The sequence below is a fragment of the Kineococcus gynurae genome, assembly GCF_042433995.1.
GTDB lineage: Bacteria > Actinomycetota > Actinomycetes > Actinomycetales > Kineococcaceae > Kineococcus > Kineococcus gynurae.
The window spans coordinates 1-56533 of the sequence record NZ_JBHLUI010000009.1 but is presented as its reverse complement, the minus strand read 5'-3'; the positions used below and the strand labels follow the sequence as shown (position 1 = coordinate 56533).

Annotated in this window: 54 protein-coding genes (1 of these 54 cut by a window edge); 9 read left to right on the top strand and 45 right to left on the bottom strand. The window is 74.4% G+C overall.

Annotation, left to right across the window (positions count from 1 at the left end; all coding sequences use genetic code 11):
- The 3 genes in view from ACFFKU_RS11875 to ACFFKU_RS11865 are tightly spaced (at most 28 nt apart) and all read left to right on the top strand, a layout consistent with a single transcriptional unit that may run on beyond the window.
- Positions 1 to 362, top strand: the end of a protein-coding gene (locus ACFFKU_RS11875; protein ID WP_380138183.1) for an alpha/beta fold hydrolase. 2329 nt of this gene lie to the left of the window's left edge; the window shows 362 of its 2691 coding nt (coding positions 2330–2691); the start codon falls outside the window, past its left edge; its stop codon occupies positions 360 to 362.
- Positions 359 to 1336 (top strand): NAD-dependent epimerase/dehydratase family protein, encoded by a 978-nt coding sequence (locus ACFFKU_RS11870; RefSeq protein WP_380138182.1) that lies wholly within the window; start codon positions 359 to 361, stop codon positions 1334 to 1336. Before ACFFKU_RS11875 ends, ACFFKU_RS11870 begins: the two co-directional genes overlap by 4 nt.
- 28 nt (positions 1337 to 1364) lie before the next feature.
- On the top strand, positions 1365 to 2594 hold the full coding sequence (locus tag ACFFKU_RS11865) for an App1 family protein phosphatidate phosphatase (protein WP_380138180.1): 1230 nt from the start codon (positions 1365 to 1367) through the stop codon (positions 2592 to 2594).
- Between the two features lie 502 nt (positions 2595 to 3096).
- On the opposite strand, the gene csrA is transcribed toward ACFFKU_RS11865, so the two are convergent.
- From csrA to ACFFKU_RS11815, 10 genes are all read right to left on the bottom strand, one after another.
- Complete coding sequence (gene csrA / locus ACFFKU_RS11860) at positions 3097 to 3336, bottom strand: carbon storage regulator CsrA (RefSeq protein ID WP_380138178.1); 240 nt, start codon at positions 3334 to 3336, stop codon at positions 3097 to 3099.
- Between the two features lie 88 nt (positions 3337 to 3424).
- Positions 3425 to 3691 (bottom strand): hypothetical protein, encoded by a 267-nt coding sequence (locus ACFFKU_RS11855; protein ID WP_380138176.1) that lies wholly within the window; start codon positions 3689 to 3691, stop codon positions 3425 to 3427.
- Positions 3688 to 4470, bottom strand: coding sequence for a PilZ domain-containing protein (locus tag ACFFKU_RS11850; RefSeq protein ID WP_380138175.1), 783 nt, complete (start codon positions 4468 to 4470; stop codon positions 3688 to 3690). The genes ACFFKU_RS11855 and ACFFKU_RS11850 overlap by 4 nt, the downstream gene beginning before the upstream one ends.
- Positions 4467 to 6116, bottom strand: coding sequence for a hypothetical protein (locus ACFFKU_RS11845; RefSeq protein ID WP_380138173.1), 1650 nt, complete (start codon positions 6114 to 6116; stop codon positions 4467 to 4469). Before ACFFKU_RS11845 ends, ACFFKU_RS11850 begins: the two co-directional genes overlap by 4 nt.
- The gene (flhA, locus tag ACFFKU_RS11840; protein ID WP_380138172.1) at positions 6100 to 8157 is read right to left on the bottom strand and encodes a flagellar biosynthesis protein FlhA; all 2058 of its coding nucleotides are present in this window, start codon (positions 8155 to 8157) and stop codon (positions 6100 to 6102) included. Before flhA ends, ACFFKU_RS11845 begins: the two co-directional genes overlap by 17 nt.
- A gap of 192 nt (positions 8158 to 8349) precedes the next feature.
- The gene (locus ACFFKU_RS11835) at positions 8350 to 9438 is read right to left on the bottom strand and encodes an EscU/YscU/HrcU family type III secretion system export apparatus switch protein (RefSeq protein ID WP_380138170.1); all 1089 of its coding nucleotides are present in this window, start codon (positions 9436 to 9438) and stop codon (positions 8350 to 8352) included.
- Complete coding sequence (locus ACFFKU_RS11830) at positions 9435 to 10241, bottom strand: flagellar biosynthetic protein FliR (protein ID WP_380138169.1); 807 nt, start codon at positions 10239 to 10241, stop codon at positions 9435 to 9437. The genes ACFFKU_RS11835 and ACFFKU_RS11830 overlap by 4 nt, the downstream gene beginning before the upstream one ends.
- 4 nt (positions 10242 to 10245) lie before the next feature.
- Positions 10246 to 10524: a flagellar biosynthetic protein FliQ gene (locus ACFFKU_RS11825; protein ID WP_380138167.1), complete on the bottom strand. Its 279-nt coding sequence runs from the start codon at positions 10522 to 10524 to the stop codon at positions 10246 to 10248.
- 142 nt (positions 10525 to 10666) lie between these two features.
- A complete protein-coding gene (locus tag ACFFKU_RS11820; RefSeq protein ID WP_380138166.1) occupies positions 10667 to 11815 on the bottom strand; it encodes a sensor histidine kinase in 1149 nt (382 codons plus the stop codon).
- Positions 11812 to 12495 carry a response regulator gene (locus tag ACFFKU_RS11815; RefSeq protein WP_380138165.1) on the bottom strand — a complete coding sequence of 228 codons (684 nt, stop codon included), beginning with the start codon at positions 12493 to 12495 and terminating at the stop codon, positions 11812 to 11814. Before ACFFKU_RS11815 ends, ACFFKU_RS11820 begins: the two co-directional genes overlap by 4 nt.
- 246 nt (positions 12496 to 12741) lie before the next feature.
- On the opposite strand from ACFFKU_RS11815, the gene ACFFKU_RS11810 reads away from it, so the two are divergent.
- Positions 12742 to 13872, top strand: a complete 1131-nt coding sequence (locus ACFFKU_RS11810) for an alpha/beta hydrolase (protein WP_380138164.1) — start codon at positions 12742 to 12744, stop codon at positions 13870 to 13872.
- Between the two features lie 109 nt (positions 13873 to 13981).
- Positions 13982 to 14836: a PhzF family protein gene (locus tag ACFFKU_RS11805; RefSeq protein WP_380138163.1), complete on the top strand. Its 855-nt coding sequence runs from the start codon at positions 13982 to 13984 to the stop codon at positions 14834 to 14836.
- A 97-nt stretch (positions 14837 to 14933) separates the two neighbouring features.
- Here the strand turns inward: ACFFKU_RS11805 and fliP are convergent, their stop codons facing one another.
- From fliP to ACFFKU_RS11695, 22 genes are all read right to left on the bottom strand, one after another.
- A complete protein-coding gene (fliP, locus tag ACFFKU_RS11800) occupies positions 14934 to 15845 on the bottom strand; it encodes a flagellar type III secretion system pore protein FliP (protein WP_380138162.1) in 912 nt (303 codons plus the stop codon).
- Positions 15842 to 16282: a FliO/MopB family protein gene (locus ACFFKU_RS11795; protein ID WP_380138161.1), complete on the bottom strand. Its 441-nt coding sequence runs from the start codon at positions 16280 to 16282 to the stop codon at positions 15842 to 15844. Before ACFFKU_RS11795 ends, fliP begins: the two co-directional genes overlap by 4 nt.
- Positions 16282 to 17022 (bottom strand): flagellar motor switch protein FliN, encoded by a 741-nt coding sequence (gene fliN / locus ACFFKU_RS11790; protein WP_380138160.1) that lies wholly within the window; start codon positions 17020 to 17022, stop codon positions 16282 to 16284. Before fliN ends, ACFFKU_RS11795 begins: the two co-directional genes overlap by 1 nt.
- Positions 17019 to 17960: a flagellar motor switch protein FliM gene (locus tag ACFFKU_RS11785; protein ID WP_380138158.1), complete on the bottom strand. Its 942-nt coding sequence runs from the start codon at positions 17958 to 17960 to the stop codon at positions 17019 to 17021. The genes fliN and ACFFKU_RS11785 overlap by 4 nt, the downstream gene beginning before the upstream one ends.
- A gap of 138 nt (positions 17961 to 18098) precedes the next feature.
- On the bottom strand, positions 18099 to 18608 hold the full coding sequence (locus tag ACFFKU_RS11780; RefSeq protein ID WP_380138157.1) for a flagellar basal body-associated FliL family protein: 510 nt from the start codon (positions 18606 to 18608) through the stop codon (positions 18099 to 18101).
- A gap of 27 nt (positions 18609 to 18635) precedes the next feature.
- On the bottom strand, positions 18636 to 19682 hold the full coding sequence (locus tag ACFFKU_RS11775; RefSeq protein ID WP_380138156.1) for a flagellar motor protein MotB: 1047 nt from the start codon (positions 19680 to 19682) through the stop codon (positions 18636 to 18638).
- Positions 19682 to 20455: a motility protein A gene (locus tag ACFFKU_RS11770; RefSeq protein ID WP_380138155.1), complete on the bottom strand. Its 774-nt coding sequence runs from the start codon at positions 20453 to 20455 to the stop codon at positions 19682 to 19684. Before ACFFKU_RS11770 ends, ACFFKU_RS11775 begins: the two co-directional genes overlap by 1 nt.
- 2 nt (positions 20456 to 20457) lie before the next feature.
- The gene (locus tag ACFFKU_RS11765; RefSeq protein WP_380138154.1) at positions 20458 to 20787 is read right to left on the bottom strand and encodes a flagellar FlbD family protein; all 330 of its coding nucleotides are present in this window, start codon (positions 20785 to 20787) and stop codon (positions 20458 to 20460) included.
- 229 nt (positions 20788 to 21016) lie between these two features.
- On the bottom strand, positions 21017 to 22279 hold the full coding sequence (locus ACFFKU_RS11760) for a flagellar hook protein FlgE (RefSeq protein WP_380138153.1): 1263 nt from the start codon (positions 22277 to 22279) through the stop codon (positions 21017 to 21019).
- Positions 22280 to 22387: 108 nt separating this feature from the next.
- The gene (locus ACFFKU_RS11755; protein WP_380138152.1) at positions 22388 to 22984 is read right to left on the bottom strand and encodes a flagellar hook capping FlgD N-terminal domain-containing protein; all 597 of its coding nucleotides are present in this window, start codon (positions 22982 to 22984) and stop codon (positions 22388 to 22390) included.
- 132 nt (positions 22985 to 23116) lie between these two features.
- Entirely contained in the window at positions 23117 to 24895 is a 1779-nt protein-coding gene (locus tag ACFFKU_RS11750) for a flagellar hook-length control protein FliK (protein ID WP_380138150.1), read from the bottom strand.
- Positions 24892 to 25941: an NlpC/P60 family protein gene (locus ACFFKU_RS11745; RefSeq protein ID WP_380138148.1), complete on the bottom strand. Its 1050-nt coding sequence runs from the start codon at positions 25939 to 25941 to the stop codon at positions 24892 to 24894. The genes ACFFKU_RS11750 and ACFFKU_RS11745 overlap by 4 nt, the downstream gene beginning before the upstream one ends.
- Positions 25938 to 26384 carry a flagellar FliJ family protein gene (locus ACFFKU_RS11740; protein WP_380138146.1) on the bottom strand — a complete coding sequence of 149 codons (447 nt, stop codon included), beginning with the start codon at positions 26382 to 26384 and terminating at the stop codon, positions 25938 to 25940. The genes ACFFKU_RS11745 and ACFFKU_RS11740 overlap by 4 nt, the downstream gene beginning before the upstream one ends.
- Positions 26381 to 27766, bottom strand: a complete 1386-nt coding sequence (locus tag ACFFKU_RS11735) for a FliI/YscN family ATPase (RefSeq protein ID WP_380138144.1) — start codon at positions 27764 to 27766, stop codon at positions 26381 to 26383. The genes ACFFKU_RS11740 and ACFFKU_RS11735 overlap by 4 nt, the downstream gene beginning before the upstream one ends.
- Positions 27763 to 28539, bottom strand: coding sequence for a FliH/SctL family protein (locus ACFFKU_RS11730; RefSeq protein ID WP_380138143.1), 777 nt, complete (start codon positions 28537 to 28539; stop codon positions 27763 to 27765). Before ACFFKU_RS11730 ends, ACFFKU_RS11735 begins: the two co-directional genes overlap by 4 nt.
- On the bottom strand, positions 28523 to 29554 hold the full coding sequence (gene fliG, locus ACFFKU_RS11725) for a flagellar motor switch protein FliG (protein WP_380138142.1): 1032 nt from the start codon (positions 29552 to 29554) through the stop codon (positions 28523 to 28525). The genes ACFFKU_RS11730 and fliG overlap by 17 nt, the downstream gene beginning before the upstream one ends.
- Positions 29555 to 29556: 2 nt before the next feature.
- The gene (fliF, locus tag ACFFKU_RS11720; protein ID WP_380138141.1) at positions 29557 to 31170 is read right to left on the bottom strand and encodes a flagellar basal-body MS-ring/collar protein FliF; all 1614 of its coding nucleotides are present in this window, start codon (positions 31168 to 31170) and stop codon (positions 29557 to 29559) included.
- The gene (gene fliE / locus ACFFKU_RS11715; protein WP_490054850.1) at positions 31170 to 31451 is read right to left on the bottom strand and encodes a flagellar hook-basal body complex protein FliE; all 282 of its coding nucleotides are present in this window, start codon (positions 31449 to 31451) and stop codon (positions 31170 to 31172) included. The genes fliF and fliE overlap by 1 nt, the downstream gene beginning before the upstream one ends.
- Before the next feature lie 149 nt (positions 31452 to 31600).
- Positions 31601 to 31996, bottom strand: coding sequence for a flagellar basal body rod protein FlgC (locus tag ACFFKU_RS11710; protein ID WP_380138137.1), 396 nt, complete (start codon positions 31994 to 31996; stop codon positions 31601 to 31603).
- A gap of 58 nt (positions 31997 to 32054) precedes the next feature.
- Entirely contained in the window at positions 32055 to 32405 is a 351-nt protein-coding gene (locus tag ACFFKU_RS11705; protein WP_380138136.1) for a flagellar basal body rod protein FlgB, read from the bottom strand.
- A gap of 262 nt (positions 32406 to 32667) precedes the next feature.
- Positions 32668 to 33630 carry a M56 family metallopeptidase gene (locus ACFFKU_RS11700; RefSeq protein WP_380138134.1) on the bottom strand — a complete coding sequence of 321 codons (963 nt, stop codon included), beginning with the start codon at positions 33628 to 33630 and terminating at the stop codon, positions 32668 to 32670.
- A 24-nt stretch (positions 33631 to 33654) separates the two neighbouring features.
- The gene (locus ACFFKU_RS11695) at positions 33655 to 34083 is read right to left on the bottom strand and encodes a BlaI/MecI/CopY family transcriptional regulator (protein ID WP_380138132.1); all 429 of its coding nucleotides are present in this window, start codon (positions 34081 to 34083) and stop codon (positions 33655 to 33657) included.
- A gap of 182 nt (positions 34084 to 34265) precedes the next feature.
- On the opposite strand from ACFFKU_RS11695, the gene ACFFKU_RS11690 reads away from it, so the two are divergent.
- The 4 genes from ACFFKU_RS11690 (at position 34266) to ACFFKU_RS11675 (ending at position 41423) form a co-directional block, all read left to right on the top strand.
- Positions 34266 to 35783 carry a cytochrome ubiquinol oxidase subunit I gene (locus ACFFKU_RS11690; RefSeq protein ID WP_380138130.1) on the top strand — a complete coding sequence of 506 codons (1518 nt, stop codon included), beginning with the start codon at positions 34266 to 34268 and terminating at the stop codon, positions 35781 to 35783.
- 50 nt (positions 35784 to 35833) lie between these two features.
- Positions 35834 to 36874: a cytochrome d ubiquinol oxidase subunit II gene (gene cydB, locus ACFFKU_RS11685; RefSeq protein ID WP_380138128.1), complete on the top strand. Its 1041-nt coding sequence runs from the start codon at positions 35834 to 35836 to the stop codon at positions 36872 to 36874.
- Positions 36871 to 40305, top strand: a complete 3435-nt coding sequence (gene cydC / locus ACFFKU_RS11680; RefSeq protein ID WP_380138127.1) for a thiol reductant ABC exporter subunit CydC — start codon at positions 36871 to 36873, stop codon at positions 40303 to 40305. The genes cydB and cydC overlap by 4 nt, the downstream gene beginning before the upstream one ends.
- A 368-nt stretch (positions 40306 to 40673) precedes the next feature.
- Positions 40674 to 41423, top strand: a complete 750-nt coding sequence (locus tag ACFFKU_RS11675) for a DUF8692 domain-containing protein (RefSeq protein WP_380138126.1) — start codon at positions 40674 to 40676, stop codon at positions 41421 to 41423.
- Here the strand turns inward: ACFFKU_RS11675 and ACFFKU_RS11670 are convergent.
- The 13 genes from ACFFKU_RS11670 to ACFFKU_RS11610 form a co-directional block, all read right to left on the bottom strand.
- Positions 41390 to 41986: an energy-coupling factor transporter transmembrane component T family protein gene (locus ACFFKU_RS11670; protein WP_380138125.1), complete on the bottom strand. Its 597-nt coding sequence runs from the start codon at positions 41984 to 41986 to the stop codon at positions 41390 to 41392. The genes ACFFKU_RS11675 and ACFFKU_RS11670 overlap by 34 nt on opposite strands.
- Complete coding sequence (locus tag ACFFKU_RS11665) at positions 41983 to 42666, bottom strand: energy-coupling factor ABC transporter ATP-binding protein (protein ID WP_380138123.1); 684 nt, start codon at positions 42664 to 42666, stop codon at positions 41983 to 41985. The genes ACFFKU_RS11670 and ACFFKU_RS11665 overlap by 4 nt, the downstream gene beginning before the upstream one ends.
- Complete coding sequence (locus ACFFKU_RS11660; RefSeq protein ID WP_380138121.1) at positions 42663 to 43793, bottom strand: thiolase family protein; 1131 nt, start codon at positions 43791 to 43793, stop codon at positions 42663 to 42665. Before ACFFKU_RS11660 ends, ACFFKU_RS11665 begins: the two co-directional genes overlap by 4 nt.
- Positions 43790 to 44989, bottom strand: coding sequence for an AMP-binding protein (locus ACFFKU_RS11655; RefSeq protein ID WP_380138120.1), 1200 nt, complete (start codon positions 44987 to 44989; stop codon positions 43790 to 43792). The genes ACFFKU_RS11660 and ACFFKU_RS11655 overlap by 4 nt, the downstream gene beginning before the upstream one ends.
- On the bottom strand, positions 44986 to 45591 hold the full coding sequence (locus ACFFKU_RS11650) for a biotin transporter BioY (protein ID WP_380138118.1): 606 nt from the start codon (positions 45589 to 45591) through the stop codon (positions 44986 to 44988). Before ACFFKU_RS11650 ends, ACFFKU_RS11655 begins: the two co-directional genes overlap by 4 nt.
- Before the next feature lie 122 nt (positions 45592 to 45713).
- Positions 45714 to 46256: a glycosyltransferase family protein gene (locus ACFFKU_RS11645; protein ID WP_380138116.1), complete on the bottom strand. Its 543-nt coding sequence runs from the start codon at positions 46254 to 46256 to the stop codon at positions 45714 to 45716.
- Positions 46257 to 46577: 321 nt separating this feature from the next.
- The gene (locus ACFFKU_RS11640; protein ID WP_380138114.1) at positions 46578 to 49559 is read right to left on the bottom strand and encodes a S8 family serine peptidase; all 2982 of its coding nucleotides are present in this window, start codon (positions 49557 to 49559) and stop codon (positions 46578 to 46580) included.
- A gap of 4 nt (positions 49560 to 49563) precedes the next feature.
- Positions 49564 to 50766 (bottom strand): Fic family protein, encoded by a 1203-nt coding sequence (locus ACFFKU_RS11635; RefSeq protein ID WP_380138113.1) that lies wholly within the window; start codon positions 50764 to 50766, stop codon positions 49564 to 49566.
- Positions 50767 to 50914: 148 nt separating this feature from the next.
- Positions 50915 to 51301 (bottom strand): hypothetical protein, encoded by a 387-nt coding sequence (locus tag ACFFKU_RS11630; RefSeq protein ID WP_380138111.1) that lies wholly within the window; start codon positions 51299 to 51301, stop codon positions 50915 to 50917.
- A complete protein-coding gene (gene fliS / locus ACFFKU_RS11625; protein ID WP_380138110.1) occupies positions 51298 to 51729 on the bottom strand; it encodes a flagellar export chaperone FliS in 432 nt (143 codons plus the stop codon). Before fliS ends, ACFFKU_RS11630 begins: the two co-directional genes overlap by 4 nt.
- Before the next feature lie 145 nt (positions 51730 to 51874).
- Positions 51875 to 53266: a flagellar filament capping protein FliD gene (gene fliD, locus ACFFKU_RS11620; protein ID WP_380138109.1), complete on the bottom strand. Its 1392-nt coding sequence runs from the start codon at positions 53264 to 53266 to the stop codon at positions 51875 to 51877.
- A 132-nt stretch (positions 53267 to 53398) separates the two neighbouring features.
- On the bottom strand, positions 53399 to 54382 hold the full coding sequence (locus ACFFKU_RS11615) for a glycosyltransferase (RefSeq protein ID WP_380138108.1): 984 nt from the start codon (positions 54380 to 54382) through the stop codon (positions 53399 to 53401).
- Complete coding sequence (locus ACFFKU_RS11610) at positions 54379 to 56340, bottom strand: glycosyltransferase (protein ID WP_380138106.1); 1962 nt, start codon at positions 56338 to 56340, stop codon at positions 54379 to 54381. Before ACFFKU_RS11610 ends, ACFFKU_RS11615 begins: the two co-directional genes overlap by 4 nt.
- Positions 56341 to 56533 lie beyond the last annotated feature (193 nt).

The following is a 56533-nucleotide window of genomic DNA, read 5'->3' as shown; positions in this document are numbered from 1 at the left end:
GGGTGCTGACCCCGGTGGGTCCGGAGCAGCGGGCCGAGACGGTGCCCGGCATCGCCCGGGCCGCCCTCGTCGGGATCGGCCCCGAGCACGCCCGGCAGGTGGCGGTCGTGGCCGAGGCGGGCGGCGCCGACGCCGGTGACGTCGAGCCGGTGGCCCGGACCACGGTGGCCACCCCCGAACTGTCCGAGGCGGTGCGCCTGGCGACCGGGCTGCCCCTGGTCGCGGTGCTGCTCGTCCCGGCCCTGCCCACCGACGTGCGGCACAACTCCAAGATCGACCGGGTCCGGGTGGCCGCCTGGGCCGAGCGCGTCCTGGCCGGGGAACGGACCGAACCGTTGGTGCGGAAGGGGTGGCGGCGATGAAGGTCCTGGTCACGGGGGCCAGCGGGATGCTCGGACGGGAGACCGCCCTGGCCCTGGCCCGGCGGGGGGACGCCGTGCGGGTGCTGCAACGGCGTTCCTCCGGGCTGCTCGGCACCGACGGGATCGAGGAGACCCGCGGCTCGTTGAGCGACCCCGCGGCCCTCGTCCGTGCCGTGGACGGGATGGACGCGGTCGTGCACCTGGCGGCCAAGGTCTCGATCACCGGGCCGCACACGGAGTACGTCGCCACCAACGTCGAGGGCACCCGGGCCCTGCTGGCCGCGGCCCGCGAGGCCGGGGTCGGCCGCTTCGTCCAGGTGTCCTCGCCCTCGGTCGCCCACGCCGGGCACGCGCTCGTCGGGGAGGGGACGGCGCCGGCCGACCCGGCCGGGGCCCACGGCTCCTACGCCGTCACCAAGGCCCAGGCCGAGCTGCTGGCCCTGGCCGCCGACGCCCCCGGGTTCGCGGTCGTGGCCGTACGCCCCCACATCGTCCTCGGCCCCGGTGACACCCAGCTGGTGCAGCGGATCGCCGAGCGCGCCCGGGCGGGGCGGTTGCCCCTGCTCGACGACGGTGCCGCCCTCATCGACACCACCTACGTCGACAACGCGGTGGACGCGCTGCTCGCCGCGCTGGACCGTGCCCCCGACGTGCACGGGGAGGCGTTCGTGGTGACCAACGGCGAACCGCGCACGGTCTCGGAGGTGTTCGCCCGGATCTGCCGGGCGGCCGGGGTCCCCGCCCCGACCCGCCGGGTCCCCGCCGCCGCGGCCAAGGTCGCCGGCAGCGTCGTGGAGCGGGTGTGGACCGCGGCCCGGATGGCCGACGAGCCACCGATGACGCGGTTCCTCGCCGAGCAGCTCTCCACCGCGCACTGGTTCGACCAGCGACGCACGCGCGAGGCGTTGCACTGGGAACCGCGGGTCAGCCTCGACGAGGGTTTCGACCGGCTCGCCGCGGGGTTCTCGCGCTGACGCCGCACCCGCGGGCTACGGTCGGACGGTGAAGCTGACGGCGAGGGGTGCACGACGCCGGGACCGTGGGCGCGAGCTCGCCTCCGAGGCCTTGCAGGACCTGGAACGACTGCGCGAGATCGGGTTGGAGACCCGCCCCGGGGAGCACTCGCTGCACCGGGCCGCGCGCATCGAGGAGTCGGTCAAGGGCCTGGTCGGTTCCCGGCTGCGCAAGAGCGGCTACCACGCCCGGGCGTTGGCCTACCCCAGCTACGGCGGACCGGGCTGGGTCCGGGTCCTCGGACGGGTGCTGCTGGGCCGGGAGTCCTCGCGCCCCGAGGCCTCCGACGAGGTGGCGTCGGTGCGCGGGTGGCGCAACTTCCTCACCGTCCCCGTCGCCGGCATCGACGTGACCGTCACCCTGGGCGGGCACGAGTTCGTGCTCACCTCCGACCGGGGCGGCTACCTCGACGAGGTCGTGCCCCTCGACCTGACCCCGGGCGTCCACGAGATCACCCTCACCGTCGGCCCGGACGCCCAGGAGGCCCACGACCTGGAGGTCGGGACCGAGCTGGTCGACGACGACACCGAGGGCGGGGCCGAACTGGTGCCGCCGAGCCTGCACCGGCACAGCGGGACGGCGCGGGTGCAGGTCGTCGGCCCCGAACCGCAGCTCGGGCTGCTCAGCGACATCGACGACACGGTCGTGGTCACCCGCCTCCCGCGTCCGCTGATCGCGGCCTGGAACAGCTTCGTCATCGACGAGCGGGCCCGGGTCCCGGTGAACGGGATGGCCGACCTGTACCGGCAGGTCCTGGACGAGAACCCGGGCGCGCCCGTCGTCTACCTCTCGACGGGGGCGTGGAACGCGGCCCCGACCCTGTCGCGGTTCCTGCGCCGCGGGGGCTACCCCGAGGGCGCCCTGCTGCTCACCGACTGGGGACCGACCAACACGGGGTGGTTCCGCGACGGGTCCGCGCACAAGCGCGGCACCCTGTCCCGCCTCGCCCGGGAGCTGCCGCAGGTCACCTGGCTCCTGGTGGGCGACGACGGTCAGCACGACCCCACCCTGTACGCCGAGTTCGTGGCCGCGGCTCCCGAGCGGGTGCGGGCGGTCGGCATCCGGCGGCTCACCCCGGCCGAGCAGCTGCTCGCCGGCGGGCACCCTATCAACCCGGTCCGCGGGCCCGAGGACTCCGACGTCACCTGGGTCAGCGGGGACGACGGCTTCGAGCTCCTGCACCGCTGGTACCGGGCCGGGGTCCTCTCCCGGCCCTGACCGCCCCGACCGTTCTGACCACCCGGTGAGGTCGGCGAGTCCCCGGGAACGACGGAAGGCCGGACCCGTCCGGGTCCGGCCTTCGGCTGTCGCGCTGGGGCGACGGGGTCAGAGCTGCACGCGACGCGGGTTGGCGACGGTGGTCAGCTCGGTCGCGTCGCGCAGGTCGACGACGTCACCCTCGATGTGCTTGTCCATGTCATTCCTCCAAGGTCCGGACCGGTACCCGCCCCACCGTCCGGTGGAGCGGATCTTCAGTTGGCGAACCGCGGACCGCATCGTCCTCACACCCTCACGGGTGGCGGGTCGTTCCCGGCCTCGTCACCAGCGGGTGACTGCTCCGGTACCCCGATCCTAGGAGTCCGCACCCGCCCGACGCTGCCCGAAATGCCTCCGTTCGGGGCGGCGAGCGGGTGATATCGCTCACGTGGGGTGAGGACGGTGGGGAAACGTCCCCCGTCCGGCCGCTCCCCGGGCGGTCAGGCCCGCCCGGGACGGCAGGTCATTCGGTTCCCGTGCGCCGCATCAGCCCCTGCAGGGCGGTCACGGCGTCGTCGGAGACGACCGCGGAGGCGAGGTTGGCGTCCCGCACGGCCTCGAAGACCTCCTGCCGGTGCACCCGGACGTCGCGGGGGGCGTCGATCCCCACCCTGACGACGTCGCCCCGCACCTCCAGGACACGAACGACGACGTCGTCGCCGATCACGACGGATTCTCCGGCCTTGCGGGTGAGGACCAGCATGTCCGCCAGCATAAGTGACGAAGCGTGCCCGCTCATGTGAACAGCGTGATGGCGCGCGGGGAGCGGCGACCGGTCGGGTCGGGGCGCGTCAGCCGTCGGTGCGGCGCCGGTGCTCCTCGGCCGCCTTCTGGGCCGCGGCGACCGCCTCCTCGTGCGCGGCCACCCGGGCCGCGGCCACGGTGGAGGCCCGGTAGTTCTCGTACAGGGTCCGCAGGATGCGCCCGGCCACGGCCGAGACGAGCAGGGCCAGCACGAGGTGCAGCAGTGCGGTGTCGACGTCGGTCGTGCCGCGGAACGCCCCCACCAGCGAGGGGCCGGAGAGGAGCAGGGCCGCCCCCAGGACCAGCGGTGTCACGACCCCTCCGTCCGACGATTGGCGATCTGGACCTGCATGACGTGCTGGCGGACGAACTCGGCCTGCTGCACGGGCGGCAGGAAGGCGACGACGACGGTCCCGGTGCTGCTGTCGAAGCGCGCCGGCAGGATCTCGGCGGGCTGCTCCAGCGCCCGGCCCCCGACGGTCGCCCGGAAACGCACCTGCTCCCCCGGTTGCAACCACTCCGGTGCGGTGGTCTCGGGGTCCAGGGTGAGCCGCGCCCCGCCCTCGCTGATGTCCAGGAGGTGCAGCCGCAGCTCGGGTCGGGGGGTCTCGTCGTCGGCCGCGACCGGGTCGGTGCCCTCGGCGGCGGGCAGCGGCACCATCGAGGCGTCGGTCCCCTCGGTGGGGGCCAGTGCCAGGACGACGCGACCGCTGCTCTCGACGCGGACGAAGCGGCGTCGCTGCTCGATGGTCGGGTCGTCCAGGGCCAGCAGCGTCCAGACCGGGACCGGCTCCCGGGTGATGCGCAGCAGCCGGCAGCCGCGCCGGTGCCGCCCGCGACGGCTCCCCCAGCGCACGACGACCGGGAGCCCCGCCTCGACGGCCAGGTCCCCGCCGAAGCGGGGCATGGCCACGACCAGGCAGGGCCCGTCGGCGTCGTCGCGGTGGTCCTCGACCCGGCTCAGCAGCTCGAGGTCACCCCCGTCCGCCGCGCGACCGGGCAGGGTCAGGTAGACCCGGGAGTTCAGCGGCGCCCAGCTCTCGGTACCTGCATCCCGGGCACCCGCCCGGGTCCGGGAGCGGAGCGACGTCACCGGCGACCGCGCCCGGCGCCGGCGTCGAGCAGCAGACCGGCCCAGGCGCCCGTGGTGGCGGGGCGACCGTCGAGGAAGCCGACGGGCACGTCGAGCGAGAGCGAGTCCAGCGGGTCGGGGCTCTCCCCGGCGCGGTGCACCGCGAGCCGGTCGGCGGGCACGCCGGCGGCCTGCAGGGCGTCGAGCAGGGCGCCGGTGGCGTGGGCGCGACGGGTCGCGTCGACGCAGACGACGACGGCGGCCGGGTCGAGGGCCGCGGCCAGCCGCGCGGCGCGGGCGGCGTCGGCGCCGGTCGGGCGGGCCGGCAGGGCGACGGTCAGAGGCGCGCTGTAACGGCGGGCCTGCTGGCGCAGCGCGGGGAGCTCGTCGAGCGTGATCGTCGCGTGCACGTCGGCACGACCGATGACGACGGGCGCCTCCGAACCGGTCTCGTCGGCGACGAGCAGGCCGGCCGCGACGACCGCGTCGGCCTCGCCGATGACGACGACGACGTCACCACCGCCGACCGTGAGCGGAGCCGGTACGGCGATCTCAGCGGCCAGGCGCACGGCCTCCCCGGCGTCGCCGGAGTCGGCCCGGTTCGGCCGCGGGGCGCGGACCTCGGGACGCCGGGCCTCGGGACGGAACTCCGGACGCGGGCTCTCGGCCCGGGGGGCCTCGACCGGCTGCGGTTCGTTGCGCGGAGCCTCGACCCGCGGCGCCTCGACCGGGGCGGACTGCGCGCGCTGGCCGCCGAAACGGTCCCCGCCGAAGTCCTCGTCGTAGTCGTGGCCACGACGCGCCGCGAGGAAGCGCTCGTCCTGCTCGTACCGCTCCGCGTTGCGGCCGGTGACCGGGGTCTCCCGGGGCACGGACAGGCCGTTGTTGCTGCCGTAGTTGTCGGCGCTCATGAGGTCCTCCGATCCGCCTGCGGGGGCGGTCCGCTCGCGTTGTGCGGAAGCACCATGCTCCATCACAGACGGTACAACCGGAGTGACGTTGGGTGCATCTGCCGGAGTGCCGTCGGCCAGGTGACGACGCATCGAGGCGAGCGTGAAGGCGAACGACTCGCCCTCGGTGGAGATCGGGCGGTGCGGTGCCTCGACCCGCGGGGCCGGGACGGACGCCGCCCGGAACGCGGCCGGGACGGCCTGCGCGGCGGCGGGGGCGCCCGCACCGGCGGAGATCATGGCACCGAGACGGTCGGCACCGTCGGCGGCGTCGGCCGCCGCGAGCAGGTCACCGAGCGACGCCGGGGCCGGGGTCGCCGGGGCCGGGCTCACCGGGGCGGAGGGCACCGGGGTGCCGAGCCGGCGGGCCAGCTCGCGACCCATCTCGGCCACGCTCACGTCGTCGAACCCGGGGGCCACCTGGGGCTGCGCCGGCGCGGCGGCGACCGCGGTCGCCGTCGGGGTCCGGGTGGGCAGCGGCCGGGCGGGGGCCTCGGTGGACCCGGTCGACCCGGACGACCCGGTGGACGCGGCCGGGGCGCCCGGCTCGGCGTCGGGGATCTCGATGGTCACCTCGTACCTCTCCTTGGCGAAGAACCCGGCCACCCCGCCGGTGCGGATGCGCTCGGCGCGCACGATCTGCGCGGCCTCGCCGTGCTCGGCGCGGACCTCGGCCAGCAGGGCCTGCAGGTCGTTTCCTTCACGAAGCAAGTGCATGGACACCGCTCACCGCTCCAACCGTCTCGATCCGGGGGTGGTTGCTGACGTCGTCGTAGGAGAGGACGTTCAGGCGGCCGACGGCCACCTTGAGCAGGCGCCGCAGGGGCGCTCGCAACGGGGGCGCGCAGACCAGCACGGCGGAGATGCCCTGCTGCTCGGCCCGCTCCAGGCACTGACCCGCGGAGGTCACGAGGTGCTCGGCGGTCATCGCGTCCAGGGAGAGCGTCGCGCCGTGCTCCCCCGGTCGCAGCGACTCGGCCATCTGCTGCTCCAGCAGCGGGTCCAGGGTGATGACGTGCAGGACACCGTCCTGCTCGTGCACCGCGGCCACCGCCGGCCCGAGCGCGGCCCGGGAGGCCTCGACCAGACCGTCGAGGTCGGAACCCTGCTTGCCGCGCAGGCTGAGCGCCTCGAAGATCCGGGCCAGGTCGCGGATCGGGACGCTCTCCTCCAGCAGCGCCTGCAGGACCCGCTGCACCTCGCCCAGGGTGAGGACGTTCGGGGTGAGCTCGTCGACCACGACCGGGTGGGTGCGCTTGAGCGCGTCCACCAGCGAGCGGACGTCCTCGCGGCCCAGGAGCCGGGGGGCGTGGCTGCGGACCAGCTCGCCCAGGTGCGTGATGAGCACGCTGCCCCGGTCGACCACGGTCGCCCCCATGAGCTGGGCCTGCTGGCGCAGCTCGGCGGGGATCCACTTGCCGGCCAGACCGAAGACCGGTTCGACGGTGGTCCGCCCGGGCAACCCGTCCAGGTTGTCGCCGAGGGCCAGGACCTGTCCGGGCGGGGCCATCCCGCGGGCCACCTCGACCCCGGAGATGCGCACGGCGTAGGAGGAGGCCGGCAGGTCCAGGGAGTCGCGGGTGCGGACCGGCGGGACCACGAGGCCGAGCTCCAGGGCGATCTTGCGGCGCAGGGCGCGCACCCGCTCCAGCAGGTCCCCGCCGCCGGCCACGTCGACCAGGTCGACCAGGTCCGGGGCGAGCACGACCTCCAGCGGGTCCACCCGCATCTCCTCCAGCAGCGACTCCGCCGCGTCGGTCGGCGAGACCGGGGCGGGTTCGAGCTCGAGGCGGGCCGCCTCGGCGGCCTCCACCTTCTGCTTCGCGGCGATGCGGGTGGAGGCGAAGATGGCCAGGCCGCCCACGAGCAGGAAGGGCAGCTTCGGCATCGAGGGGATGAGGGCCAGCACGATCGCGCCGCCCCCGGCGATCCGCAGGACCATCGTGTTCTGCCCGAGCTGCTTGAGGGCGTCGGAACCGATGTCGTTGGTGGAACCGGCCTTGGTGACGATGAGGCCGGTCGCGACGGACAGCAGCAGCGCGGGCACCTGGGAGACGAGACCGTCACCGATGCTCAGCAGCGCGTACTTGTTGATCGACTCGGCCGGGGACAACCCGCCCTGGATCATCCCGATCGCGAAACCACCGATGAGGTTGATCAGGACGATGACGATGCCGGCGACGGCGTCACCCTTGACGAACTTGGAACCACCGTCCATGGCCCCGTAGAAGTCGGCCTCGCCGGTGATGTCGGCCCGGCGCCGGCGCGCCTCGGCCTCGTCGATGAGCCCGGCGTTCAGGTCGGCGTCGATCGCCATCTGCTTGCCGGGCATCGCGTCCAGGGTGAAGCGGGCCCCGACCTCGGCCACGCGCTCGGCACCCTTGGTGATGACGACGAACTGGATGACGACCAGGATCATGAAGATCACCAGACCGATGACCAGCGACCCCGAGATGACGAAGTGGCCGAAGGCCTCGATGACGTGCCCCGCGTACCCGTCGGAGAGGACCAGTCGGGTCGAGGCGACGTTCAGGCCGAGCCGGAAGAGGGTCAGGACCAGGATCAGCGAGGGGAAGACCGAGAAGTCCAGGGCCCGCTTGACGAACATGACCGTGAGGAGCGCGACCAGCGAACAGGTGATGTTGGTCGCGATGAGGAAGTCGAGCACGATCGCGGGCAGCGGCACGACCAGCAGCAGCACGATGCCGACGACACCCGCCGGCACCACCAGCTGCGAGATCTTGACCTTGCCGTTCAACCCGCGTCACCACCGTCTCGTCCCGGTCACCCGTGCGGGTGACCTCTCCAACGGCCCGTCCGTGGCCCTGCTGCGCCGTCCTGGCTGACCCCTGTCTCGGCACATCCGGGCGCGGACTTGAGCCGCCGATCCGGGCGGGCCCGGACGGGTGAGGGATGAGCCGTCCGGGTGAGCGCCCCGACCGGCCCGGGCTCAGGCGACCGGCAGGGTGTGCGCGTCGCCGCCCAGCGGGGTCAGCGCCCCGCGGGTGCGCAGGTTCATGACGAAGGCCAGGACCTTGGCCACCGCGGCGTACAGCTCCGCGGGGATCTCCTGGCCGATCTTCACGCCCTTGTACATCGACCGCGCCAGCGGGACGTCCTTGACGATGGGCACGGAGTTCTCCTGCGCCCGGGCGCGGATCTTCGCGGCGATCGCGCCCGCCCCCTTGGCGACGACCTTCGGGGCGCCGCTGCCCGGTTCGTAGCGCAGCGCGACCGCGATGTGGGTCGGGTTGACGACCACGACGTCGGCCTTGGCCACGTCGGCCATCATCCGGTTGCGCGACATCTGCATCTGCTTGGACTTGATGGCGCCCTTGAGCAGCGGGTCACCCTCGGCGGTCTTGTGCTCCTGCTTGATGTCGTCCTTGCTCATCCGGAGCTTCTTCATGATCTGGCGGCGGTTCATGAAGTAGTCCCCGACCGCGATCAGCAGACCGATGACGATGGTGAGCGTCAGCATCCGACCGGTGGCCTCCCCGGTCAGCTGCAGCACCGAGGACAGCGGGGTCACCCCCGAGCGAACCAGCTGCGGCGCGAGCTCCTTGGCGACGAACCACAGCACCAGGCCGATGACCGCGGTCTTCAGCAGCGACTTCGCCCCCTCCCAGAGGCCCTGCGGGCCCCAGTGCTGCTTGAACCCGTTCACCGGGTTGAGCGAGGAGAACTTCGGCTGCAGCTTCTTCGGGGTCGGTTTGACGTTGCCCTGCACGGCCCGGCCGACGATCGCGGCGAGCACGGTGGCCGCCAGCAGGGGTCCGAGGACCCCGGGCAGCGCCGCGAAGGTGTGGACCATGCTCGCCAGGGCCCCGGCCGGGTCGGGATCGGCGATCACCACCGCGATCTGCTCTATGGCCGCCCGCCCCAGGTCCCGGCCGCGTTCGATCGTGCTCGGCACGAACATCGCCCCGGCCGCGGTCGTCAGCCACGCCGAGACGTCGCGGGACTGAGGGACGTTGCCCTCTTCCTTGGCCTTCTGGAGCTTCTTGGCGGTAGGTGCCTCGGTCTTCTCCCCGCTCACGAGCCACCCCCCAGGGCGGATCCCCCGGCCGCGGCCCGCACGACCAGGTCGCGGGCGACCCCGATCATCTCGGTCACGACGTCGGGCAGCATCGCGTAGGCGAAGCCGCCGAGGGTCAGGGTCACGATGATCTTCAGCGGGAAGCTCATGGCGAAGACGTTGAGGGCCGGCGCCACCCGGGACAGCAGGCCCAGGCCGATGTCGGTGATGAACAGGACGGCGACCAGCGGCGCCGCGATCTGCAGCGCGGCCAGCATCAGCTGCCCGATACCCTGCGTGAACGCCCCCGCCACCACCGCCGGGCTCATCACCGCGTCCAGCCCGACGACGTCGTAGCTGCGCAGGAAGCCCGCCAGGATGATCAGGTGCCCGCCGGAGAAGACCAGCAGGGCCGAGCTCGTCCAGCCGTAGAGCTTGCCGAAGATCGCGGTCTGGGACTGCATCAACGGGTCGTAGGCGCTCGCGAGCTGGAACCCGCCGAAGAGGTCGAGCAGGTCACCGGCGGCCTGCACGGCGGCGAACACCAACGCGCAGAGGGCCCCCAGGGCGATGCCGATGAAGGCCTGCTGCACGACCGCGGTGATGATGGCGGCCGGCTCGACCGGGGGCACCTGGTCGCGCAACCGGACGGCCAGCGGCAGGGCGAGCGACACCGACAGCATGGCCTTGACCCGGGCGTTGACCGCGCGGCTGTTGAAGGGCGGCGCCAGCATCAACCAGCCGGCCGCGCGCACGGAGGCGAGCAGCATGGCCAGGAGCAGGTCGACCGGGACGGGTCCCGTCGCGCTCTGGAGTCCCTGCACGGAGTCAGCCGCCGTGGGTCAGCAGGCCGGGGATCGAGTCGTACAGCGCGGTCGTGAAACTCGTCAGCTCGTGGAGCATCCACTTGCCGCAGAACACGATCGCGGTGCCGACGGCCAGGGCCTTGGGCACGAACGCGATGGTCTGCTCCTGCAGCTGGGTGACCGACTGGAACAGCGAGATGCCGAAACCGACGACGAGCGCGGTGAGCAGCATCGGCGCGCACAGCTTCGCGGCCAGCACGAGGGCCGTCATCCCGATGTGGACGGCGGTCACGTCGCTCATGGGTGGAGCACTCCTCGGTCGACCCCGACGGCCCCGGTCGGGTCGTCGTGCTGGGGACTTCATCGGCCGAACGAGTGAGAACCTTGAACCGGGCCCCGAGGAGGTCGGACGGGGTCCGCCCGGTCCCGGCGCCGGGCGGGCGTCAGGCGAGGTTCGAGGGCACCGGGAGCTCGGCCCGCACCCGGAAGCCGCCCGCGACGGGGCGGGCCTCCAGCCGTCCGCCGACCGCGCCGACCCGCTCCTGCATCCCGATGAGCCCGTGCCCGCACCCGGTGGGGGCCGGGTGCCCCGCCGTCTCGGGAACCCGCGGGGACGGGACCGGCCCGTTGTGGATCTCCAGCAGCACCGACCGGGGACGTTGCTGCAACCGCACGTCGACCTCGGCCCCGGGGGCGTGCCGCGCCGCGTTGGTCAGCGCCTCCTGCACGATCCGGTACACCGTGCGCTGCAACGGTTCCGGCAGACGTTCGGCGACCTCCGGGACGATCTCGAACCGTCCGGACAACCCCGTGGCCGCCCACAGCCGCGGCAGGTCGGCCGCCGTGCCCGGACCCTGCAGGGGCTGCCCGCCCTCCCCGCGCAACGCGACCAGCATGTGCCGCAGCTCGTCGGTGGTGCGCACGGCGGCCCGGCGGATCTGCTCGGCCGCCGTGCTCACCTCCTGCCCGTGCGGTCCCACGCGCAGGGCACCCGCCTGGACCGCGATGAGCGAGACCTGGTGGGACACGACGTCGTGCATCTCGCGGGCCAACCGGGCCCGTTCCTCGGCCCGGACGGCGGCCTCGGTCGTCGCCCGTTCCCGCTCCCGGGCCTCGGTCAGCTGCCGGACCTGCTCGCGCAGCTGGGCGCGGACCCGACGCAACCGTCCGAGCCCGGCCGCCCCGGCGAGGACGGCGGCGAGGATGAGCAGGTTCGCCGTGTTCAGCTGCCAGAAACCCGGTTCCAGGTCGAGCATGGGCCAGGCGTTCACCCCGATGCCGACCCCGATCGCCGCCACCACCACCGCCCCCCGGGCCCGTCGCTCGGCCAGGGCGTAGGCGAGGACGCCGGGGGCCAGCACGCACTGGGCCCAGCCCAGCGACGGGACCCCGACCAGGAAGGCGAGCAGCGGGAAGCGGCGCCGCAGCGGGATCGCGACCAGCGCCAGCACCGTCAGGACGAAGGGCCGGTTCCACCCCGGGGTCTGGTTCACGCTGCCCTCCAGCACGCAGACCAGCAGCAGCAGCACCTCCCCGAGCAGTAGCCGGACGGTCGCGGCCCTCCGTCCGGGGGCCGGCGGACGCCTGCTCACCGGGCTTCGAGGTGCCCGGAGCGGACCGCGAGGACGGCGGCCTGGACCCGGTTGGCGACCCGGAGCTTGGTCAGGACCGACCCGACGTGCTCCTTCACGGTGGGCAGGGACAGGTGCATCTCCGCGGCGATCTCGGAGTTCGGCGCCCCGCGGGCCAGGTGCTGCAGGACCTCGCGCTCGCGCGGGGACAGCTGCGCGATGCGGTGCGCGGCGCCCGGGTCGACCGCGGAACGCGACCGCAGGAACCCCTCGACGACGGAGGCGGTGACCCCGGAGGACAGCACCGCCGCCCCCGAGGCGAGGGCCCGCACGTGCTGGATCAGCAGGTCGGGGTCGGTGTCCTTGAGGAGGTAGCCGTTGGCCCCGGCGGCCAGCGCGGCGGCCACCTTCTCGTCGGCGTGGAACGTCGTGAGCATGGCCACGGCCGGGCGGGCTCCAGCGACGGCGGTCTCCGTCACGGAGGCGAGCACGCTCAGGCCGTCCGCGACCGGCATCCGGATGTCCAGGAGCACCACGTCGACCGGGTGCCGGGCCAGCGCCTCGGCCGCCCCGATGCCGTCGGTGGCCGCGACCACCGTGATGTCGGGGGCCGAGGACAGGATCGCGGTGATCCCCGAGCGCACCAGGTGCTCGTCGTCGACGACCAGCACCCGCACCGGCTCCCCGCCCGCGTCCTGCATCGTCCCGGCCGCCTCTCCTGCACGGGGAGCTCGCGCCGAGCCCCGGGGGCCACCCCCGTGATCCCCCGGACCAAGTATCGGCAGCCGGACCCGCTCACCGGATCCCTCCTTCCGGAGGGATCTCGGCGTCCGGCGCCGACCCGGGAGGCGGATGCCGGCGGCCCCGCCCGCCGCGCACCCTGTCCCCCGGCGCCCGGGGGGGCGCTCGCCCGGGCGGTCCGGGCGGGTGGAGGGACGGAACGGATCATGGCTCTGCGGGAGTGCAGCACGCTCGTCGTGGTCGGCGCGGCGGCCCTGCTCGGGGCCCTCGGGCTGCTGCTGACCTGGCGGCGGTGGGCCGGGCGGGGTCCGTGGGCCCTGCTGCACCGGGCGCTCGCCCTGCTGCTGGTGCAGACCGTGACCCTGCTGGCCGTCGGGATCGGCCTCAACGCCCGCTTCGCCCTGTTCGACGACTGGTCCGACGTGGTGACCGCCTTCTCCCCCGCCCTCGCCGGCACCAGCGGGCGACCCGCGCCCTCGGCCGTGCACGGGGTGCCGGCCACCCGCCCCGACGACCCGGCCCCCCAGCCGGTGGCCGGGTCCGACGGGCGGGTGTGGCGGGTGGTCGTCCCCGGAGCCGTCTCGCGGACGACGTCCTCGGCCCTGGTGGTCCTCCCGCTCGGGTACCGCTCCCCCGCCACCCTGGACCGGACCTACCCGGTGATCATGGCCCTGCACGGCTGGCCGGGGACCGAGGACCAGTGGCTGACCGCGATGCCGCTGGAGCAGGACGCCGACGCCGCCGCGGGGGCGGGGCGGCTGGCGCCCTCGATCCTCGTGCTGCCGGACCTGGAGGTCCCGGCGGGGCGCGACACCGAGTGCATCGACGGGGCCGCCGGGGACCCACAGCTGGAGACCTGGCTGTCCCGCGACCTCCCCGACTACCTGGGCCGGCACTTCCGGGCGGCGGCCGGGCCCTCGTCGTGGTCGGCCATGGGCCTGTCCATGGGCGGGTGGTGCGCGAACATGCTCGCGATGCTGCACCCCGACCGGTTCGGCTCGGCCGTGTCCTTCGCCGGCTACTACCAGCTCGACCTCGGCGACTGGCGGCCGTTCGCGACCCGCTCCCCGGCGGCCCGTCGCTACGACCTGCTCGCCCTGGAACGCCGCGACCCCCCGCCCGTGCAGCTCTGGGCGACGTCCTCGTCCTCCGACGAGCTCTCCGCCCCGACCACGACGGCGATGGCCGCGATCGTGCACGGGCCCACCACCATGACGACCGTGCCCCAGCCCGAACCGGGGCACCGGCTCGACGTCTGGGCCGGGCAGCTGCCGGAGGCCCTGGACTGGCTCGGGGGGCAGGTGGCCGGCTTCGCGCCCACCCCCGCGGCCGGATGACGGATCGGCGGGACGCGGACCCCGCCGTCGGACCCGACCGCGGGACCCGCCTACGCTGCAGCGGTTCCGGCCGTCCCGACCCCCGGGGGCGGCCCCGCCCGAGAGGCCGATGCCCGTGCCCGCCCGCCCCTTCGCCCAGGTCGACGTCTTCTCCGCCGAGCCCTACCGCGGCAACCCCGTGGCCGTCGTCCTCGAGGCCGACGGCCTCGACGAGGAGACGATGCAGAGGATCGCGCGCTGGACGAACCTTTCCGAGACCACGTTCGTGCTCGCCCCCACCGACCCGACCGCCGACTACCGGTTGCGCATCTGGACCCCGGGCGGGGAGCTGCCCTTCGCCGGGCACCCGACCCTGGGGTCGGCGCACGCCTGGGTGGAGCGCGGAGGCCTCCCCCGCGACCCGGACCGCATCGTGCAGGAGTGCGCCGCCGGCCTGGTGGAGATCGCCCGGACCCCCGACGGGTTCGCGTTCGCCGCACCCCCGGTGCGGCGCACCGGCGACCTCGATCCAGAACTCCTCGACCGGTTGACCGAGGCCCTGGGGCTCGCCCCGGAGCAGGTGCTCGGGCACCAGTGGGTCGACAACGGCCCGGGGTGGTGCGTGCTGCGGGTCGCGACCGCGGCGGAGGTGCGCGCCCTGCGACCGGACCTCGGGCGCATCCCCGAGGCGATGGTCGGCGTGGTCGGTGCCCACCCGGCCGGTTCCCCGCACGCCGTCGAGCTGCGTGCGTTCTGCCCGGGGGTCGGGGTGGCCGAGGACCCGGTGACCGGGTCGCTGAACGCCTCGGTCGCGCAGTGGTTGCACCGCACGGGGGTGCTCGCCCCGCCGTGGACCGTGACCCAGGGTTCCGCCCTCGGTCGCGCGGGGGTGGTCGGCATCAGCGTCGACGCGGCCGGAACCCTCCGGGTCGCGGGCGCCACCACCACCCTCTTCTCCGGCACGGCCCGTTTCCCGACCGCCTGAGGAGGCGCGGGAACGGCACAGGGGAACCCTGCGCTCGATGATCGAGCGCAAGGTCCCCCTGTGCCGCAACGGGTGCGACCGCTGCGGACGAGTCGTCTCAGCCGCCGTAGCTGGAGACCAGCGCCTTGATGATGAGACCCCAGCCGTCGACCATGACGAACAGCAGGAGTTTGAAGGGCAGGGAGATCGTCACCGGCGGCAGCATCATCATCCCGAGGCTCATCAACGCCCCCGACACCACGATGTCGATCACCAGGAAGGGGATGAAGATGACGAACCCGATGATGAACGCCGAGCGGAGTTCCGACAGCGCGAACGCCGGCACCAGGGTCGTCAGCGGGACGTCGGCCCGGTCGGCCGGCGCCTCGCGGTCGGCGGCCTTGGTCATCAGGGCCAGTTCCTCGTCGCGGGTCTGCTTGAGCATGAACTCCTTCAGCGGCTGCGACCCGTCCTCGAACGCCACCGTCGCGGTCTTGTCGCCGCGCAGGTAGGGCTGGATCGCGGCGTCGTTGACCTGGCTGAAGGTCGGCGCCATGACGAAGATCGTCAGGAACAGCGCGAGGCCGGCGAGCACCTGGTTCGGCGGGGCCGAGGTCAGCCCGAGCGCGTTCCGAGTCAGGCCCAGGACCACGATGATCTTGGTGAAGCAGGTGGTGAGCAGCAGCAGCGCGGGGGCCACCGAGAGCACCGTCAGCGCGATGATGATGGTGACCGACTGCGAGGGCTTGACGCCGTTGACCGACAGCCCGAGGTTCGCGTCGCTCGGCGCCGCGGGGTCGGTGGGCGCGGCCGGGGCCTCGGGGGCCACCGGGGCGGCCGGGACCGCGGCGGGCAGGGCGGCGGGGGCCGCGGCGACGACGCCGGTGCTCGTCGCGGCCGGCACGGCGGCGGCGGCCGGGCCGGCGGCCAGCAGCGCTCCCCCACCGATCAGGCCGAGGCTCAGCAGGCCGGTGGCGAGACCGCGGGACAGCGTGCGCCGCACCGGGCCCGTCGTGGTCGAGGTGGTCACCGTCGGGTCGTCCTCTCGCGCAGCACGTCGACGGCCTTGGTCCAGGTGGCGGGCGAGAGGGCCGACCCGCTGAGCGCACCCGCGCCCGGGGCGACGTTCTCGACCGCCGGGGTGGCGGCCGGCGCCGGGACGGAGACCCCGGGGATCGCGACCGTGGTCCGCTCCTCGGTGGGCTTGGCGGTCACCACGTCGAGCGGGACCTGCGAGAGCAGGGTGACCTGCTGCTCGGTGACGCCCACGATCAGCGCCTTGGTGCCGACCTTGACGACGGCGACCCCGGCCTTGTGCCCGACGGCCTGCCGGCTGAGCACCGCGACCTCCTCGGAGTTCGCGGCCGCCGCACGGGACCTGCGCATGCCCCGGGTGATGAGCCAGAGCAGGCCCAGCACCGCGACGAGCGAGGCCGCCATGCGGCCGATCGATTCCAGGGAGTCCATCAGGCGCCGACCTCGGTGCCCGGGGTGACGATCTCAGTGACCCGGATCGCGTAGTCCTCGTCGACGACGACGACCTCGCCGCGGGCGATGAGCTGGCCGTTGACCAGGATGTCGGCGGGGCTGCCGGCGGCCCGGTCGAGCTCGACGATCGAGCCCGGGGTGAGCGAGAGCAGCTCCTGCACGGTGAGGGTGGTGCGGCCCAGCTCGACCGTGACGTCCATCTGCACGTCGCGCAGCAGGTCCATGGTGCGTCGCGGCGCACCCGGGCTGGCCGACGTGCTGGCCGCGGTGACGGGGGCGTCACCGGCGACGAGGCCGATCAGGGCCAGCGGGCCGTCCTCGGTCCCGATGACGGCGACGCCGGCGGCCGGGACCCCGCCGAGCGCGGCCAGCGCCTCGGCCGGCTCGGCCTCGGCGCCGTGCTCCAGGGTGCAGGGGCCGAGCGTGGCGACCGCGGTCTCCATGGCCGGGCGCAGCGCGTCGACCGGGTCGAGGGCGCCGCCCGGGCTGGACGACAGCGCCTCCAGCGCCGCCTCCCCCAGCACGATGACGAGCGTGCCGGCCTGCGCCCCGGCGAAGCGGGCGACGACCGCGCTGCCCTCGGACCCGAGGTCGGGGGCCGCCGCGGCCGGGACGATCTCGAGGATCTGGCCGGGGGTCGGCAGGGGCAGGGCACCCAGCGCCGCCTCGGCGGCCTGGCGGACGAACGCCTGGGCGTCGGTGGTGGTGGCGGTGCTCATCGGTTCTCCTCGGGGGTGGGGACGACCAGGCAGGCGAGACGCGGGCCACGGGAGCCCGCGACGGCGGAGGCGAGACGGGCGCCGTTGACGACGACGTCGAGGGGGGCGTCGGCGCGGTGCGGCAGCCGCACCACGTCGCCGGGGGCGAGGGAGAGGATCTCCTCGGGCAGCATGCGGGCCGGGTCGAAGCGGACCGCGACCTCGATCGGGATGTCCTCGAGGTGGTCGTCGAGGCGCCCCCGCATGAGGCGGCGCTGCCGCAGCTCCTCGGGGCTGGCCACGCGCAGCTCGGCGGCGGTCAGCGCGGCCGACAGCGGGTCCAGCGGCATCGCGAGGGTGGCGCTGCCGACCACGCCGTGCACGGTCACCTCGAAGGTGGCGACGATGATGACGTCGGTGCCGGCGCCGGTCTGCGCGAGCTGCGGGTTCTGCTCGATCCCGTGCAGCTTGGGCTTGAGGTCCACGATCGTGCGCAGGGCCAGGCCGAGCTCGCCCAAGGTCTTCTCGATGAACTGCTCGGCGAGGACGGTCTCGACCTCGGTGAGGGTGCGCCGGGGCTGCGCGCCCTGGCCCGTGCCGCCGAGCATCCGGTCGACGCAGCTCATCAGGAACGCGGTGTCGAGGTGCAGGACGGCCTGACCGGGCAGGGGCTGCGGGTCGAAGAAGGCCATGATGGTCGGCGAGGGCAGCCCGCCGAGGTACTCGTCCAGCGCGTACTGCTGGACGCCGTCCAGCTCGACCTGCACGGTGGTGCGCAGGGTGGAGGACAGCAGCGTCGCCCACTGACGGCAGAACGTCTCGTAGGTGAGCTCCAGCACGCGGGCGTGCTGGCGCGACAGCTTGGTCGGCCGTCGGAAGTCGTACGGGGTGGGGACGCCGCGTCGACGGGACCGGCGGCCGCTGCCGCGGGCGGGGGCGATGCTCGTGTCGGGTGCCACGCTCACCTATCGGCACGAGGGGGGTTCACCCTTTAGCGCTAGCCCGAACGGGTTGTCCGGCCCGCCCCGACACCCTTGTCGGGACGGGCCGGCCGGTCACGCTCAGCGGGTCGTGCTCAGCGGGTCAGGCGCGCGGGATCACTGCATGACGAACTGGGTGAAGTAGATCCCCATGATCGTCTTGGTGTCCTTGGAGTCCTTGACCTCGGGGTCGGCCGGGGTCGTGTAGGCCTCGATGATCTTCTGCTGCAGCTCGTCCTTGTAGTGCTGGCGGGTCTCGGCGTTGCCCAGCTCGGCCATCGACAGGCCGCTGAACTCCGAGATGGACAGGTCCAGCGCCTTGGAGCCGTCGGGGGCCTCGGCCTTGCCCTCGCCACCGCCCTCGGCCTCGACGCCCTGCAGGGCGATGCCCAGCTTGAGGTAGTTGCCGTCGGAGAGGTTGATGGTGATCGGGTCCAGGGCGGTGACCGCACCGGGCTTGAGCACCTCCTCGGCGGGCTTCTCCTCGGCCGCCGAGGCGGGCTTGACGAGGATGTAGGTTCCCCCGGCCCCGCCGCCGAGCAGCAGCAGACCGCCCAGGGCGATGATGATCAGCTTCTTCTTGCCGCCGGCCTTGCCCTCAGCCGGAGCCTCTTTGTCCTTGGCCATGTCAGTCCTTCTCTCGTGGGTGGCCGGTCACTGGCCGTCGGTGGAGCCGGTCGGGAGTGCGTTGGTGGTGCCGATGACGACCGGGTCGGGCCCGGCCACCGAGACCGAACCGCCGGTCTCGACCGCCGCGGTGTCCCCCGCGGCCTCGTCGGCCGGCGTCGCGATCTCCTGCTCCACCGCGCCCGGGGTGTCCTGGGCGACCTGCGGCAGCAGGGACTTGACCGCGTCGGTGCCGGGGCTGGCCACGATCAGGTCGACCCGGCGGTTGCCGTTGAGCGCGCGGGGGTCGTCGGCGGGGTACAGCGGGCGGGTGTCGGCGAAACCCTGCGCGGACAGCCGCGCCGGGCTGAAGCCGTCGGCGAGGAAGAGCCGCAGGACGTTGTTGGCCCGCTCCGAGGAGAGGCTCCAGTTGTCGGCGAAGCGCGAGGTGTCCTTCAGCGGCAGGGAGTTGGTGTGCCCCTGCACCGCGATGTCGTTCGGCAGCTTCGCGAGGACCGGGGCGATCGCGTCCAGGACGGCCCGACCGCGCGGCTCCACCCCCGCCGAGGCGTTGGCGAAGAACACGTTGTCCGCGACCAGCCCGACGACCAGGCCGTCGGAGGTGATCCGGTAGGTGACCTGGTCCTGGCTGCCCGAGGGCGTCAGGGCCGCGTCGATCTGCTGGATGACCCCGCGGTAGTCCTCGACCTGCTCCTTGGCCGCCTTCAGGTCGGCCTGGGACTGGGCCTTGGCGATGTTGCCCATGATCCGGCGCTCGCTGTCGGCCGCGCTCATGGCCTGCATGGGGTCCCCACCGGCCTGCGGGAGCAGGTCGATCGGGTCCTGACCGTTGTCGACGTTGTTGATGCCGTCGTTGCCGGGCATCACCAGGTTCGAGGCGGAGGCCCCGTCGGTCAGACCCGCCTTGAACTGGGCGAACTTGACCTGGTCGATCTGGCTGAGCGCGAACAGCACGATGAACAGCGCGACCAGCACGGTCAGCATGTCCGCGTAGGAGACCAACCAGCGTTCGTGGTTGACGTGCTCCTCGTGCTCCTCGTGCTTGCCCCGTCGCTTGTGACCTCCGCCGGACATCAGGCCGCCTTCTTGTCGGGCACGACCGTCCCCGGCGGCAGCAGGCTCTCGAGCTTGCGGGCCACCGAGCGCGGGTTGGAGCCGGCCTGGATGGCGAGGATGCCCTCGACCACCAGCTCCATCTGCGCGACCTCGAGGCCGGAGAGCCGCTTGAGCTTGCTCTGCACGGGCAGGAAGAACACGTTGGCGCTGGCCACGCCCCAGAACGTCGCGACGAAGGCCGCGGCGATCATCGGCCCGAGGGCCGAGGCGTCGGAGAGGTTCGCGAGCACGACGGTGAGCGAGATGACCGTGCCGCAGATGCCGACGGTGGGCGCGTAGGCGCCCATGTCGCCGAACGCCTTGTCGGCCTGCTTGTCGGCGGCCTTCTTCGCGGTGATCTTGGCGGTGAGGATCTCGTACAGCTCGTCGGGGTCGGTGCCGTCGATGGCGGTCTGCAGACCCTCGCGCAGGAACACGTCGTCGACGTTCTTGATCGCGTCCTCGAGGGCCAGCAGGCCCTCGCGGCGGGCGCGCTCGGCCATCTCGACCAGGACGCCGACGATGTCGCCGGCCTTGGGCGGCTTGCCGAGGAAGGCGCGCTTGAGGGAGTTGATGAGGTTGATGCCGTCCTTGAGGACGCCACCCATCAGGGTCACGCCCAGGGTGCCGACGAAGACGAGCACGAGCGGACCCGGCAGCAGGATGTCCGAGGGCGAGCCGCCCTCGTGATTCTGCGCCCACAGGATGGCGGCCGCGGCCATGACGAGGCCGACGATGGTCGCGACGTCCATGGTCAGGACCTCCTGCGGTGCAACGGGACGGGGGCGGGCAGCTCGTCGGCGCCACGCTCGGCGCGGGCGTCGGAGGGGTCATCGGCAGGAGCGGGCACCGAGTGGAGCTCCAGCACGTCGCGGGGACCCTGCTCCTCCAGCGCGTGCGCGGTGGCGACCACGCGGGCGCGGAAGGCCATGACGCGGTCGACGACGTCGGCGAGGGGTTCGGTGATGACGAACTTGGCGCCGTCGACGAGCGTCACGACCGTGTCGGGCGTGGCGTCGACGCGCTGGATCAGGTCGGGGTTCAACGCGAACACCGACCCGTTCAGGCGGGTCACGAGGATCACTGGGGTCCGTCCTTGGAGGTGGAGGCGGGTGGCCCGTCCGTGGGCCGTTCTGACTGTCCATCGGCCCCCGGGGGGACGATCTGAAGACGGGGTGCGCGCAGACGGGTGAATCTGCTCCACCGTCCGGTCACGCTGCGCTACAACGCATCCGGACCGGACAGCAGGACGCCTCCCCACCCGCTCGGGGTGGGGAGGCGTCCGTGGGTCCGGCCCGGTGGGCCTCAGCTCATCAGCGCTTGAGGTTGACGACGTCCTGGAGGATCTCGTCGGAGGCGGTGATGATGCGGGAGTTCGCCTGGAACCCGCGCTGGGCGAGGATCAGGTTGGTGAACTCGTTGGAGAGGTCCACGTTGGACATCTCCAGCTGCCCGCCCAGGAGCTTCCCGCGCCCGCCGGCGTTGGCGACGCCGACCTGGGCCGCACCGGAGTTGGTGGTCACGGTGAACATGGAGTTCCCGGACTTCTCGAGCCCGGCGGGGTTGTTGAAGGTCGCGATCGCGACCTGCCCGAGGGTGGACTTCATGCCGTTGGTGAACGCACCGGTGAGGGTGCCGTCCGGGTTCAGGGTGAAGGAAGTGAGCGTGCCGACCGGGGCACCGTTGGCGCCCTGGGTGATCTCGCTCTTGCCGCCCTTGATGCCGGCGCCTCCGGGGCTGTCGAACCCGGTGAGGGTCGAGAGGTCCACGACCACGTCCACGCCGTTGACCTTGACCGTCGCCGAGGCGTCGGAGCCGGTGTCGGGCTTGCCGGCCGCGCTGAAGACGAGGTTGGCCGTGGCGTCCGCCGCGTCGGCGGTGCTCTGCCCCGGGTAGGTGAAGGCCACCGACCACTTGGTCGCGTCCGTCGAGTCCTGGGTGAAGGTGCCGGTGACCAGGTGCGCGGTGCCGAGGGCGTCGTAGGCGGTGAAGGCGGTGGTCGCGACGCCGTCGTTGCTGGCGGTGGTCGCGGGCGGGACGATGCTGCTGGAGGGGTCCAGGTTCCCGCCGATGGTGGCCTTGTCGGTGGGGGTCGAGGGCAGGATCTTGCCGACCGGGACGTTCAGGCGACCGGTGGGCTGGTTGGCATTGACGGTGCCGTCGACGCCCGAGGCGGTCCAGCCCTGCACGTAGGAGCCGTCGGGGGTGATGAGGTTGCCGTCGGTGTCCAGCGAGAACGACCCGGCCCGGGTGTAGAACGAGGCCTCGCCCTGCTTGACGACGAAGAACCCGTCGCCCTGGATCATCATGTCCGTGGCCTTGCCCGTGGTCTGGGCCGAGCCCTGGGTGAAGTTGTTGGTGACGGCGTTGACCCGCACCCCGAGGCCGACCTGCGCCGGGTTCGTCCCCCCGACCCCGTTCTGCGGGGCCGCGGCGGAGGTCGTGAGCTGGCTCAGCGTGTCACCGAAGATGACGCTGGAGCTCTTGTACCCGGTGGTGTTGACGTTGGCGATGTTGTTGCCGACGACGTCCATCATCGTCTGGTGGGAGCGGAGACCGCTGACACCGGAGAACATGGAACGGAGCATGTCGTTGCCTTTCGGACGGCCGGAGGGGGCGAGTTCGTCGTGTCCGCGCGGGGCGGAGCGGGTTCGGGTGGGTTCGGGAGAAGGCTGCGGTGCGGGTCAGGCGGTGTCGGTGGACCCGGTGGGGGCCGTCGCGGTGCTGCCGGCGCCGCTGGGCGGGGTCGTGGCCGCTGCGGCAGCGGCGGCGGCGGCAGCCGCGGCGGGGGTCTCGATCCCGCTGACCTTGCTCAGCACGACGTCGGTGCCGTTGACCTTGAGGACGGGCTCGCCGTTGGTGCCGCCGATCGAGGCGGCGGTGAAGCTGGCCGAGCTGACGACCCCGGTGGTGGGGTTGCCGTCGGGCCCGGTGTAGGTGACCGTCTGCCCGACCAGGGTGCTGGCCTGCAGCCGGAGCTGGGAGGTGAGGAGCTGGGTGTTGTTCTTGTTCATCTCCTCCATCGACTCCAGGGCCGAGAACTGCGCGGTCTGGGCGATGAACTCGGAGGACTCCACGGGCTTGGAGGGGTCCTGGTAGCGCAGCTGGGCGACGAGCAGCTTCATGAAGGTGTCCTTGTTGGCGGCCGTGTCGCCGGACGCCTTGGTGGCGCTGCTGTCGCTGGCGTTGCCGGACTTCGCCAAGGCGCCCGCGGTGGCCACGTTGGACGCGGTCAGCAGGGCGTTGTAGGCCGAGCTCCCGCTCGCCGCATCGACTGTCATGGACTCCTCTTCGGTCGAACGGGACCGAACCTGTAGCCCGTTCGGGGCTTTCTCAGGTTCGGGGCTCAGGTTCACGGGTGAGTCCCAGGTCCCGGGCGGCCCGTCGAGGGCCGTCCGGGACGCTGCGGGAGCTCAGGCGCGCAGGTCGATCCGGCCGGCGGCGGCCGCCGAGGCGGCCCGTTGCCGGGCGCGACCCTCACCGACGGCGTCGAAGAACCCCGACCGCGGGGTCGGCGGCCCGTCGCCGCGGTCACCACCGGGGCGGCCCTCGCCCCCGCGCCTGGACTCCCCGCCGAACAGGCCGGCCCGCTGCTCGGCGAGGCGCGGCTCGCCCTGGCCCGCGGTGGTGTCGGCGGTGACGGCGACGGTGGTGCTGCTGAAGGCGCTGTCGCTCAGCTCCCGCTGCAGGTCGCCGACGGCGTTGCGCAGCGCGTGCCGCGCGGACTCCGAGGCGCCGCCGAGCTGGACGTGCAGGGCCCCGTCGGTGATCTCCGCCGTGACGGTCACCGGGCCGAGGCCGAGCGGATTGACCTCGACCTGCATCCGGTGGGTCGCGTCCAGGTCGGCGGGCAGGGCCCCGAGGTGCCCGGCGATGCCCTGGGCGAAGGCCAGCGGGTTGGTGAGCGGCAGGGGGGCGGGCGCGGTCGAGGTGACCGGGACCGACGGCCCGGTGACCGGGGCGGCGGGCGTGCCCGGCACCGGGATCGGCGTCGGCACCGGGGTCGCACCGGTCGCGGCGGTACCCGTCGCGGCGTCGGCCGGGACGGCCGCGAGGGTGGTGGCACCCGTCCCGGGCAGACCGGTGGTCCCCGCGGCGGGTGCGGCTGGGGTCGTGACCGGCCCGGCGACCGGGCCGGGCGCGGGCCGCCCACCGGGTCCACCCCCGGAACGGTCGTCGGACCCGCCCGGGGCGGAACCGGACTCCCCGCCCGGGGCACCCGGGCCCGCGGTGCCGACGCCGTCGGCGGTCGGGCCGTCGGTCGGGCCCGCGGTCGGTGCCGGAGCGGTGCCGGTGGTGGGGGTGGGCGTCGTGACGGCGGTCTGCAGCTCGACCGCCGTCGGGGCGGTGGAGGCCCGCCCGCCCGAGGACGCACCGAGGACGACCGCCCCCGCGGGCAGGGCCGGAGCGGCCGGACCGGTGTCGTCGGCGGTCGCGGTGGCGGCAGCCGGACCGAAGGTGCCCGGTCCCGCGCCGGGCGAAGGGGTGCCCGGGGTGGCGGCGGGACCGGCGGCGGGGGCGCCCGTCGCGACCGGGGTCGCGGTGGGGTTCGCGGTCGCGTTCGACACGGTGGTGACCGGCAGAGCCGGGACGGTTGCCGGGGTGGACGCCGGGGTGGACGCCGGGGTGGACACCGCGGCCGGGTCCGTCGGGGTGGGTGCCGTACCGGTCGCGTTCGCGGCAGGCGCGTTCGCGGCAGGCGCGTTCACGGCGGGCACGAGCAGCGCCACGGGCAGCAGGGTCACGGGGACCACCGGGGTCCCGGGGGTCTCTGCGTCGCCGTCCTCGGTGCGGCGCTCCTGCGAATCCCGGACGTCGGACGTCGCGGTCGGGCTCCCCACGGCCCGCTCCCCCGCCTCGCGTCCCCGGGCCGGGCCGCGCAGCTCGGCGCGCTCGACCGCGCGGCGGTCCGGACGGACGGTGCCGCGGGACTCCTCGCGGTCCGCCGGGCGCGAGCCGGCGCGGGACTCGCTACGGGACTCGCTACGAGACTCGTTGCGGCGCAACGCCTCGAGGTCGTGGTTGCGTCCGCGCTCCGCGCGGCGCTCACCCCCGCGGTCGAGCTCGGCGCCGGCCCGGTCGAGGCTGCGCGCGAAGTCGTCGCCGGTGCCCGGCAGGCCGCCGTCGCGACGGGCGGGCGTCGCCGGCGCGGCGGGACGGACGGCGATCAGCGCGGTGGTCGGCGTGCTCACGCGGCGGCTCCCAGGGTGGCGGTGATCTTGCGGACGTAGTTCTGGGTCTCCTTGAACGGCGGCACCCCGCCGTACTTGGCGACGTTGCCCGCCCCGGCGTTGTAGGCGGCCAGGGCCAGGTCCACCGACCCGAAGCGGTCGAGGTGGGAGCGCAGGAGGCGACCGGCCCCGTCGATGGCCTGCATCGGGTCCATCGGGTCGATCCCCATGCCCCTGGCGGTGGCGGGCATGAACTGCATGAGCCCCCGCGCCCCGGCCGGGGACACCGCCTTCGGGTCGTACCCGGACTCCTGCTTGGCCACGGCCGAGAGGAGTCCGGCGGGCAGGCCGTACTTCTGCTCGGCGGTCGAGAACGCGGAGTCGTAGGGGGCCGAGCGGCTGGTGGACAGCGCGGGCGGGCGCACGTAGTCGGTGCTGCTGGCGGTCGCGGCCCCGGTGCCGAGGACGGCGGCCGTCGCGAGGGCCGCACCGGCGGCCGTGGTGGCCGCCGTCGTGCCGAGCCGACGGATGGTCATCGGGGTTTCCCAGACCTTGGAGATCTTCACGACGTCGCCTGTCTTCGGAGCGTGCAGCATCTGGCCGTTGCCGACGTAGATGCCGATGTGGTGGCCGTTCTCGAGGACGACGAGGTCGCCGGGTTTCGCCTGGGCGAGGCTCGGCACCGCCGTGCCGACGGTGGCCTGCTGCGCCGCCGTCCGCGGCAGGTTTACCCCGATGTCCTTGCCCGCCAGCTGGATCAGGCCCGAGCAGTCGAGGCCGGAGGGGGTCGTGCCGCCCCAGCGGTAGGGCACGCCCAGGTACTTCTTGGCGGCCGAGAGCAGGGCCTCCCCCGTCCCGGCGGAGCCGAACCCCGCGTTCACCGCCCGGGTGGTGCGGGAGACGTTGGCGTCGGAGAGCGCCGAGGCGAACGCCGTGCCCGACCCCGAGGCCGAGGGGGTGCCGGCGTTCAGGACGGGCAGCCCCGCGCGGGCGGTGCCCGGGTCGAGCGAGGCGATGCGCGAGCGGATCTCCGCGATGCGCGACTGGATCTCGGCGACCGGGCTCATCGACCGCCCTCCAGCTCGGCCCGACGACGGGCACGGGCGGCGAACTCGGCGACGGTGCGGTCGTCGAGGGCCTTCTGGTCGGCGGCGGCGGCGGCCTGCTCCTGGGCCAGCTCGTGCCGTTCGACGATGCGCTCCAGACCGCGTTCGGCGCGGCGGGCGCGCAGCCAGGCGGCCTGCTTCTCGTCCACGCCGGCCTCGGCCCGCAGGGTCAGCGCGCGGGCGTTGTCGAGGTCGACGACGAGGGCGGAGCGCCGGGCGACCCCGGCCGTCCAGGCCGCCATGGTCTCGTCGGAGAGGTGGGTCTCCCCCAGTTCGTGGCGGACCCGGGCGGCGCGCTGCCGTTCCCGGCGCAGCACGGCGTTGGCCGCGGCCAGCTCCCCCTTGGCCTGCTCCTGCTGCACCTTGCGCAGCTTCAGCAGGGCGAGGATCGCGCGGGCGCTCATGCCACTCCCAGGGTCCGGGCCAGTTCGGCCAGTCGCTGCCAGGCGTGCCCGGCCGGCGTGATGTCCTCGATGTCCTGACGCAGGAACGCGTTGATGGCGGGCATCGCGGCCACCGCGGCGTCCACGTCGGGGTTGGCCCCGGGCTGGTAGGCCCCGACCTCGATGAGTTCCTTCGCGTCCCGGTGCGCGGCGAGGACCCGGCGCAACGTCGTGGACAACGCGCGCTGCTCGCGGCTGGTGACCCGGGAGGCCACGCGGGAGACCGACTCGAGCACGTCGATGGTCGGGAAGTGCCCGGCCGTGGCCAGGCGACGGTCGAGCACGACGTGGCCGTCGAGGATCGAGCGGGCGGCGTCGGCGACGGGTTCGTTGTGGTCGTCCCCGTCGACGAGGACCGTGTAGATGCCGGTGATCGACCCGGCCACCCCGTCGCGCTCCACGCCCGGCCCGGCGCGCTCCAGCAGCCGGGGCAGCAGCGCGAACACCGAGGGCGGGTAGCCGCGGGTGGCGGGCGGTTCGCCGACCGAGAGGCCGATCTCGCGCTGGGCCATGGCGACGCGGGTGAGGGAGTCCATCATCAGGACGCAGTCGGCACCGAGGTCGCGGAACCCCTCGGCGATCGCGGTCGCGGTCAGCGAGGCGCGCAGGCGCAGCATGGGCGCCTCGTCGGAGGTGCCGACGACGACGACGGAACGGGCCAGGCCCTCGGCCCCGAGGTCGTCCTCGAGGAACTCGCGGACCTCTCGACCACGCTCGCCGACCAGGGCCAGCACCGAGACGTCGGCGGAGGTGCCCCGGGCGATCATCGAGAGCAGCGAGGACTTCCCGACACCGGAGCCGGCGAAGATCCCGAAGCGCTGACCGAGACCCGCGGGCACCAGGGTGTCCAGGGCCCGCACGCCCAGACCCAGCGGGTTCTGGACCCGGCCGCGCGACAGCGCCGGCGGCGGGGCCGCGTGCAGGGCGGCCTGCGGGGCGGTGTGCAGGGGCGGGCCCCCGTCGAGGGGGTTGCCGAGCGCGTCCACGACGCGCCCGAGCAGGGCCGGGCCGACGGGGACGGTGCTGGGGCGACCGGTGGCGACGGCGGGTGCGCCCGCGGCCAGCCCGGTCAGGTGACCGAGCGGCAGGCAGCGCAGGCGCCCGCCCTCGGCGGCGACGACCTCGGCCCGGATCTGCCGGTCGGGGCGCTCGGGGTCGCCGAGCACCAGGGTCTCCCCCACCGCGGCCTGCAGACCGGCCACCTCCACGGAGAGCCCGACGAGCCCGCTCACCCGTCCGGAGACGAGCGGGCGGGCGGCGTCGACGGCCCGTTCGACCTGCGGGGCCAGCAGGTCGCGGACCTGCCGGGCCAGGCTCGGGGAGACCAGCGTCGGGGTGCTCACGCGGCGGCCCCGCCCACCTCGGCACTCACGTCGGTGACGACGCCCGGGGTGTCACCCAGCAGCGCGTCCACCGCCCGCGCGACCGAGGCGCGCAGACGGGCGTCGATGGTGGTCTCACCCTGACGGGCGATCGCTTCACCGGGGTGCAGGCTGCTGTCGGCGACGAAGTTCACGCGCCCTGCATCGGCATCCGCGGCGAAATCCTTGAGGGTGTCCCCCGGGCGGCCCATCAAGTCCGCCGGATGGACACGCACGGTGACCGGGTCCGCGGCCTCCAGCGGCCGCAGCGCCCGCTTGACGGCCTCCAGGACCGGGGAGTCCATGAGGGCCAGCTCCCGGTCCAGGACGGCCCCCGCCAGGTCGCAGGCCAGCGCCAGCACCGTGTCGGCCAGCTCCCCCACGGTCGGGTCCTGCCGCGCTCGCAGCTCGTCGGCCGCGGCGAGCAGCGCGTCCTCCGAGCGGCGCAGGACGGCGGCCCGCTGGGTCGCCTCCCGCACCGCCTGCTCCTGCTCGGCCACCCGGGCCGCGGCCCGCTCGGCCTCGACCCGCTCGTGCGCCTGGCGCAGACCGGCGCTCCACCCCTCGGCGTAGCCCGCCGCCCGGGCGGACTCCCGCACCCGGACGGCCGCGGGGTCGGCCGGGACCTCGAACGTGGTGAACGTCCGCTCGGGACGGGACGTCGTCGTGACCGGGGCGGCCGCGAACACCCGCGGACGGTTCGCCGCGGCCGGCCCCAGCGCGGCCGGGACGAAGGCGTCAGGCGACGAAGTCATCGTCACCACCGCGGCTGATCACGATCTGCCCGGAGTCCTCCAGGCCACGGATGACCTGGACGATCTTGGTCTGCGACTCCTCGACGGCGGAGAGGCGGACCGGGCCGAGCATCTCGATCTCCTCCAGGAGGTTCTCGCGGGCCCGCTCGGAGACGTTGCGCAGGATCTTGTCGCTGACCTCGGGCTTGACCCCCTTGAGGGCGGTGGCGAGGTCGGCGGTCTCGACCCCGCGCAGCACCAGCTGGATGGAACGGTCGTCCAGCATGGTGATGTCCTCGAAGACGAACATGAGGGCGCGGATCTCCTCGGCCAGCGGGGCGTTGACCCGGGCCAGACCTTCGAGGATGGAGCGCTCCGTGCCGCGGTCGGCGCGGTTGATGATCTCGACGAGGGGTTCGACGCCCCCGACGGCCGCGTTGTTCTTGGGCTGCAGCACCGCCGAGGTCCGCCGCTGCACGACGTCCTCCACGAGCCGGATGTAGTCGTAGGAGGTGTTCTCCATCATCGCGATGCGCAAAGCGATGTCGGCCTGCAGCTCGGGCGCCAGCCCGGAGAGGATCATCGAGGACTGGTCGGGCCGCAGGTGGGCCAGGACCAGCGCGATGGTCTGCGGGTGCTCGTCGGTGAGGAACGTCAGGATCTGCTGCGGGTCGGCCTGGTGCAGGAACGAGAACGGCTGCGCCACGGCCGATTCCGCGACCCGGCCGAGGACCTGCAGGGCGCCCTCGGCGCCGAGGCTGGCCTCGAGCACGCCCTGGGCGTAGTCCATGCCGCCCATGCCCATCCGCATGGGCGCGGCGACCATCTCGTGGAACTCCTCCAGCACCGAACCGACGACGTCGGGCCCGATGGCCTTCAGCCGCAGGATCTCGGCGGTGAGGACCTCGATCTCGGCCGGCCGCATCCGGGAGAGGATCTTGGCCGCGTTCTCCTGGCCGACCTGGACGAGCAGGACGGCGGCCTTCTGGGCCCCGGTGAGCTCCGGGACGGCGACCTCCGTGGTCGTGGTGCTCACGCTCAGCTCCTACGGTCGGCGAGCCAGCCGCGGAGCAGTTCCGCGACCTCGTCGGGTTGACGGGCGACGAGCTGGACGACCTCGTCGCGGCGGGCGGCGGCGGTCTGCAGCGCGGGGTCCACCGGGGCCGGGTCGAGGGCCACCGGGGCGGGACGACGCTGGGCCGGCAGGGCCGGGGCCTCGTCGCCGTCGGTGATGTCGCCCAGGTCGATCGGCGGGGCGGCGAGGTCGAGGGTCTCGACGGTCTCCACCTTGCGCCGCCGGAAGGACACCAGGATCACGATCAGCATGACCAGGACGAGCAGGGCCAGCGCCGCGGTCTTGCCGTAGCCGATGAGCTGCTGCTGCTGGTCGGCCTTCTCGCTCGCGGCCAGTTCCTTGGCGGCCGCGTCGGCGGCACCGGTGTTGAAGGCCGTCTTGACCACCGAGACCGTGTCGCCGCGGGCGGCGTCGACCCCGATCGCGTTGGTCACCATCTGGGTGACCTGGTTGACGTCGGCGTTGCCGAGCTTCGTGGCGTCCAGGGTCACGACCACCGACTGCCGCTGCACCGCACCGGGGGTGGAGACGGTGTTGGTCTCGGTGGAGTCGATCGGGTTGTTCTTGGTGGTCTGGCTCTTCTCGTAGGCACCGTCGGTGCCGGTGGTGCCCGCGGGCGTCTGGATGTTGTCCGGGCCGAGGACCCCGGTCGTGGGCTGACCGGACCCGGAGTACTTCTCGACCGCCTCGGACTCCGAGGTCGGGCTGAGCTGCTGCGGCTGGCTGTACTTGATGGACTTCTCGGTCTGCTGGTCGAAGTCCAGCGTCGCCGAGACCAGCGCGGAGACGTTGCCCTTGCCGTAGATGCCCTCGAGGTAGGCCTGCAGCTTGGCCGTCTCGGACGCGTTGTAGCTGTTGGTGCGCTCGGCGTTGGCGGAGGCGCCGTTGCCGTCGCTGGAGAGCGTGTTGCCCTCCCCGTCGACGACCGAGACGTCCTTGGGGTTCATGCCGGGGACGCCGCGGGCGACGAGGTTGACGATCGAGGTGACCTGGTCGCTGCTGAGCGTCGTGCCGGGCCGGAGCTTGACCAGGACCGAGGCGGTCGTCGGGTCCTGCTCGTTGAGGAACACGTCCTTGTCCGGGATGGCCAGGTTGACCTTGGAGGACTGGACCCCGTCGATGCTGGTGATGGTGTCCTGCAGCTCACCGGCCAGGTAGGCCTGGTACTTCTTGTTCTGCAGGAACTCCGACTGGGTGACGCTGCCGGACTCGAGCAGGGAGCTCGTGTTGTTCTCGGTGTTCGCCGGCAGCCCCTGCCCGGCCATCGCCAGACGCTGCGCGTCCACGACGTCCTGCGGCACAAGGATCGTCGAGCCGCCGTCCTGCAGCTCGTACTTCACGTTGGAGGCGTCCAGCTGCTGGGTGATGGCCGAGGCGTCGGTCCCCGAGAGGTTCGAGAACAACGGCGCGTAGCTCGGGGTCGAGGCCCAGCGGGCGAAGTACACCCCGCCGAGGACCAGACCGGCGACGACCGCCAGGACGACGGCCTTCTGCCCGGCCGTGAAGCCACCGAACCCGGTGACGAACTTCTTGGCGCCGTCGACGATCGCCGCGGGCCCCTTTCCGGCCTTCGCCATCAGAGCTGCATCCTCATGATCTCGTTGAAGGCCTCGACGGCCTTGTTGCGGACGGCGACGGTGAGCTGCGTGGCCAGCTGGGCCTCGTTGCTGGCGATCATGTAGTCGTGGACGTTGGTGAGGTCACCCGTGGCCGCCTTGAGCGCCAACGTGTCCGCGTTCGACTGCAGGCCCTGCAACTTGTCGATGCCCCCGGAGAGCATCGACGCGAAGTCGGTGCCGTCGGAGGAGCCGACCCCGCTCACGCCGGAGGTGCCGGCGGTGGAGCTCAGCGGGCTGATGGACCCGGCCCCGGGGGCGGTCCCGACGGTGGTCGAGACGCCGCGGGTGGCCTGCGCGTTGTCGGTGTCGGCGATGCCCTGACCGAAACCGGTCGCCAGCGTGCCGAGGGAGGAGGAGATCGAGCCGATCGATTCGACGCTCACCGGGATCAGCCCTTCCCGAGCTGCAGCGCAGCGGTGTAGGCGTCCTTGGCCCGGTCGATGACCGCCAGGTTGGACTGGTAGGCGCGCTGGGCCATGATCAGCGAGGTCATCTGGGTCGACATGTCGATGTCGGGGTACTTGACGTAGCCGTCCTGGTCGGCGAGCGGGTTGTCCGGCTCGTAGACCGTCCGACCCTCGCTGCCGCCCAGGACGATGCCGCGGACCGCGGTGCCCTTGCCGTCCCCGGCCTCCCCCGCGACGACGTAGCGGGCGCGGAAGGCGTCCTCGGAGGTGCGGGTCGCGGTGTTGACGTTGGCGATGTTGTCGCTGACCGCGTCCATCCACTTGCGGTTCACGGTCACGCCGGTGCCGGCGATGCCGATCGCGTCGAAGATGCTCATCGGGTCTGCTCCGTTCTCATGGCCAGGGGTGGACGGGGGCGGGGGCGGTCCAGCGGTCTCACGAGGTCTGCATCGCGGTGCGCAGCAACGTGTACTTGGCGTTCATCGCCGACAGCGCGGTCTGGTAGCTCAGCCCGGTGGAGATGTTGGAGATCGTCTCCTCGTCGAGGTTGACGTTGTTGCCGTCCTCGCGGGTCGGCTCCAGCGACTTGCGGGTGACGATCCCGGAGGACGCGGCCGCGCTCGCGTCGCCCGAGGCGACGGCGGAGGCCAGCGAGTCCTCGAAGGACACCTTGTTGGCGATGTAGCCCTTGGTGTTGATGTTGGCGATGTTGTCGGCAATGGCGCGCTGACGTGCCTGGAGACCGTTCAGCGCGGTGTGCAGCGCGACGGTGGTGAGATCGGGCACGGGGCCACCCTCCGGGTTGCGTCTCACCCGCTCGGGGGAGAGACGATCGGTGTCGGGATGTGGCCGTGTCCGTGGCCGGTGGTGCTCGGCGCGTCCTGCGCCTCAGCACCCTCTTCGGCAGCCCGGGCCGATCCCTTGAGCGTCTCCTCGGGCGAGCTCGTTGATCCGTCCGGGCGGTGACCGTCGATCGTCGTGATCGCCCACCCGCGACGGTCGGGGTCACCCGGGTGGGTGCGCGTCCGCGGACCGGGGTGCGGACGGGTCAGAGGGCGCCGAGGGCGGTGACCGAGCTGACCAACCAGGGCACGGCCACCGCCAGGGTGGGCAGCAGGAGCAGGGCGAGGGCCAGTCCGTAGGTGGCCACGGCCAGCGCCCGGGAGTACCCCGCCGGACCGGTGAGCCGGCGCACCCGGGCGACGGCGCCCTCCGTCACCGGCATCGCGGCGGGATCGGTGCTGATCTGCGGGTCCCCGGCCAGCACCAGCAGGGCCCGGGCCAGCGGGACGGGTCCGCTGACCCGGCGGGCGGCGTCGTCGGCGAGCATCTCGACCAGCAGCCGGACGGCGTCGAGCGCGGCCCGGCTGGAGACCACGATGGGGAAGGCCGCGTGCAGGGCGGTGAACGCCTCGAGCACGAGGTCGTGGCGGGCCCGCAGGTGGCAGCGCTCGTGGGCGACGACGGCCTCGACCTCGGCCGGCGCCAGGGTGGTGAGGACCGCGTCGCTGACCACGACCCGCTGCCCGCCCCGGCGCGGGACCTGCCCGGGGACGCAGTAGGCGACCCGGCCGGGGCCGCTCAGGACACGCAGCCCGGCCCCGCCGAGCAGGGCCGAGTCGAGCCGGCCCAGGAGCTGGGCGCGGTCGTCGAGCAGGTCGACGAGGTCACGGTGGCGGTTGCGCCGACGCCGGGTCCGGATCCCGACGAGCAGGGCCACGGTCCAGAACCGGGTGGTGACGATCGCCACCAGCAGCGAACCCAGTCCGATGAGGATGGTCTCGACCACCCCGTGCCGGGCCAGGAAGGGCAGACCCGGGGTCTCGGTGAACAGCAGCGTGAGCGAGGCGAGCCCCGCCCCCAGCGTGGCGAGGACGGCGGCCAGGGCGACGGCCTGCCAGAGCACCAGGGCCGCGCGCGGCACCCGGTGGGTCCAGGTCGCGCGGGCCAGCAGCGCGGGGACCGGACCGGCCAGCACCAGCGCGAGGGCCGCGAACCAGAACGCCGTCACGGGCCAACCATCGCCCCTGCGCGATCAGGACCCGGGAGCGGGGTCCGGCTCGGCGGGGGGCTGGGTCGTGCCGGGAGTCGCAGCCGGGGTGGCGCCCGGAGCCATCGCGTCGAGGGCCTCACGCAGGGCGGCGAGCTCGGCCGGGGACACCGACCCGACGAAGTGGACGAGCGCGGCCTGCCGGTCGTCGCTGGGGACGTCGCCGAGCGCGTCCATCATCACCTCGGCCACCATCTGCTCGCGGGACGCGGCCGGGGAGTAGCGGAAGGCCCGCCCCGCGCGTTCCTGCCGCACCACGCTCTTCTTGGCGAGACGGTCCAGGACGGTCATGACGGTCGTGTAGGCGATCTTGCGGTGGGCGGCGAGCTCCTCGTGCACCTCGCGCACGGTCAACGGGGTCCCGGCCGCCCAGAGGCGGTCCATGACCTCGCGTTCGAGTTCCCCCAGAGCCATGAGGCCATCCTAACCCTTGAAGCTGCACATACCGCCGGTGGTGATTCCTCCCACAGCGTACTAGCTCAGGTCGTACTACCCCCTGTCGTAGAGGTGGGAGCCGGTACTACAGTCGGTCGTACTACGACGAAGTGTCGTAGCCCAGGTCGCGGCCCCGAGGCCGTCGTCGGAGGAGGAGCACGGTGGACGTCGAGGCGCTCAGCCGGATGCAGTTCGCGGTGACGACGATCTACCACTACTTCTTCGTCCCCCTCTCCATCTCCCTGGCCCTGCTCACCGCCCTGCTGCAGACCGCGCACCACCGCGCGCACCCCCGCACCGGTGAGGAGCGCTGGGGCCGGTTGTCCCTGCTGACCGGCAAGATCCTGATGATCACCTTCGCCGTAGGCGTGGTGACCGGCCTCGTGCAGGAGTTCCAGTTCGGGTTGTCCTGGAGCGCCTTCGCCCGGTTCTACGGCGACGTCTTCGGGCCCACCCTCGCCGTGGAGGGGATGCTCGCGTTCTTCCTCGAGGCCACGTTCCTCGGGCTGTGGTGGTTCGGGCGCGACCGGCTCCCCGCGCGCGTCCACCTGGCGACCATCTGGATCGTCGCGGTGGGGACGACGATCTCGGCCTTCGTCATCCTGTCGGCGAACTCCTTCATGCAGAACCCGGTCGCCTACACCCTGGACCCGGAGACCGGGCGGGCCCGCCTCGGCAGTTTCGCGGACCTGCTCCTCAACGAGGTGAACCTGGCCGCCTTCCCGCACACGATGTCGGGTGCCCTCATGGCCGGCGGCGCCCTGGTACTGGCCGTGGGCCTGCACCACCTGCGCCGCTCCCCCGCCGGCACCGACCGCGACGCGTTCCGTTCCCTGGCGCGGCTCGGGGCCTGGACCACGCTCGTCGGCGGGGCCGGGACCGCGATCACCGGCGACGTGCTGGGCAAGGTGATCACCGCCGTGCAGCCCATGAAGATGGCTGCGGCGGAGGCGCTCTACTCCACGACCGGGTCCGCCCCGTTCTCGCTGTTCGCCTACGCACCCCCCGGTCAGGCCAAACCCACCTGGGCCGTCGAGATCCCGGGGTTGCTGTCCTTCCTCGCGACCGGGTCCTTCACCGCACCGGTCCAGGGCCTGGCCGACCTGCAGTCGAGCTACGAGCAGCGCTACGGCCCCGGGAACTACATGCCCTGGGTGCCGGTGCAGTTCTGGACGTTCCGGCTGATGATCGGCGTCGGGATGCTCGCCGCGGCCATCGCCCTGGTGTTCCTCGTCGTCTCCTACCGCCGCCGCTGGGTGCCCGCCCGGGTGCTCGCGCACCCGGCCCTGTCCCCCGTCACCGAACGCGGCCGGCGGATCCTGGGGCGGGCCGCCTTCCTCGGGGTCGTCCTGCTGCCCGGTCTGCCGCTGGCGGCGAACTCGCTGGGGTGGATCTTCTCCGAGAACGGTCGGCAACCCTGGTTGGTCTTCGGGCTGTTCCGCACGGCCGAGGGCGTCTCCCCCGGCACGACGGCCGGGGAGCTCGTGGTCTCCATCCTGGGTTTCACCCTGCTCTACGGGATCCTCGCGGTCGTCTGGCTGCGCCTGCTGACCCACCTCGTCCGGGCCGGGCTGCCGGAACTGCCCGACCCCCGGCGCGACGACGACGCTCCCGGCCCCGGAACCGGCTCCTCGGCCACCCCGGCGCCCGCCGCCGCGGTCGGCCCGCTCAGCTACTGACTCCCCGCCCCGAACTCCACCCCGACCACCCGCGCCCTCCTGGAGTCCCGATGAACCTCGACCTCCCCGCCCTCTGGTTCGGCGTCGCCGTCCTGGCCTGGGTCCTGTTCTGGGTCCTGGAGGGCTTCGACTTCGGCGTTGGGGTGCTGGCCCGGGTCCTGGGCCGCGACGAGGACGAGCGCGGTCAGGCGGTCGCGACCGTGGGCCCGGTGTGGGACGGCAACGAGGTTTGGCTGGTCGCCGCGATCGGCGTCATGTTCGCGGCGTTCCCCGACTGGTACGCCGCCGCCCTCTCCGGCCTGTACCTGCCGATGGTCGCCCTGCTGCTGCTGCTCGCCGTGCGCGGTGTCGCGATCGAGTTCCGCGGCAAGCATTTCGCGCCCCGCTGGCGGGCGCGCTGCGACCTGGCCCTGGCCGTCTCCTCCGCCCTGCTGGCCCTGCTGTGGGGTGCGGTCCTGGGGGTGCTGGCGACGGGCCTGGCCCTCGGCGTGGACGGTGAGGTCGCGGGCACCGGACCCTCGCGCAGCCTCGCCCCGCTGCTGTCCCCGGGCGCGGGCCTCGGCGCCCTGCTGGGGCTCGGGCTGTGCCTGCTGCAGGGGGCCACGTTCCTGGGCCTGCGTACCACCGGTCCGCTGCGTCGACGGGCGCGGCGGGTCGCCCTCGCCGTCGCCGTGCTGCTCACGGCGGCGCTCGGCGGGGTCGGCGCGCTGCACGGCCCCCCGGTGCTCCTGGTCGCCGCGGCGGCCCCGGCGCTCGTCGCCGTCCTCGTCCTCGGCCGACGCGAGGCCCTCGCCTTCACCGCGTCCTCGCTGACCGTGGCGGCCGGCGTGGTCGCCACCTTCACCGCCCACCTCGGAGCCGGGGTGCTGCTGCCCAGCACGCTGCCCGGCGGGGCCGACGTGACCCTGCGCGGGGCGGCCTCCTCCCCGGCCGCGCTCGAACTGATCACCGTCGTCGGCGTGGTCGTGCTGCCCGCGGTGCTCGTCTACCAGATCTGGTCCTACCGGGTCTTCCGGCACCGGGTGAGCGGTCGCGGGCCGGCCATGCCCCCGCGCACCCCGGTCCGGCCCGGCGCCCCGCTGTCCCGATGAGCCGGCCCCGCGGACCGGTCGACCGCCGGTTGCTGGCCCTGACCCGGGGGCACCGGGGACGCCTGGCGGTCCTCACCGTCCTGGAGACGGCGCTGGCCCTGTCGGGTGTGCTGCAGGCCCTCCTGCTCGTCGACCTGGTCGTCACCGTGTGGCGGGAGGAGCCGCCGACCCGGGCGGTGGCGGCCCTCCTCGGGCTGGTGCTCGTGCGGGCCGCGCTGGTCCGGTTCGCCCCCGTCCGGGCCGCCGACGTCGCGGGACGGCTGCGCGAGGACCTCCGTGGCCGGGTGCTGCGCCACGCCCTGGCCCTCGGTCCCGACACGGTCGCGGCCGACCGCACCGGGGTCCTGCTCACCCAGGGGCTGCCGACCCTGGACGGGTGGTTCACCCGCTTCCTGCCGGCGCTGGTCGCCGCGGTGGTGCTGCCCCCGGTCGTGCTGCTCCTGCTGGTCCGCGCCGACCCGGGTTCGGCGGTCGTCGTCGCCCTGACCCTGCCGCTGGTCCCCGTCTTCGCCGTCCTGCTCGGCCGGGCGACCGAGGCCCGCGCCCGGCGGCAGTGGCGGGCCACCGCGGACCTCGCGAGCCACTTCCTCGACGTCGTCCGGGGCCTGCCCACCCTGCGCGTGCACCGCCGCGCCGCGCGGCAGGTACCGGTGGTCGCGGCCGCCACCGAGGAGCAACGCCGGCGCACCCTCGACGTGCTGCGCGTCGCGTTCCTGTCCGGGACCGCCCTCGACCTCGTCGCCACGCTGTCCGTCGGACTGGTCGCGGTCACCGCCGGGATGCGCGTGGCCGCCGGTGAACTGGCCCTGCCCACCGCGCTGCTGGCCATCCTGCTCGCCCCCGAGGCGTACCGGCCGCTGCGCGAGGTGGGGGCCCGCTTCCACGACACCGCCGCCGCCGGCGCGGTCGTCGAGGAGGTCACCGCCCTGCTGGCCCGCCCCGTCGCCACCCCCCGGGGGGGTTGCGCACCGGGCCTCTGGCTCAGCGGCGTCCGCTGCACCGACGACCGCGGCCGCGACCTCGTCGGGGCCGCGAGCGTCCCCGGACTCGCGGGTGCGAGCGGGGCGGAGCTGCGGGTCCACCCCGGCGAACTCGTCGCGCTGGCCGGCCCCAGCGGTGCCGGCAAGACCACCCTCGCCCGGGTCGTCGCCGGCACCCGGGCCCCGGACGCGGGCGAGGTCCTGCACCCCCTTGACCCGCCGCCGGCCACCCTGGCCCAGCGCCCGGCCCTCCCCCACGCAGGCTCCGTGCGCGAGGCCGTCCTCGCCGGCCGCGACGCGTCGGGGTCGGCCCTGCTGGCCGCGCTGCGCGGGGCCGGTGTCGACCTGCCCCCCGACACCCCCCTCGGTGAGGCCGGGGTCGGACTCAGCGCCGGGCAGCGGCAACGGGTCGCGCTGGCCCGCACCCTGCTCGGCGTCGAGCTGGGGGCCCGGACCCTGGTGCTCGACGAACCGACCGCCCACCTCGACGCCCGGGCCGAGGCGCACGTGGTCGCCACCCTGCGCCGACTGGCGCTGGACGGCGTCGCCGTCCTCGTCGTCGCCCACCGCCCGGCCCTGCTCGCTGCGGCCGACCGGGTCGTCCGGGTCGTCCGGGTCCCGCGCCCGCCCGCCGAGGGCGGCGGGGTGCCGACGGGCGCCCCGGCCCCGCCCCCCACCCAGGAGGCCGACCCCGGCCCCGCACCGACCCCCTCGGCGGGCCGTCCCGTCCGTCCGGGCCGCGTCCGTCTCCGGCGGGTCGACGGGGCGCTCGCCGTGGCCGCCGGTACGGGCTCCGCGCTCAGCGGGGTCGTCCTCACCGCGGCGGCCACCTGGCTGCTGGTGACCGCGGCCGACCGGCCCCCGGTCCTGACGCTCTCGGTCGCGGCGGTGGTCGTCCGGGCCACCGCCGTCCTGCGACCGCTGCTGGCCTACGGCGAGCGGCTGCTGAGCCACGACGTGGCCTTCCGGCGCCTGGCCCGCTGGCGCGCCCGCGTCCTCGCCGACCTCGTCCCCCGGGTCCCCGGCCCGCTCACCGGGACCCGGCGGCGCGGTGAGCTCCTGCAGCGGGTCGCCGACGACGTGGACGCGCGGCTCGACGGTCTGCTCCGTGGGCGGCACCCGGTCGCGGTCACCGCGTCCTCGTCGGCCGTGCTCCTCGCGGCGACCGCCCTCCTGGTGGGGACGACCGTCGCCCTGGCCGCGGTCCCCGGGTTGCTCCTCGCCGGGTCCCTCGCCCCCGCGGTGGCCGCCCGGGCGCAGCGGTGGGAGCAGCTCCGGGTCGACGGCCTGCGCGACCGCGGGGTCCGCTCCCTCGACGTGCTCGGCGCGGTCGAGGACCTGAGGACCTTGCCGGTCGACCCGCTCGCCGCCCTGGACCGCGGCTCCGCCGCCCTGCACCGGATCGAGCTCCGGCAGGCTCGCACGCTCGCCGCGGCCCAGGCGCTCGCCCTGACGGGGGCCGGGGTCGCGGTGCTCGGCGCCGTCCTGGCGGCGGTGGCCGCCGGCCGCCCGCCGGTCGTGGTCGCCGTGCTCGCCCTCGCCGGGACGGTCGCGCTGGAGCCGCTGCGCGCGCTGCCCGAAGCGGTGCGCACGGCCCGCCGGGCCGCCGCCGCGACCCGACGGCTCGAGACCCTCGCCACGACCCCCGTCCCGGCCCGCGACCCCGCGGCCCCGGGTGTGCTGCCGGCCCCGGCGCCGACGACGGCACCGGAGGGTCGGGGGCGACGCGGTCTGCGGTTCCTCGGCGTGGAGGCCGGCTGGGACCCGGACCGACCGTGCCTGCGGGGTCTCGACCTCGACCTCGCCCCGGGGACGGTGACCGTCCTGCGCGGTCCCTCGGGCAGCGGCAAGTCCACCGTCGCCGCTCTCGCGCTGCGGTTCCTCGACGTCCGGGCGGGTCGGGTCCTTCTGGACGGGGAGGACACCGCGGGCCTGGCCGGGGACGCGGTCCGTGGGGTCGTCGGACTCGTCGGGGACGACGAGCACGTCTTCGCGACGTCGCTGCGGGAGAACCTCGCGCTGGCCGCCCCCGGCTGCACCGACGAGGCCCTGCGGAGCGTCCTGCACCGCGTCCGCCTCGACGACTGGTTCGTCGCGCTCCCGGCGGGCCTCGACACCCGCCTCGGCGACGGTGGCGCGGTGCTGAGCGGGGGTGAGCGACGCCGACTGGCCCTCGCCCGGGCGCTGCTGGCCGACGTCGACGTGCTGGTGCTCGACGAGCCGACGGAGGGGCTGGACGAGCGCACGGCCGCGGACCTCCTCGACGACCTGGTGACCGCCGCCCGTGCCGAGGGTCGCGGCGTCCTGCTCCTCGCGCACCGCGAGGAGGGGCTGGCGGACGCCGACCGGGTGCTCGAGCTGTCCGCGGGCCGCATCCCCCACCCCCTCCACCCCCTCCACCCCCTCCACTCCCCTCCCGATGATCGAGGAATCCCCCTCCCCGCCTCGTGATCAAGGAATTTCCGTGGACGACGGGGCCGGAGATTCCCACCGACGCGCGATCAAGGAATGGGTGGACGCGTTCCTCGCCCGCCGGGGACGTCGGTCCGGAGGAATTCCTTGATCACGCGGAAAGGGTGGGGTTCCGGGGCATGCGGGTTCGGGGGTGAGGGGCCGGGGGCGCGGGGGCGCGGGGGCCGGCGGAGGCCGTGGCGGGGCGTCACGGAGGGCGGAGAGTGACGGGCCGGGAGTTCTCCGTCAATGTTTGTCACCTGTTGGCAGCAATGACGTCGGTCGCCGTTCGGAGATGGTTAACCTGCTCCGCGACCGTCGTTCGTCAAAACAACACTGGAACGGGCCACCGGCCCGTTGGGGGGCCCATGTTCTCGATCACGATCCGGCCGAGCCGGTTGCTCGCGGTCCTGCTGTCGATCGCCGCGATCCTGGCCCTGCTCAGCGTCAGCTTCCTGGTGGCCACCGCGGGCCTCGGGATCGACAGCGGGATCGTGGTCTCGGCCCGGAAGTTCGTCGATCTCGACACCGAGCAGAACCTGCCGTCCTGGTACTCCTCGATGCTGCTGTGCGTCACCGGGTTGAGCACGCTCGAGGTCGGCCGCCGGGCGGTGGTCGAGAAGCTCCGGTACCGGTGGCACTGGTTCGTCCTCGGGCTCGGGTTCCTCTACCTGTCCCTCGACGAACTCGTCGGGCTGCACGAGAAACTGGCCGAACCCATGGCCGGGCTGGTCGGGACGAGCGGGATCCTCCGCTACTCCTGGATCGCCGCCGCGGCCCCGCTGGCCGTGATGCTGGTGATCGCCTACCTGGGTTTCCTGCGTGCCCAGCCGGGTCGCATCCTGCGCCTCATGCTGCTCGGGGGCGGGCTCTACCTCGGTGGGGCCATCGTCGTCGAGGCGCTCGGCGGATACTTGATCTCCGCCGGCTCCGACGAGCTCGGGGTGGGGGTCGGTCTCGTGGCGACCGTCGAGGAGTTCTTCGAGATGTCCGGGCCCGCGGTGTTCCTGGTCGCGGTCGCCCTGGTGCAGCAGAACTTCGCCACGCTGGGCCCGGGCCGCCACGCCGTCCGTCCCAATCCTGTTCAGTCGTCGACGCCCCGGGCGGCCAACGCCTGACCCAGCGCCTCGGCGTGCTGGACCGTCCGGACGACGACCGGGACGAGCAGCGCGCGCAGGCTGCGCTCGGCCCCGCGCGCCCGCCGGGCGTCACGGACCTCGGCGACCGTCGCCTGCAGCACCGGCACGCACCGCAGCGCCAGCGCCAGCACGAGCGCGACGCGGTCGGGGTCGATCCCGATCCGGCGCAACGGTCCCAGCGCCCGCTGCAGGGTGGCGAGGGCGTCACCGATCCGGGTCGTCGCCGTGAAGAGGGCCGCGGCCGCCACGACGACGGCCAGGGTCCCGACCGTCACGAAGGCCCGGGCGAGATCCTGGGTCGCCCACTGCAGTCCGCCGGTCAGCAGCAGGATCCACCGCAACGGGACCACCGCCTCGGTGAGCACGCGCACCGGCAGCCGGGCCGAGCGCAGCACCACCAGCAGCACGAACGCGCCGACGACGACCGCGACCGGGACCCGGGCCGAGACGAGGACGGCCGAGGCGAGGGCCAGGCCGAGCAGCTTCGCGCCCGTCGGGGCCCGGTGCAGCCAGGAGGTCCCAGCGACGAAGGTGCCGTTCACCCCGCCTCGCCCGCGCTGCGGCGGTACCAGGCGCACGCCGGGCCGGGCTCGTCGTCGGCGACGACCCGACCGTCCTGCACCACCAGCACCCGGTCGTAGTCGCGCAACTGGTCGAGGTGGTGGGTGACGTGCACGACCTGCTGCGGCAGGTCGCGCACCAGTTCCGCGATCCGTCGCGTGTTGCGCAGGTCGAGCAGGGTGGTCGGTTCGTCGAGCACGAGCACCTGGGGTTCGGTGACCAGCACGGCCGCCAGGGCGAGGAGCTGCTTCTGCCCGCCGGAGAGCAGGTGGGCGGGATGGTCGCCGTGCCCGGCGAGGTCGAAGCGGGTGAGCACCGCCGCGACCCGACGGTCGGTCTCGTCACGGCCGAGTCGCCTGCGCCGCAACGAGAACGCGATGTCCTCGGCGACGGTCGGCATGACGATCTGCGCGTCGGGGTCGGAGAACACGAACCCCACCCGGCGCCGTACCTCGGCCCCGTCCCGACGGGTGTCGAGACCGTCGACCTCGACCCGTCCGCGGGTCGGCAGCAGCAACCCGTTCAGCAGGCGGGCGAGGCTGGACTTGCCCGAGCCGTTGCCCCCGACGATCCCGATCCGGGCCTCGGCCAGCGTGAGGTCGACCTCCCGCAGCACCGCGCGCCCGACGAGGTCCACGTCGACCCCCTGCACGCGGATCACGCGTCCACCCGCTCGACCACGACCGCGACCCCCTGCCCGCCCCCGACGGCGCAGGCCGCCACCCCGTAGCGCGGTCCCCGGTGCCGGACCATCCGGGCGAACAACCGCACGACGACGGCCGCCCCGGAGGCCCCCCAGGGGTGACCGAGCGCGATCGCCCCGCCCTGCGGGCTGACACGGTCGTCGTCGGCCCCGGTCGGGTCGAGCCCCAGCGCGTCGGTGCAGGCCAGCACCTGCGCGGCGAACGCCTCGACGATCTCGACGGCCCCCACCTCGTCCAGCCCGATCCCGGCGCGGGCGAGGGCCTTGCGCACCGCGGGAGCCGCGGCCGCCCCAGGCCGGGCCGGGTCGCCGCCCACGACCACGGCGGTCCGCACGGCCAGGGCCGGGACGGGCCGGGCCGCCCAGGTGCGTCCGGAGACGAGGGCGACGGCAGCCGCCCCGTCGCTGACCGAGCAGGAGTTGCCCGCCGTCACCGAGCCGTGCGGGGCGAACGCCGGACGGAACCGGGCGAGGCGTCCGGTGTCCAGCCGGGACCGTGGGCGGGGGTCGTGGGCCAGGCCGCCGACCGGGACGAGCTCGGCGGCGAACTCCCCCCGGGCGGCCGCCGCCACGGCCCGGGCGTGGGACCGGGCGGCGTAGGCGTCCTGGCGTCGCCGGGTGATGCCGAGCTCGGCCGCGAGGGCGTCGGCGGCGGGGCCCATCTCCGGGTCGGGGTACCCGGGCGGGGCGAAGGCGGCCCGCCGCACCCCGGCACCGCCGTAACCGCCGACCTCGGCGCTCCCGGCGTCGAACCCCCCGGCCAGGACGACGTCCTCGCCCTGCGCGACCAGCGCCGCCCCCACCCGGATCGCGTCCAACCCGCTGCCGCACTGCCGGTCCACCCGGACCCCGGGGACGGCGGGACCGAGCCCGGCGGCCAGGGCCGCGACCCGCGCCGCGTCCCCACCGGGGCCGGTGGCCGAGCCGAGCACGACGTCGTCGACGGGGCACCCCCCGAGCTCCCCGTGCAGGGCGGCGAGGACGGCCGCGGCCGGTTCCAGCGGACCCAGCCCGGACAGCTCCCGCCCGGCGTCGGCGAACGGAGTGCGGCGGGCGGCGACGACGAGGACGGGGGGAACGCTCATCGGTGGTCGTCGTCGAGGAGAGCGGCCGCCGCGCGGTCGGTCTTGCCCGCCGGGGTCCGGGGCAGCCGCGCGACGAACGACCAGCGTCGCGGCCGGGCGGGGGCGGAGAGCTCCCGGGCCGCCGCGTCCAGCCGGCGACGCAGGTCCGCCCGGCCCTTCGTCGTGGTCGCCGCGGTCTCCACCACGGCGACGAGGACGGCGCCCAGGTCCGGGTGCGGACGACCGTGGACCACCACGCCGAGCACCCCTTCCACCTCCCCGAGCACCGCCTCGACGTCGGCCGTCAGGACGGTCCAACCACCGGTGGTCACCGCCGTCGCGTCCCGCCCGGTCAGGTGCAGGCGACCATCGACCCAGCGACCACCGTCCCCGACGCCGGCCCAGACCCGTCCGTCGGCGTCGACGGTCTCGGTCAGGGGACCCTCCGGGCCGGGCATCCCCGGAGCGCCCCCGGGCAGGTAACCCCGGGCGCGGAAGGCCGAGCAGACCTCGACCCGTCCGTCGCGGACCCGCACCTCGGCCCCGGGGAACGGTGCGAAGCCCGCGACCGGGGGGACCGTCCGGGTATCGCGGTAGGCCACGAAGGAGAGTTCGGCGGCGCCGTAGTACTCGACCACGTCGACCCCGAGCTCCCCGGCCCGGCGCACCAGCGTCGGCGGACAGGTGTCCCCGGCGACGACGGCGACCCGCAGCGCGGGCATCCGACCGGCCGCGCGGGCCTCCAGGGCGGCGCGCAGCGCGGAGGGGACGCCGTGCAGGACGGTCGCCCGGGCCGGCGGGGCCGCGGTCCCGCCGGCGAACCCGACGACCTCGGTCCCGCAGTGCTCGGCGTGCCAGGCCGCCTGCAGGGACAGGGTCGAGGTCGGCGGGCCGGGCACCCAGACCTCGTCGGTGGGTCGCAGCCCGAGCAGGGTCGCGAGGGCCGGCGCGGAGGCGACCCAGGACGCCCGGTCGCGGACCACCGCACGGGGGTTGCCGGTGGTCCCCCCGGTCAGCAGCACGGCGTCGCCGGGGCGGACCCGTCCCTCGCGGGTGGCCCGGCGCACCCGGTCGAGCAGGTCCTGCTGCCAGGACGCCGGCCGGGTGGGGTCGGTGACGACGACGACGCGTTCCCCGCCGAACCCCGCCAGGAACCCCTCGAGCACGGCCCGGGCGGGTCCGGCGAGGACGAGCGGCTCGGGCGGGGCGTCGGTCACGGGCGCAGCAGCGAGGGCTGGGCCCGCAGCACCCCCGCCGTCACGACGGCGGCGACGACGGACTTGAGCAGGTCACCCGGCAGGTAGGCCGCCGACTGGACCACCGCGGGCCAGAGCTGCCCGCCGAGGACGGCCGCGGAGACGGGCACCCCGACGGCGTAGACGAGGACGATGCCCCCGAGGACGTTGACGAGGATCCCCCAGCCCAGCGGGTAGCGGGGCAGGAAGCGGCGGGCCAGCACCCCGATCACCGCGGCGGCCAGCGGCCAGCACAGCAGGTAGCCGACGGAGGGTCCGGCGAACACGGCGAGCCCGCCGCGCCCGCCCGCGAGCAGCGGCAACCCGGCCGCGACCAGGACGAGCAGCACGCCGACCGCGGCGGCCCCGCGCCGCCAACCGAGCAGCGACCCGGCCAGCATGACCCCGAGGGTCTGGGCGGTGACGGGCACGGCGTTGCCCGGCAGGTACAGCGGCCCCGGCAGGCCGAGCGCGGCGATGAGTCCGGCGAACGCGGCGACGAGGGCCAGGTCGCGCGAGGTCCAGCGTCGCCGCGACGGGCGCTCGGAGGGGCGCGACGACGCGCTCGGAGGGGCGGTGCTCATGGGCGCAGACGGTACCGCCCCACCCGGGGCCCGGGTGCCGTCCGCACCGGGCCACCCGGACCGGGTCGCCCACGCCTCCGTGGAGGACGTCCGTGCTGGTCGGACGCCCGGGTCGCGTCCGGTCAGACGCGGTCGAACACGCCCCGCTGCCGCGGGATGCCCGCGGTGATGTCGACGGGCTGGGAGACCCGCAGCACCTCGGAGGGCACCTCCGCGACGTCGGCCCCCTGCAGGCTCGGCGGCAGCGGCGTGCGCGAGGTGTGCAGCAGCCGGGGTGAGCGGTGGCTGCCGCGGACGACGTCGTCGACCCGGACCGAGAGGGCCGGCAGGTCGCAGGCCTCGGCCAGCACCTGACGCAGGCGGGTCCGCTCGATCTCGACCCGCTCGCCCGCCAGCAGGCAGAGGGTCCAGTCGGAGGCGACGTGGGCCAGGGCGGCCTGGTGCGCCCGGTCACGGTCCTCGGCCCAGAAGCCGCTGACCACGGTGACCGCGGGATGGAGGGTGGCCTCGAACGCCGGGGTCCCGGGGGCCAGGTGGTCCCCGGTGTCGTAGACGACGACCTCGTCGGCGACCTGCACCAGGCGGCGGACGTCGGCCTCGAGGGCGGGCGGCGTCGCGCCGTCGTGCAGGACGAGGCACGCGGCGATGCTCGGGCTGCTGGGCATGGTCACTCCTGACGGGTCGTCCGGGTCTGCGGTTCTCGGTGCGGTCGGCGGTCGTGCGTGCGGTCGGCGGGTCGTGGCGGTCGCGTGTGCGGTGCATCACGAGCATCGGACGGGGCGGTCCGGGGGTTACGCGAGACACGAGGTCTTTACACAGCGTTGACGTCACCCCCCGTCGTCACCCTCTGAATGTTTCCGCATTCGGAGAGTCACAGGGGTCGATGACACGCCCTGTTCATGTTCGGCCGCCGTCCGGCCGGTCTGAGGGCTCGGCGGACCGGACCCGGACGCGTTCCCCCGCGGGCGACGGCGACCGTACGCGGCTCACACCCGCAGACCCCCGCAGGCGCTCTCGCAGCCGCTCGTCCGCCAGAGCGCACCGTCGGCCCGCAGCGCCGCCGGCAGGTCGTCGCGACGGACCAGCCGCAGGCCACCGGGCCCGACGGTCGTGGTCGGCCGGGCCGTCGGGCCCGGGGCCGGTACGGAGGGGTCCTGGGCGCCCGGGTTCTGCGGGCCCGGGTTCTGCGCGCTGGGGTTCTGCGCGCCGGGGTTCTGCGCGCCGGGGACCGGGTTCCCGGGCGCGGCGGGACCCGCCCCCGGGCCCGCCGCCGGGGCGACGTAGGTCAACGCCGCGGGGAGCACGCTGCTGCTCAGGTCGGGCGCGAAGATCGTCACGTCGTAGGCCCCGGGGACGCGGGCCGGGACCTGGACCACGAGCCGGTCCGGGGCGGCGGAGACGATCCGGGCGGGCGCCGTGTCCCCGACCCGCACGGCACGGACGCCGTCCAGGTCGGACCCGGTCACGACCACCTGGCCGCCCGTGGTGGACACCGTCGAGGGCGCCAGCGAGGTCACCCGGAACCGGCCCACCCCGCCGAAGGTCGTCCGGGTGGGTGCGGGAGCCGGGCCCGTCGCCGGACCGCTCGCCGGACCGGTCGGACGGGTCGACGGGGTCGCGGGGTTGGCTGCGCCGGCGGACGGGTTCGGGGACCCGGCCGGCGGGTTCAGCGGTGCCGGGTTCGCGGGTGCCGGGTTCGCGGGTGCCGGGTTCGCGGGTGCCGGGTTCGCGGGTGCCGGGTTCGCGGGTGCCGGGTTCGCGGGTGCCGGGTTCGCGGGTGCCGGGTTCGCGGGTGCCGGGTTCGCGGGTGCGGGGTTCGTCGGAACCGGGTTCGTGGGTACCGGATTCACCGGCGCCGGGGAACCCGTCGACGGTCGAGAACCACCCGGGGCCGAGACGCCCGGACCTGGACCACCTCCCGGGGTCGTCGGCGCCGGTGCCCCCGGGGTGGGGGCGGATCCGCCCGGCGTCGAGGGTGCCGGCGAGGGTGCAGGGGTGGTCGAGGGAACCGGGGCGGGGGTCGGGACGGGCGTCGCGGTGGGCTCGGTCACGACGAGCGGGACCCACCGCGCCGCGCCGAGATCGTTCCCGTCGCGTTGCAGGCGTGTCCCGAGCGCGAAACCCCCCACCGGCAGGGCGAACCCGAGCCCGACCCGGGCCGTCCCGAACGAGCTGCGGCGTCCGAGGTCGACCGAGAACTCCCCCCGGTCGTCGGTCGTGGTCGTGACCCCGTCGACGGTCACCGGGACCCCGGCGGCGGCCCACAGGTCCCCGTCCTGCTCGGTGACCAGCGTGCCCCGCAGGGCGTAGGCGCCGGCACCCGCCCCGCTGCCCAGGCTGACGACCGGGAACTGCCCGTCGGCGGGCACGGTTCCCGCCCCCGAGAACGACCAGCTGACCGCGTCGGTCCCCAGGGCGGCGAGCGACAACCGGCCGCCGCTGACCGAGCGTCCGGCGAAGGCGGGGACTTTCGTCGTGCCCGCGAGGAGGGCGGCCTTGATCTCGGCCGCGGTCCAGCCACGGTGCGCGGCTCGGTACAGGGCCACGGCGGCCGCGACGTGCGGGGCCGCGTCCGAGGTGCCGCTCCACACCGTGTAACCGCCGGCGCGTTCCGGGGCCACGGTGAGTTCTCCCGGGGCGAAGAGATCGACGGTCCGGGACCCGTAGGCGCTGTGCGCGGCCACCGTGTCGGCCGAGGTGGAGGACCCCACCGCGACGATCGCCGGTTCGGTGAGGCTCGCGGGGTAGGTGGGTCGCGCGTCGCGGTCGGCGGAGTCGTTGCCGGCCGAGGCGACGACCAGCACCCCCTTGCTGCCCGCGTAGGCGACGGCCGAGCGGAACAGGTCGGTGACGCCGCCGGCTCCGAAGGAGCAGTTGACGACGTCGGCCCCGTTGTCCACCGCGTAACGGATGGCCTGCGCCGCCAGGTTCATGTCCAGCGTGGAACCGCCGCCGACGGCGAGCGGCATGATCGTCGCCTCCGGGGCGACCCCGGCCGAGCCGCGACCGTTGTCGGCACGGGCCGCGATCGTGCCCGACACCATGACGCCGTGCGCGTTGAACCCGGCGTTGTCGACCGCCGGGGAGTTCGCGTAGAAGTTCCAACCGTGGCAGTCGCCGGCCTTGCCGTTGCCGTCGCTGTCGACGCTGTTGCAGGGCTGGTCGGGGTTCGTCCAGAGCGCCCCCTGGAGGTCCTCGTGACCGCTGGCGAAGCCCGTGTCGATCACCGCGACCACCGTTCCGGCCCCGCGTCCGCTCCCCCACCCGTCGGGGGCGGCGACGTCGGCGCCGACGACCGCCCGCCCGTCGTAGGCGTTGCGACCGGTGTTGCGCAGGTTCCACCCGTAGCGGCCGAACAGCGGGTCACCCGGGTCGGCGGCGCCGTCCAGCGTCGCCTGCAGGCTGGGCCGCACCGCGCCGACACCGGGCACCGCGGTCAGCGCGGCGGAGCCGGTGGACGTGGCCACGAGCAGGGTCCCGTCGGTCAGTGGTTGCGCGCTGGCCACCCCGGGGACCGCCTCGAGGAGCCGACGCACCGGGTCGTCGACCGGGGCCGGGGCGAGCGGCGCACCCGGCAGCGAGACGCGGCGCGAGGACGCGTCGGTGACGTACCAGGTCGCGTCGTCGTGACCCTCGAACTCCCCGCCCCGGCCGAGGTCGGCGTGGGCCAGGTCCAGGAGCGTCGGGTCCACCGCGGGCAGCGCGGGCCGGGCCCCGGCCCCCGCTCCGTCGTCGACGGTCACCACGAACCGGTCCAGCCCGTCGCCGGGACCGAGCCCGGCGGCCAGGGCCGGTCGGTCCTGACCCGGTCCGAGGACGGCCGCGACGGTGGCCGTCAGGACGAGGGCCGCGGCCAGACCGCCGGCGAGGAAGGTGCGCACGGGGTCGTGCTCGGCGGCGTCGGAGCCGGACTGCAGTGCCGCGCCCGAGGATCGCTCCCCCGCCGCGCGAGCAGGCGACGGGCTCACCCGGTCAGGTCAACGGCGCCCGACGACCCGCCCGCCGGGCGAACTCGTCGAGGGCGGAGGTGATCTCCGGGGCGTGCCAGCGCCGCCCGCGGCGCCGCCCGGAGAACTCGACCACGACCCCGGCCTCGGCCAGGGTGGCCAGCGCCTTGGCCGCGTTCGCCGGGGTCACGCCGACCGCGCGGACGACGGCGTCGACGTCGAGCACCGGCTGCCGGAAGAGCAGGTCCACGACCGCCCAGGCCGCGGCCCCCTCCCGCGCCCGCACGACCGTGCCCCACCGGCGACGCACGTCGGCGAGGTCGGCGACCAGCCCCCGGCCGTGGGCCACGGCGTGCTCGGCCGCGGCCGCGAACCGCGCCACGATGGGTTCGGGGTCACCGCGTCGGTAGGCGCCCAGGGCGTCGACGTAGGCGTCGGTCTCGCGCAGCAGGCCGGCCGAGACGGGCACCACGACCCGGCGGGCCAGGCCGCGTCGCCGCAGCAGCGCGTGCACCAGGGCCCGACCGGTCCGGCCGTTGCCGTCGACGAAGGGGTGGATGGTCTCGAACTGCGCGTGGGCCACCGCGGCCTGCACCAGGACCGGCAGGTCGTCGCGGCGCAGGAACTCCATGAGGTCGGCGACGAGGTCGGGGACCAGCTCGGCGTGCGGGGGGACGAAGTCGGCCTGGTGCGGCCCGAACCCGCTGCCGCCCAACCAGACCTGCTCGGTCCGGAAGGTCCCGGCGTGGGCCGGTTCGGTCTCGTTCAGCAGCGCCGCGTGCATGTCCAGCACGGCCGCGACCCCGAGGTTCCCGGCCCGTTCCACGGCGGCCTCCATGGCCCGGACGTTGCCCAGGACCAGGCCGGCGTTGCGCGGCGCGCCCGTGGCGTCGATCGCGGCCAGCGCCAGCGCGCGGGCCCCGGAGGTGATGTTCTCGATCTGCGAGCTCGAGGCCGACTCCGAGCGCAGCAGCAGCGCCGAGAACGGCAGGGGTGTCCCGGCGTGCTCGGCGTCGAAGCGGGCGATCCCGACGGCCGCGTTCTCGGCCGCCCCCAGCAGGGGCACCGGCAGCCGCGGTGACCGCGTGGCGATGCCGGGTGGGACGGCGCTGCGGTAGGGACCGCGGTGCGCCTCCCGCACCGCGCGCGAGACCAGCTCGGGCGGCACGCTCGAGCGCCACGGGTGCTCGGCCCACCCGACGGCGGGCCACGCCTCGTCCGAACTCATCCCCGGACCTTACTATCGTTTGCGGTCACAAACGATGGCGCGGGTCGTCGCTGCTGTCGGTTGCCGCGCCGGGCGACCGGGGCTCTGCGGCACAGGGGGACCCTGCTCCCGATCATCGAGCACAAGGTCCCCCCGTGCCGGGACGGTGCTACAGGGCGAAGTCGACGAAGACCGGCCGGGCCTCCGCCTGGGCCATCTTGCGCAGGGCGTTGGACTGCGAGCGGGTCTGCACCATCGCTCGGGCGATGCGCTGCGACACGTCGAGCTGGCGCTGGTGCAGCGCCCGGGCCCGGTCGAGGCAGTCGGCGGGGAGTTTCCCGGGGAGCTCGGGGGCCCGCCACACGGGCCGCGGGACCACGTCACCCCCGGCCGCCCCGGAGTGCAGCTGCCGGAGGAGCTCCTCGGCGGCCGTGACGTCGACCTCGAGCTCGTCCAGGGCGTCGTGCCAGGCACGCGAGAAACTCGCCGGGTCGTCCTCGGACGGGTGCGCGGCGGCGGAGCGGGGGCCCGAGACCGAGGTCTCGTGCGGGCTCATGCCAGACCGCTCGCTCCCGCGCCGACCGAGGTCGCGCCCAGGTGCTCGACGGCGGCCTGCCGCCACGCGTCGGCGAGGGGTTCGACGACGAGGGAACGGGCGGCCTTGGTGCGCCCGGCGTCCCCGGTGATGTTGGCCTGGGCCAGCTCGTTCAGCAGCCAGGTGTAGAGGCTGGCGAGGTTCTTGCCGCCCTCCCACAGGTCGACCTTCAGGCTGGACTGCAGCTCCACCACGATGTCCTGGGCGTGCAGGAGGTTCGTGTGGGCGGTCTGCCGGTCGCCACCGGTCTGGGCCTGCTCGGCGCGCTGCAGGTCCTGCACGAGGCGGTCGTAGAGCATCACCAGCAGCGTGGCCGGACTGGCGGTGGCCAGGCCGTCGCTGAGGAAACGGTTGGCGAAACCGGGCCGGCCGTAGGACATGGCGGTCATGCGGAGGTCCTCCTGGAGGAACGCGGGCTCTTGGACTCTTCATCGGCGCGAACGGGCCGGTTCCGAGGCGATCGGGGCACCGATGTCGGGTCGGGAACGACGAAGGCCGCGACCCGGGACGGGACGCGGCCTTCGACCATCGGACTCAGAGGGCGGACAACTGCGAGGACAACCAGGAACCCTGGCTCTTGAGCGATCCCAGGGCCGTCTCCAACCGGGTGTAGTACGACTGGTAGGCGGTCTTCTTGGCCGCCAACCGGTCGTCCCAGTCGCTGATCCGGTCGGTGAGGTCCTTGACCGTGGAGTTCCGGCCGTCGATCGCGGTGGCCAGGCTCCCGATCCCGCTCTTGGTGGCCGCGGTGGCGACCGAGCCGAGCCGTTCCAGCAGGCCGGAACGGGTGTCGGGGGTGCTCAGGTCGGCACCGGCCGGACGAGGCGTCGTGGTGGGGTTCAGGAGGGCCTGGATCCCCTTCGGGTCGGCCTCGAAGGCGGCGACGAACTTGGTGCGGTCGAAGTCCAACGTCCCGCTGCGGTTGGTCTGCAACCCGACCGTGGCCCCGGAGGTCCCGCCGCCGAAGGCGCCGGACACGGCACTCAGGATCTGGGTCTGCAGGCCCCGCAGGGTGGAATCACCCATCAGGGCCCCGGAACCGCTGAGCTTGCCGTCACTGCCGACGACCCCGGCCTTGGTCTGGTTGCCGATCTCGGTGAGCGCGGCGTTGGCGGCGTCCACGACGGCCTTCATCGCGTCCCCGAGCTTGCCGGAGTCGCGGGCCGAGGAGACCGTGACCGTCGCGGCCGGGTCGGCCTTGCTCGCGGTCACCGTGACCCCGGGGATGAGGTCCGGGAAGGTGTTGGTGGACGACTTCACCGACACGCCACCGCTGCCGAGCAGCAGTTCGGCGTCGGTCGCCGAGGAGATCGCGTCGAACTTCCCGGCCTCCGCGTCGGTCCCGTCGGCCTTCTTCAGCTGGAAGTCGCCGGCGGTCCCGGAGTTGGTCGACGTGATCTGCAGGCGGTACTGGTCGGCCGAGATGCGGATCGCGACGGCCTTGACGCCCATGCTGTCGGCGGTGTTGATCGAGGCGGCGATCTCGCTCAGGGTGCCGCTGGTCGGGCTGATGCTGCCGACCTTGGACCCGTTGCGGTAGACGTCGACCGGCAGGCCCAGGGAGTTCGGGTCCACGACGTCGCTCGCGCCCGCGGAGACGTTGGACAGGATCGACTTGGGGCTCGCGAGCGAGTTCACCCGGAAGCTGATCGAGCCCTGGTCGGCGGTGCCGGTGGCGGCGACCGCGACGGCGTCGCTGGACGACTTGGCCGTGACCGGCGACCAGCCGCCGGCCTTGGTGAGGCCCTCGACGGCGGTCTTGAGGGCCGCCATCTTGGTGTTGACCGCCTGGTAACCCTTGATCTCGTTCTGGGCGGTGCTGACGTTGGTCTTCAGTCGGTCCTGCGTCGCCGCGTCGACCTTGACCAACTGGGACACGATGCTGGTGACGTCGATACCGCTGACGAGGCCATCCACTGCGGCCATGAAGCTCGCCCCCTTCCGTGGTTGTGGCTGAGTCTTCGAACACCTCATCGGCAGGTGTCGCGAGGACTTGAAGCGGAATGCGCGCCGGGAACGGCGGATCACCCGATCGGGGCAGCCCCGTCGGCGGAGAGGTCAGACCGCGGCGGACAGGCGCCGGCAGAGGTCGCGGAAGGCGGTGAGGGGGGCCGGGTCGTACCGGCACCCGGAGAGGTCGCGCAGCTCCCCCGCGCCGTTCATCCCGTCCAGCTCCTCCAGCGCCTCGTCGGCGCGGCCGGACAGGCCCAGCGCCTGCCCCCGCAGCCAGCGGACCCAGGCGTCGCCGCGGTCCAGCTCCTCCACCAGGTGCAGCGCCACCGGGTACTCCCCGGCCACGATCAGCACCCGGACCAGGAAGTCCGTGCCGCGCCGCCGCAGGGATCCGTCGGGGACGAGGTCGCGCAGGGCCTCCAGGGCGTCGACCGCCGTCTGCAGTTCCCCGGCGCTGAGCGCGCTGCGCCCGAGGTCGAGCAGCAGGACGGGGAGGTCGGCATCCGCGGTGTCCAGGGCGGCGGCCACGGCTGATCGTGCGATCTGCAGGTTGCGGACCGCCTTGCCCTGCACGACGTCCAGGTCCCGGTAGCCGAGGTGCCGGATCGTCAGCACCGCAGGATCCAGGGGCCAGGTCGTCAGGTCGACCCCCGCGGCCACCGGACGCTCGTGCACCCGACCGACCCACCGGGTCCCGGCCCGGCGGAACAACCGGGGGGCTCGGAACCGGTAGGGCCCGCTGCGCGCGTCGTGGTCGTCGAACTCCACCGACCAGCTCGCGGGTCCGGACGCGTCCAGCGCCGCCCGCAGGCCCGACGGATCGCCGAGGAGACGTTCGTCGGCGTCGAGACTCAGGACCCACTCCCCCGTGGCCAGGTCGAGGGCGGTGTTGCGAGCCGCGGCGAAGTCGCCGGCCCAGGGGTGCTCACCCAGCACGGCACCCGCCCGGCGGGCGATCTCACGGGTCGCGTCGAGCGAACCGGTGTCGACCACGACCACCTGGTCGGCGAGACCGTCGAGGGAGGCGAGGCAGTCCGTCAGGTGCCGCTCCTCGTCCCGCACGATCAGGCAGACCGACAGGGTGCTCATGCGCGTGGTCCGACCGGCGCCAGCAGTTCCGGCGCGAGATCGGCCACCAGGGCCCGGAGGTCGTCGGGGAGGTCGTCGAGCACCTCGACGAGGGCGTCGCGGGCCTCAGCATCGCCGAGCGGGCCGGCGAGGACGCTCAGCGCGGCGACCCGCTCGGGCAGCGGCGCCTGCTCGTCCTCGGCGACGCGGCGCAGCGGGCAGGCCTCGGGGCGACCGGACTCGCGCAACCGCAGGCTCCAGACCAGCAAGCGGTCGAGGCCGAGGCGCGGGGCGATCACCGAGGCCAGCGACAGCGCCCCCACGGTCTCGCGGCCCCCGAGGAACAGCGCCTCGGCCCAGCGATCGGCCTGCTCCACCTCCAGGTGGACCGCCTCACGCAGCGAGCGGGCGAGGAACGCGGCCGGAGCCGTCCGCGCGACCTCGTCGAGGGTGCCGGGCGCGGTCTCGTCGACGGCGACGACGAAGTCCAGGCGGACGTGGGCGGACCCGCGGGCCAGCTGGGCCAGCAGCTCCGTCCGGGCGGCGTCGGCCCCCTCGGCGAGGGCGAGCTGGAAGCGCAGCGGGTCGGCCTCGCCGAGGTCGTAGGGCACACCCCAGAGGTCCTCCGAGGGCACGAGGGCCGCGAGGTGCGCTCCGGCGGCCGCGAGGTCACCGGAGCGGTGCGCGAGTTCGGCCCGGAGGAGGTCCACCCGGGCCGAGGCCTCTCCCCCGGTCGCCAGGCGCTCGATCCAGCGGGCGGCCGCGGCGAGGTCACCCACCACGAGGGCGGCGACCGCTCCGGCGCGGGAGGCCAGCAGGTTCTCGTCGGCGGGGACGTCGGTCCCGACACCGGAGAGCGCGTCGAGCGCCTCATCCCAGAGCCCGGCGGCCGTGCAGGCGCGGGCCAGCGAGGTGCGTGCCGCCGCGGCGTCGCGCCCGCCCGCGTCGAGCCGGGCCACGGCGGCCCGGGCGATGGTCAGGTTGCGTTCGTGCTTGTCCTTGGCCAGGAAGGTCGCCACCTGGTAGCCGGAGTGGCGGATGGTCACCGGCGCCGGGGGTCCGACGCGCAACCGGCGGCCCCCGGGCCCGACCGGGTACTCGTGCAGGGCCTCGGTCCAGGAGGTGCCCGCCCGCTGGAAGACCCGCACCGAGGCCGAGCGGACCTCGTGCTCGCCACCCTCGACGCTGTCGGAGGTGATGTCGATGCACATGGCCTCGTCCCGGCAGCCGTCGACGGCGCTGCGCAGCGCGGCCGGCTCACCGGACAGGATCTCGTCGGCGTCGACGGAGAGCACCCAGTCGGTCCGGGCGTGCTCGAGGGCCCGGTTCCGGGCCGCGGCGAAGTCGTCGTCCCAGAACCCCTCGACCACCCGGGCGCCGGCGACGCGGGCGATCTCCCGCGTGCTGTCGGTGCTCCCGGTGTCGTAGACCACGACCTCGTCGACGAACGGGGTCAGGGCGTCGAGGCAGTCGGTGAGCACCGCCTCCTCGTCCTTGACGATGAGCACGGCGCCCAGGCTGCGGCGGACGGTCGGCCCGCCGACGGTGGCGGGGGTCGCGGGGAGTCGGAGCCCGACGGGGGTGGACCAGGGCAGCCGCCGGACCCGGTCGGCGGGCAGACCCGCCGGGAAGGCCAGGAGCATCGCGTCCTCCCCCACGGTCAGGCAGGCGTTGGGGGTGGCGGCGCCGTCGCGCGCGAGAGCGCCCCACCAGCCGGCCACGAGCCGCAGCTCCGGCCGGAGCACCACGAGCCGGCGGGAACCGTCGGCCAGGGTGCGGATCGCCCCCTCGAACCCCTCGGGGCCGAGCGGCACGTGGCGGACCCGGCGGCCGAGCCGGGGCGGCAACGCAACCCGTCCGCGAGCCAGGTAGCCGATCTCGACGTCCAGCGGGACGGTCTGGAACACCTGCCGCAGGACGGTGGTGAGGTCCTCCACCGAGCCCAGGCCCAGCACGACCACCCTCGCCGACTCGTTCACGCGTCTCCCCCACCGGTCTGCGCCGCCCCGTCCGGTGCTCGGGACGCGTCGACTCCTCCATCGGCGGCGGCAGGACCGGCCTGAGCGGTCGTGGCCCGGGCGTTCCGGGGCGGACGACCTTCGGGGGAACGGCGGAACGGGGTGGGGAGCGTGTGCTCCCCACCCCGTCGCGGTGGTGATGATCAGCCCCGGT

Bases quoted from the DNA above. Each gene is read 5' to 3' on its own strand.
- ACFFKU_RS11870 (WP_380138182.1), top strand. From the start codon at position 359: ATGAAGGTCCTGGTCACGGGGGCCAGCGGGATGCTCGGACGGGAGACC.
- csrA (WP_380138178.1), bottom strand. From the start codon at position 3,336: ATGCTGGTCCTCACCCGCAAGGCCGGAGAATCCGTCGTGATCGGCGAC.
- ACFFKU_RS11845 (WP_380138173.1), bottom strand. From the start codon at position 6,116: ATGCACTTGCTTCGTGAAGGAAACGACCTGCAGGCCCTGCTGGCCGAG.
- ACFFKU_RS11825 (WP_380138167.1), bottom strand. From the start codon at position 10,524: ATGAGCGACGTGACCGCCGTCCACATCGGGATGACGGCCCTCGTGCTG.
- ACFFKU_RS11815 (WP_380138165.1), bottom strand. From the start codon at position 12,495: ATGCAGGACGCGGGCGGGGAGCCGGTGCGGGTGCTGGTCGTCGACGAC.
- ACFFKU_RS11810 (WP_380138164.1), top strand. From the start codon at position 12,742: ATGGCTCTGCGGGAGTGCAGCACGCTCGTCGTGGTCGGCGCGGCGGCC.
- ACFFKU_RS11805 (WP_380138163.1), top strand. From the start codon at position 13,982: ATGCCCGTGCCCGCCCGCCCCTTCGCCCAGGTCGACGTCTTCTCCGCC.
- ACFFKU_RS11795 (WP_380138161.1), bottom strand. From the start codon at position 16,282: ATGGACTCCCTGGAATCGATCGGCCGCATGGCGGCCTCGCTCGTCGCG.
- fliN (WP_380138160.1), bottom strand. From the start codon at position 17,022: ATGAGCACCGCCACCACCACCGACGCCCAGGCGTTCGTCCGCCAGGCC.
- ACFFKU_RS11780 (WP_380138157.1), bottom strand. From the start codon at position 18,608: ATGGCCAAGGACAAAGAGGCTCCGGCTGAGGGCAAGGCCGGCGGCAAG.
- ACFFKU_RS11775 (WP_380138156.1), bottom strand. From the start codon at position 19,682: ATGTCCGGCGGAGGTCACAAGCGACGGGGCAAGCACGAGGAGCACGAG.
- ACFFKU_RS11770 (WP_380138155.1), bottom strand. From the start codon at position 20,455: ATGGACGTCGCGACCATCGTCGGCCTCGTCATGGCCGCGGCCGCCATC.
- ACFFKU_RS11760 (WP_380138153.1), bottom strand. From the start codon at position 22,279: ATGTTCTCCGGTGTCAGCGGTCTCCGCTCCCACCAGACGATGATGGAC.
- ACFFKU_RS11755 (WP_380138152.1), bottom strand. From the start codon at position 22,984: ATGACAGTCGATGCGGCGAGCGGGAGCTCGGCCTACAACGCCCTGCTG.
- ACFFKU_RS11745 (WP_380138148.1), bottom strand. From the start codon at position 25,941: ATGAGCCCGGTCGCCGAGATCCAGTCGCGCATCGCGGAGATCCGCTCG.
- ACFFKU_RS11740 (WP_380138146.1), bottom strand. From the start codon at position 26,384: ATGAGCGCCCGCGCGATCCTCGCCCTGCTGAAGCTGCGCAAGGTGCAG.
- ACFFKU_RS11730 (WP_380138143.1), bottom strand. From the start codon at position 28,539: ATGACTTCGTCGCCTGACGCCTTCGTCCCGGCCGCGCTGGGGCCGGCC.
- fliF (WP_380138141.1), bottom strand. From the start codon at position 31,170: ATGGCGAAGGCCGGAAAGGGGCCCGCGGCGATCGTCGACGGCGCCAAG.
- ACFFKU_RS11710 (WP_380138137.1), bottom strand. From the start codon at position 31,996: ATGAGCATCTTCGACGCGATCGGCATCGCCGGCACCGGCGTGACCGTG.
- ACFFKU_RS11695 (WP_380138132.1), bottom strand. From the start codon at position 34,083: ATGGCTCTGGGGGAACTCGAACGCGAGGTCATGGACCGCCTCTGGGCG.
- cydB (WP_380138128.1), top strand. From the start codon at position 35,834: ATGAACCTCGACCTCCCCGCCCTCTGGTTCGGCGTCGCCGTCCTGGCC.
- cydC (WP_380138127.1), top strand. From the start codon at position 36,871: ATGAGCCGGCCCCGCGGACCGGTCGACCGCCGGTTGCTGGCCCTGACC.
- ACFFKU_RS11675 (WP_380138126.1), top strand. From the start codon at position 40,674: ATGTTCTCGATCACGATCCGGCCGAGCCGGTTGCTCGCGGTCCTGCTG.
- ACFFKU_RS11660 (WP_380138121.1), bottom strand. From the start codon at position 43,793: ATGAGCGTTCCCCCCGTCCTCGTCGTCGCCGCCCGCCGCACTCCGTTC.
- ACFFKU_RS11650 (WP_380138118.1), bottom strand. From the start codon at position 45,591: ATGAGCACCGCCCCTCCGAGCGCGTCGTCGCGCCCCTCCGAGCGCCCG.
- ACFFKU_RS11645 (WP_380138116.1), bottom strand. From the start codon at position 46,256: ATGCCCAGCAGCCCGAGCATCGCCGCGTGCCTCGTCCTGCACGACGGC.
- ACFFKU_RS11635 (WP_380138113.1), bottom strand. From the start codon at position 50,766: ATGAGTTCGGACGAGGCGTGGCCCGCCGTCGGGTGGGCCGAGCACCCG.
- ACFFKU_RS11630 (WP_380138111.1), bottom strand. From the start codon at position 51,301: ATGAGCCCGCACGAGACCTCGGTCTCGGGCCCCCGCTCCGCCGCCGCG.
- fliS (WP_380138110.1), bottom strand. From the start codon at position 51,729: ATGACCGCCATGTCCTACGGCCGGCCCGGTTTCGCCAACCGTTTCCTC.
- fliD (WP_380138109.1), bottom strand. From the start codon at position 53,266: ATGGCCGCAGTGGATGGCCTCGTCAGCGGTATCGACGTCACCAGCATC.
- ACFFKU_RS11615 (WP_380138108.1), bottom strand. From the start codon at position 54,382: ATGAGCACCCTGTCGGTCTGCCTGATCGTGCGGGACGAGGAGCGGCAC.